Origin of the sequence: Plantimonas leprariae, assembly GCF_008802405.1 — a bacterium.
In the GTDB taxonomy this organism is placed as follows: Bacteria; Pseudomonadota; Alphaproteobacteria; order Rhizobiales; family Rhizobiaceae; genus Plantimonas; species Plantimonas leprariae.
The window spans coordinates 1-57,137 of sequence record NZ_VZDO01000002.1; the positions used below are offsets into that span (position 1 = coordinate 1).

Consider the following 57,137-nt stretch of genomic DNA (forward strand, 5'->3'; position numbering starts at 1 on the left):
GACGATGTCCTTCGTCTGCCTCGTCGTCAGCAAGGCGGGGTTTAAGCTCGCGAGCTGGATCACGCCGGAGCTTTATGATGATCGCCGGGAGTTGCGGCGTTGAAGGCGGCAGTATCGACGCGACGAACTGCGGACCGCGCATGGCGGCAACATGTGGCCGCCGAGATCGAGAGGCTGATCGCGATCCTGGACGCCTTGGATGGAGACGCAGATTTCGAGCCTTCTCTCGGTTGGACACGAACGATGGCTTGGGGCTCTATGGACGAACGGGAACATGACGCGATCACGCCTGCGTGATGCAACATATGCGGACATGCTGCGGACACGCCCACGAGGCGACATTATCCCCGATCCGCAAGTAGTTGCAAATGCTGGCATTTTTGGTGAGCGCGCTGGGACTCGAACCCAGGACCTACAGATTAAAAGTCCGTTGCTCTACCAACTGAGCTACGCGCTCGCCCATCCGCCGGAAGCCCGGCCGGGACGCGGCGGACCATAGAAAGGCGCCATGCGGCGGTCAACCGCGTCATAGAGGACTTCCGCCGCTTTCGTGGCCGGGTCGTACGGGATATGGAGAGCCACGCTCTCAACGCATCCGGGTCCAGCACCGCTTGTTCGCCGAACTCACCTACCCCTGGGCGGTCTTCGCCGGCGCGCTCTCCTTCCTGTCGCCCTGCGTCCTGCCGCTGGTGCCGCCGTATCTCTGCTACATGGCGGGCGTTTCAGCCGAGGAACTGCGGGGCGGTACGGCGGCGAGCCGGGGCGGCTACACGCAGTTGCGGGTGTTGGTCGCGGCGGTCGTCTTCGTTCTCGGCTTCTCGACCGTGTTCGTCGCGAGCGGCGCGGGCGCGAGCAGCATCGGATATCTCCTGCGGTCGAACGGCTGGTGGCTGTCGGTCGCGGCGGGAGCCGCGATCATCGTCATGGGTCTGCATTTTCTCGGCGTCTTCCGCATCGCCTTCCTGTTGGGCGAATTGCGGTTGCGGGCGCCGGACAAGCCGAACAGTCTCGTCGGCGCCTATCTCATGGGCCTCGCCTTCGCCTTCGGCTGGACGCCGTGCATCGGTCCGGTGCTGGGAACCATCTTCGGTCTCGCCGGCGCGCGCGACACCGTCGGGGAGGGGGCCGCGCTGCTCGGGGCCTATTCGCTCGGGCTGGGGCTGCCCTTCATCCTCGCGGCGGCGTTTTCCAGCAGCTTCCTCCGGTGGATGGGCTCCTTCCGCCGCCATCTCGGCAAGATCGAGAAGGTGATGGGCGGTTTCCTGGTCGCGACCGGCGTCCTGTTCCTCACCGGCGGCATGCAGTCCGCGTCGTTCTGGCTGCTGGAGACCTTTCCAGCCCTGCAGAAGATCGGCTAACCGTTCCCCGTTACGGTGAGGCGGGTGCGCCGGTGCCAATGGCGGAGCTGGAATGTCGAGAACCTGTCTTTCGGTGATTCTCGCCGCGGGCGAAGGCACGCGGATGCGCTCGACGCGCGCGAAGGTGCTGCACGAGATCGCCGGACTGCCGATGGTCGCGCATGCCGCCCGCGTCGCCGAAGCGGCGGGGTCCACCGCTGTCGCCGTCGTGACGGGCCGCGATGCGGACGCGGTCGAGGGCGTTGTCCGCCAGGCGATGCCGGCTGCCGAGACCTTCGTTCAGGCCGAGCGGCTCGGCACGGCGCACGCGGTGCTCGCCGCGCGCGAGGCGATCACGCGCGGGTTCGACGACGTGCTGGTCCAGTTCGGCGATACGCCGCTGGTGCTGCCGGAAACCCTGATGCGGGCGCGCGCGGTTCTCGCCGAGGGCGCGGAAGTCTGCGTGGTCGGCTTTCGCACCGCCGAGCCGACCGGCTACGGCCGGTTGATCGAGAAGGACGGCGCGGTCGTCGCGATCCGGGAGGAGAAGGACGCATCCGCCGCGGAGCGTGCGATCACCTTCTGCAACGGCGGCATCATGGCCATCCGCGGCGCTTCGGCGCTGGCGTTGCTCGATGCGGTCGGCAACCGCAACGCCAAGGGCGAATACTACCTGACCGACGTCGTCGAGATCGCCTGCGCCCGGGGTGCGACGGTGCGGGCCATCGAGGCGGGCGCGGACGAGGTGCTCGGCGTCAACACGCGCGTCGAACTCGCGGCCGTGGAAGGCATCTGGCAGGAGCGCCGGCGGCGCGCGGCGATGCTGGGCGGCGCGACGCTGATGGCGCCGGAAACGGTGTTCTTCGCGCACGACACGCAGCTTGGTCTCGACGTGATCGTAGAGCCGAACGTCGTCTTCGGCCCCGGCGTCGCGGTGGCGGACGGCGCGACGATCCATGCCTTCAGCCATCTGGAAGGCGCGCGTCTCGCGAGCGGCGCTACGATCGGGCCTTACGCGCGGCTGCGGCCGGGAACCGAGATCGCCGAACGGGCGAAGGTCGGCAATTTCGTCGAAACCAAGAACGCCCGGATCGAACGCGGCGCGAAGGTGAATCACCTGACCTATATCGGCGACGCCCGCGTCGGGGCGGATGCCAACATCGGGGCCGGCACGATCACCTGCAACTACGACGGCGCCAACAAGTGGTTCACCGATATCGGCGCGAACGTCTTCGTCGGCTCGAACTCCTCACTCGTCGCACCGCTCGCCATCGGCGACGGTGCGTATATCGGCTCGGGAAGCGTGGTGACGCAGGACGTGCCGGCCGAGGCGCTGGCGATCGGGCGCTCGCGGCAGGTCAACAAGGACGGCTACGGATCGAGGCTGCGCGAGCGCGCGGCGGCGATCAAGGCCTCGAAGAACGCGAAGAACTGAGCGGCGGGGGAAGAGCGGAATGTGCGGCATCATCGGCATCGTCAGCACGCGCGGCGTCGCGGATCGCCTCGTCGATGCGTTGAAGCGCCTCGAATACCGCGGCTACGATTCGGCCGGGATCGCGACGATCGCCGAGGGGCGGCTCGACCGCCGACGCGCCGAGGGCAAGCTGGTGAACCTCGAGGCGCGGCTGAAACGCGAGCCGTTGCCGGGCGCGGTCGGCATCGGACACACGCGCTGGGCGACGCATGGCGTGCCGAACGAGGCCAACGCGCATCCGCATTTCGCCGGCGGCGTCGCCGTCGTGCATAACGGCATCATCGAGAACTTCGCGGAGTTGAAGGCGGAGCTTGTCGCCGCCGGCGCGGAGTTCGCCAGCCAGACCGATACGGAGGTCGTCGCCCAGCTTCTCGCGAGGCTGCGCCGCGAAGGGCGCGGGACCCGCGAGGCCATGGCCGAGATGCTCGGCCGCATCCGCGGCGCCTTCGCGCTCGCCGTGATCTTCGAGGATGAGCCGGAGACGATCATAGCGGCGCGGAACGGGCCGCCGCTGGCTGTCGGCGAAGGGCAGGGGGAGATGTTCCTCGGCTCCGACGCCATCGCGCTGTCGCCCTTTACCGACGCGATCCGCTACCTCGAGGACGGCGACTGGGCGGTGGTGACGCGCGACGGCGCGGAAATCCGCGGTGCGAACGGGGAGCGCGTCGAGCGGCCGCTGGTGCGTTCGGTCGGCAAGCCCTTCTACGTCGACAAGGGCAACCACCGCCACTTCATGCAGAAGGAGATCTACGAGCAACCGGAGGTCGTGGGGCATACGCTGGGTGCCTATATCGACATGACCACCGGCCGCACGCGCCTGCCGGCCGGAACGGCGGTCGATTTCGCCGGGGTCCGGCGCATGGCGATCTCGGCCTGCGGCACCGGCTTCTACGCGGCGCTGACGGGCCGCTACTATTTCGAGCGCCACGCGCGCATCGCCTGCGACCTCGATGTCGCGAGCGAGTTCCGCTATCGCGAAAGCCCACTGGACGACGTGGACTTGGCGCTGTTCGTTTCGCAGTCCGGTGAGACCGCCGACACGCTGGCGTCGCTGCGCTACGCGAAGGCGGCGGGAATCGGCACGGCGGCGGTGGTCAACGTGCAGGAATCGACGATCGCCCGCGAAGCGGCTACGGCGTTTCCGACGCTCGCCGGCCCGGAGATCGGCGTCGCCTCGACCAAGGCCTTCACCTGCCAGTTGACCGCGCTGGCGGCGCTTTCCATTCATGCCGGCGTCGCTCGCGGCGCGCTGAGCGGCGAGCAGGAGGCCGAGTTGACCCGCGCGCTCAGCGAAGCGCCGCGGTTGATCGCCGAGGCGTTCCGGCTGGAGGCGCAGATCGAGACGCTGGCGCACCAGATGGCGACCTACCGCCACGCGCTGTTCCTCGGCCGCGGCTCCTCCTATCCGCTGGCGCTGGAGGGGGCGCTGAAGCTGAAGGAGATCAGCTACATCCATGCCGAGGGCTACGCGGCGGGCGAACTGAAACACGGGCCGATCGCGCTGATCGACGAGACGATGCCGGTGGTGGTGATCGCTCCATACGACGGCGTCTTCGAGAAGACGGTCTCGAATATGCAGGAAGTCGCGGCGCGCGGTGGCCGGATCATCCTCCTGACCGACGAGAAGGGGGCCGCCGCCGCGCCCGTCGCGGCGATGGAGACATTGGTGCTGCCCACGATGCCGGACATCCTGACGCCGATCGTCTACGCCGTGCCGCTGCAGATGCTGGCCTACCACACGGCGGTGCACATGGGGACCGACGTCGACCAGCCGCGCAACCTCGCGAAATCCGTCACGGTGGAATAGGAGGGCAGCGCGTCGACGCGACGCACGAAAGGTTTTCTCGCACTGCGGCATGGAGGCTGCTAGCCTTCCCGTCGTGCAGCGAGGACGCCCGCCGATGATGGTGAAGCTCAGGACCTACTTCTTCACCGGCTTCGTCATCTGTGCGCCGCTGGCGATCACGGTCTGGATCACCTGGGCCTTCATGAACTGGGTCGATAGCTGGGTGAAGCCGTATATCCCGGCGCGATACGACCCGGACAACTATCTCTTCGTCAGCGTGCCCGGCTTCGGGCTGATCGTCGCGCTCGTCATCATCACGCTGGTCGGATTCCTGACCGCGAATCTGGTGGGCCGCACAGTGATCGGCTGGGGCGAGCGCGTGCTCGACCGGGTGCCGCTGGTGCGCTCGCTCTACACGGCGCTGAAGCAGATCTTCGAGACGGTGTTCGCCGACCACTCGTCGTCGTTCAAGACCGCGGCGCTGATCGAGTATCCGCGCAAAGGTCTCTGGTCGATCGCGCTGATCGCAACGACGGCCAAGGGCGAGATCGCCGAGGTCTTCGGCGACCAGGAAATGCTCGCGGTGTTCCTGCCGCCGACGCCGAACCCGACCTCCGGCTTCCTGCTCTACGTGCCGCGCGACGAGGTGAAGATCCTCGACATGAAGGTCGAGGATGCGATGAAGCTCATCGTTTCGGCCGGCATCGTCGGGCCCGAAGGCGACAGTCGCGCGATGACGCAGACCGAGGCGGCAGCGCTGATCGACGCGCAGGCGGCGGAGCGGAAGGAGGCGGCGGAGTAGGAGCTTTCTTCTTCTCCGGACTCGGGGGGAGAGTAGCCGGCCACGGTATGTCTCTACCCCGCCCTGAGCAGCCTGATCGCGTCGTCGCGCCCGAAGAGGTAGAGGAGCGTGCGAAGCGCTTCGCCGCGCGGGCCTTCGAGTTCGGGGTCGGTTGCGATCACCAGTCGCGCATCGTCGCGGGCGATCTGCATCAGGTCGCCGTGGACTTCGAGGTTCGCCAGCCGGAAGGTCGGCAGGCCGGACTGCTTGGTGCCGAGAAGATCGCCCTCGCCACGCAGGCGGAGGTCCTCCTCGGCGATGCGGAAGCCGTCCTCGGTCTCGCGCATCACGGCGATCCGCGCCTTCGCCACCTCGCCGAGCGGCGCGCGGTAGAGCAGCACGCAGGACGAGGGCTTGTCGCCGCGCCCAACCCGGCCGCGAAGCTGGTGCAGTTGCGCGAGACCGAACCGCTCGGCATGCTCGATGACGATGATCGTCGCATCCGTCACGTCGACGCCGACCTCGATCACCGTCGTCGCGACGATGAGACGCGAGTCGCCGGCCTTGAAGGCCGCCATCGCGGCGTCCTTGTCTTCGCCGCTCATCTGGCCGTGGACGAGGCCGACCGTCCGCTCGCCGAAAATGCTAGCGAGTTGCCGCCGCCGTTCCTCGGCCGCCATCAGGTCGCTCTTCTCGGACTCCTCCACCAGCGGGCAGACCCAGTAGACCTTGCCGCCGCTCTCCATCGCCTTGCCGATGCGGGTGACGATCTCGCCGAGCCGCTCCATCGGCACGGCGACGGTGGCGATGGGTTTGCGGCCCGCCGGCTTGCCGTGGAGGCGCGACACGTCCATGTCGCCGAAGGCGGCGAGGACGAGCGTGCGCGGGATCGGCGTCGCGGTCATCACGAGGAGGTCGGGCGAGCGGCCCTTGCGCGCGAGGCTGAGGCGCTGGTGAACGCCGAACCGGTGCTGCTCGTCCACCACGACGAGGCCGAGGTCGCCGTACTCGACATCCTCCTGGAACAGGGCGTGCGTGCCGACGACGATGTCCGTTTCGCCGGAGGCGATCTGCTGGAGCTTGGCGGCACGGGCTCGGCCTGAATCGCGGCCGGTCAGCATCACCATGCGCAGGCCGACCTTCTCGCAAAGCGCGCTGAGCCCGATGAAGTGCTGCCGCGCGAGGATTTCGGTCGGGGCGAGCAGGGCGGACTGTGCGCCGGCCTCCGCTGCCGTCGCCATCGCCATCAGCGCGACCACCGTCTTACCGGCGCCGACATCGCCCTGGAGGAGCCGCAGCATGCGGTCGTCCTCGGCCATGTCGGCGGCAATCTCGGCGACGGCGAGCAGTTGCGCTTCGGTCAGCCGGAAGGGCAGGACGTCGACGATGCGGTCGGAGATGTGTCGGTCGCCGCGCAGCGGCCGGCCCTTCGCCTTCTTCATCCGCCGGCGCGACAGGGCGAGTGCAAGCTGGCCGGCGAGCAGTTCGTCGTAGGCGAGACGGCGGCGCGCGACGGAGCGCGGATCGACGTCCACCGCGTCCTCCGGCGAATGGGCGCGCTGCAGCGCTTCGGCGAAGGAAGGAAACGAGTGGCGCGAGACGACGCTCGGCTCGATCCATTCCGGCATCGCCGGCGCACGCGCCAGGCTGCCGGCGACGGCCTTGCGCAGCACCTTCGGCGACAGGCCCGCCGTCATCGGGTAGATCGGCTCCACCAGGGAAGCGGTCGCCGCTTCCTCCTCGGTCATCACGAGATCCGGATGCGGCATTTGCGGCCGGCCGTTGAACCATTCGACCCGGCCCGAGACGACCATCGTCTCGCCGAGCGGCAGCAGCTTCTCCATCCACTGCGGCTGCGCCCGGAAATAGACGAGAGCGATCTCGCCGGTTTCGTCCGACGCGAAGACGCGATAGGGCGTCGAGGCACCGCGTGGTGTCGGTGCATGCCGATCGACCGTGACCGTCAGCGTCACGTAGGTGCCGTCCGGCGAGGAGTTGATCTCGCCGCGCCGCCGCCGGTCGACGACGCCGCTGGGCAGGTGGAACAGGAGATCGCGGATGCGGAGCGCCGCATCGGAACCGGCCGGCAGCAGCAGCGTCTTGAACAGCGCCGCGACCTTCGGCCCGACGCCGTCGAGGGCCGTCACGCCGGTGAAGATGGGATCGAGAACGGTCGGCCGCGTGTTCGGCCGCTGGACTTCCATCGGATGGTTTTCCGCGCTAGCGGTGAGAACAATCATGGAACAGCCTTTGACCTTCCGCGCTATCCGGCGCAAGCGGTGAACGGCTGTTTCCACGGCATCGCGCCTATATACGGCGCAGCATCCGCTTAAGGGTTTCTTATGACCGGAACGCTCCGTTCCTCGCTCGATCTCGACGTCCGCCGCCGCAAGGCGCTGTTCCGCTCCTGGCATCGCGGCACGCGCGAGATGGACCTCGTGCTCGGTCGCTTCGCGGACGCGGAGATCGACCGCTTGGACGACGGCGAGATGAGCGACTACGAGGCGCTGATGGAAGCGCCCGACCGCGACATCTTCAAATGGCTGACCGGCGAGGCGGAGACGCCGCCGAACTACGATACGCCGGTGCTGCGGCGAATCATGCATTTCTACAAGGATGGCGGGGCGGTGCAGCCGTGACGAAAGCGGACGATCTGAAGAAGGCGCTTTCCGGCGGCGAAAGCCTGTCGATCGGCAATGTGATCGACGGCTACGAGCCGTTCCTCGTCGCCGAGATCGCGCGCCAGCGCGCGGCGAAGGCGCCGCTCGTCTACGTCATGCGCAACGGCAATCGCATGGGCGAGTTCGAGGACGCGCTGCGCTTCGTCGCGCCGGAACTGCCGATCGTCTCGCTGCCGGCCTGGGACTGCCTTCCTTACGACCGCGTCGGTCCGTCCAGCGATGCGGCGGCGCTGCGGCTCGGCGCAATGTCGGCGATCCAGTCGCTGCGCGAGAACCCGCACCGCGCGGTGATCCTGACCACCGCCAACGCGCTGATCCAGAAAATGCCGCCGGCCGGCATGCTGGCGGCCGAGACGATCTCGGCGAAGGCCGGCGGCCGCATGTCGATGGACGCGATCGTGAAGGTGCTCGGACGCGGCGGCTTCGAGCGCGTCGCGACGGTGCGCGAGAACGGCGAGTTCGCGGTGCGCGGCGGCATCCTCGATCTCTTCGCGCCGGGCGACGAGGAGCCGATCCGGCTCGACTTCTTCGGCGATACGCTGGAATCGGTCCGAGCCTTCGATCCGGCGACGCAAAGGACGACCAGCCAGCGCAAGGCCTTCGACTTGGCGCCGGTTTCGGAAGTGACGCTGAACGAGACGACGATCAGCCGCTTCCGCACCAACTACGTCAAGCGCTTCGGTGCGCCGCTGCGCAACGACGGGCTCTACGCCGCGGTCAGCGAGGGGCGGCGCTTCGCCGGCCTCGAACACTGGCTGCCGTTCTTCTACGAGAAGCTCGACACGCTCTTCGACTATGCGAGCGGCTGGACGATGGTGCTCGACCACCTGTCGCCGGAAGCCGTCGCCGAGCGGCGCAAGACGATCGAGGACCATTACGACGCCCGCAAGCGCGGTGCGGGCGAGGGGACGGCGGACGCCGTGCCCTACAACCCCGTCGACCCGGCCGAACTTTACCTGACCGACGAGGAACTGGCCGGCGCTCTCGCCATCGCCGATCCGATCCGGCTCTCAGCGTACGGTCTGACCGATGCCGGCGGGCACCGGACGGTGAACCTCGACCTGCAGCGCGGCCGCAACTTCGCGGCCGAGCGGGCAGCTGGCGACGTCAACGTCTTCGAGCGGGCGGTGGACCACATCGCGCGGCTGCGCGAGGGCGGAAAACAGGTCATCCTCGCGGCCTGGAGCGAGGGTTCGCGGGATCGGCTGACGCAGGTCGTCGAGGAGCACGGCCTCGGCAACATCAAGCCGGTCGGCAGCCTGAAGCAGGCGCTGGAAGCCGGCCGCAACATGGTCGCGACGGCCGTGATCGGCATCGAGTCCGGCTTCGAGACCGACCGCTTCGTGGTGATCGGCGAGCAGGACATCCTCGGCGACCGGTTGGTGCGGCGGGGGCGCAAGCGCAAGAAGGGCTCGGACTTCATCTCCGAGGTCACCGGGCTGAACGAGGGCGACATCGTCGTCCATGTCGACCACGGCATCGGCCGCTTCGTGGGCCTGCGCACGATCGAGGCGGCGGGCGCGCCGCACGACTGCGTCGAACTGCACTACGCCAACGACAACCGGCTGTTCCTGCCGGTCGAGAACATCGAACTCCTGTCGCGGTACGGCGGCGAGGGGTCGGAGGCGATCCTCGACAAGCTCGGCGGCGGTGCGTGGCAGGCGCGCAAAGCCAAGCTGAAGAAGCGGCTGCTCGATATGGCGGGCGGGCTGATCCGCATCGCCGCCGAGCGGCAGATGCGCGGCGCGCCGAAGCTCCTGCCGCCCGAAGGCCTGTGGGGCGAGTTCGCCGCGCGCTTCCCCTACGAGGAAACCGAGGAGCAGCAGAACGCCATCGACGCCGTGGTGGACGATCTGTCGCTCGGGCGGCCGATGGACCGGCTGATCTGCGGCGACGTCGGCTTCGGCAAGACGGAGGTCGCGATCCGCGGCGCGTTCGTCGCGGCGATGAACGGCTTGCAGGTCGCCGTCGTTGTGCCGACGACGCTGCTCGCGCGCCAGCATTTCAAGACCTTCTCCGAGCGCTTCCACGGCCTGCCGTTGAAAGTAGCGCAAGCCTCGCGCCTCGTGCCAAGCAAGGAACTCGCCGCGACGAAGAAGGGCGTGCAGGAGGGCACGGTCGACATCGTGGTCGGCACGCACGCGCTGCTCGGCAAGGGCGTCGACTTCAAGCGGCTCGGTCTCCTGATCATCGACGAGGAGCAGCACTTCGGCGTCAAGCACAAGGAGCGGCTGAAGGAGCTGAAGTCGGACGTCCACGTGCTGACGCTTTCCGCGACGCCGATCCCCCGCACCCTGCAATTGGCGCTGACGGGCGTGCGCGAGCTGTCGCTGATCACCACCGCGCCGGTGGACCGCCTCGCCGTTCGCACCTTCGTCGCGCCGTTCGACGGGCTGGTGGTGCGCGAAACGCTGCTGCGCGAACGCTATCGCGGCGGGCAGAGCTTCTATGTCGCGCCGCGTCTCGCCGACCTCGCCGGCATCAAGGACTTCCTGGACGATCAGGTGCCGGAACTGAAGGTCGCCGTCGCGCATGGCCAGATGGCGGCGGGCGAGCTGGAAGACATCATGAACGCCTTCTACGAGGGCCAGTACGACGTGCTGCTCTCGACCACGATCGTGGAGTCCGGCCTAGACATCCCGACCGCCAACACGATGATCGTGCACCGGGCGGATATGTTCGGTCTGGCCCAGCTCTATCAGCTTCGCGGCCGCGTCGGGCGGTCGAAGCAGCGCGCCTACGCCCTGCTGACCATCCCCGCCAACAAGACGCCGACGCCGGGGGCGGATCGTCGCCTGAAGGTGCTGCAGTCGCTCGATACGCTTGGCGCCGGCTTCCAGTTGGCGAGCCACGATCTCGACCAGCGCGGCGCCGGCAACCTCCTTGGCGAGGAGCAGTCCGGCCACGTGAAGGAGGTCGGCTTCGAGCTTTATCAGCAGATGCTGGAGGAGGCCGTCGCCGAGATGAAGGGCGAGCCGGAGGCGACCGACGGCCATTGGTCGCCGCAGATCACGCTCGGCACGGCGGTGATGATACCGGAAGGTTACGTGCCGGACCTGCAGCTTCGCATGGGCCTCTACCGGCGCCTGGCGGACCTCAACGACGCGCGCGAGATCGACGCTTTCGGCGCGGAACTGATCGACCGCTTCGGTCCGATGCCGGACGAGGTGCAACACCTCCTGAAGGTCGTGTTCATCAAGTCGCTTTGCCGCAAAGCCAACATCGAGAAGCTCGATGCCGGGCCGAAGGGCGTCGTGATCCACTTCCGCGAGAAGAACTTCGCGAACCCGGCGGCGCTGGTGCGCTACATCGCGGAACAGGGTAGCCAGGCGAAGATCCGACCGGATCAGTCGATCGTACTCATCCGCGATTACCCGACGCCGGAGAAGCGACTGAACGGCGCGGCGACGATCGCGACGCAGCTTTCGCGCTTCGCCGACGAAGTGCTGAAGAAGGCCGCATGAGAAGGCCGAACTCCGTCGCTGCGCTGACGGAGTTCGGTCGCGTCCGGCTGTCGAAGTCGTTCTTCATGCGCGACTTCCTGTTCTCGGACATCGCGGCGATCCACGGGTTCCCGAACGTCCCCGACGATCCCGATCTCGCGGTCGCCGCCGGCCGGAGGCTCTGCGAGGAACTGCTGGAACCGATCCAGGACCGGTTCGGCCGGATCGCGATCCGCTCCGCGTTCCGATCCGCGAAAGTGAACGGCTTCGGCAACGCGCAGCAGAAGGCTGGCAAGGCCGGCTACAACTGTGCGAACAACGCGGCGAACCTCGCCGGGCATATCTGGGACAAGCGCGACGAAGCCGGCAACATGGGTGCGACCGCCTGCATCGTGGTCCCGAGCGTCTGGGACCGCTTCCAGGCCGAGGGCGACTGGCGGAAGCTGGCATGGTGGATCCACGACCACCTGCCGTATTCCGACATGGAGTTCTTCCCGCGCTACTGGGCGTTCAACATCCAGTGGCGCGAGCAGCCGGTGCGGCGGATCTACAGCTTCGCGAAGCCGAGAGGCATCTTGACCCGACCCGGCATGCCGAACTTCGCCGGCTCGCACGAAGCGGAATGGCGCGCGCTGTTCGATTAGCCGGTGCGGATGCCTTATCGACGCAAGCAGAAGTAGCCGACGACGACGAGAACGCCGAGGAACTCCAGAGCGACGATCAGGTTCGAACTCATCCGGTCCTCCCTGCTCTTGCCGACTGCAGATCGAAGGGCCTAATTACCGGGCTCGCGCCAGAAGGCGGGGAAGTAGATGCCGGTCAGTGGGATCGTGTCGGGGTGGTGGATGAAGCTCCAGCGCGCCAGCCATTGCTCCCCGACATAGAACAGCGGCACGACATAGGCCTCCGAGATCAGGACGCGGTCGTAGGCGCGTACCGCCGCGACGAAATCCTCGCGGTTCCGCGCCGCCGTCATCGCGTCGATCATCGCGTCCACGGCCGGGTTCGCGACGCCGGCATAGTTGAACGAGCCGTTCGCCTTGGCCGAAACCGTGCCCCAGCGGCCGCGCTGCTCCGCGCCCGGCGAGAGCGTCGAGTTGAACGAGGAGATCAGCACGTCGTAGTCGAAGCGCTGCTTGCGAAGCTGGTACTGCGCGTCGTCGACGAGGCGGACGGAAACGCCGATGCCGATCCGCCCGAGCGTGCGCTGGTAGCCGAGCGCGATCCGCTGCTGGTCGGAGTTCTGGACGAGAATCTCGAAGGCGAACGGTCGCCCCTCCGGATCGACCAGCCGGCCGTCGCGAAAGTCGAAGCCGGCCGACTTCAACAGGTCGGTCGCCTGCTTCAGGAGCTTCCGGTCGGCGCCGGACCCGTCGCTGACCGGCGCTTTCCACGCGCCGTCGAGCACCTCCGGCAGCACGGCGTCGGGGAAGCGCGAAAGCAGCCCGCGCTCCTTCTCTCCCGCCGGCCGGCCGACGCTGGATAGTTCGGAATTGGCGAAGTAGCCGGCGATGCGGCTGTAGGAGCCGAAATAGAGGTTCCGGTTCGCCCATTCGAAATCGTAGAGCAGGCCGAGCGCCTGCCGCACGCGGCGGTCGAAGAACATCGAACGGCGGGTGTTGAAGAAGAAGCCGTAGGTGCCGGCCGGCTTGCCGCTTTGGAACGTTTCGCGGACGACGCGGCCGTCCTTTACCGCCGGGAAATCGTAGGCCGTCCGCCAGTGCTGCGGGTTGCCGTCGGCGAAGACGTAGAAGAGGCCTTTCTGGAAGGCCTCGAACTGCGCGCCCGCGTCGCGGTAGTAGCTGATGGCGATCTCGTCGTAGTTGTCGAGGCCGCGCTTCACCGGCAGGTCCTTCGCCCAGTATTCCGGGTTGCGGCGGTAGACGATGCGCTGGCCGGGATCGACGCGGTCGATCACATAGGGGCCGGAGCCAATCACGGGCTTCAGCGTCGTCTGCGCGAAGGTGGCGCGGTCGAAGCCGTGTTCCGGCAGCACGGGCAGCCCGGCGAGCAGCAGCGGCAACTCGCGGTCCGCCCGCTCGTTGAAGGTGAAGCGAACGCCCCGCTCGCCGACCTTCTCGATCTTCGCGACCTTGGACAGCCAGTCGGTATATTGCGGCCGGACGGTGCCGACCTCCTTCATCATATCCGTGGTGAAGAGCACGTCCTCCACCGTCACGGGCGTGCCGTCCGAGAAGCGCGCCTTCGGATTCAGCGTGAACTCGACATAGGTGCGCTCGGGATCGGTATCGACCGATTCGGCGAGGAGGCCGTAGAGCGTGAACGGCTCGTCCGGCGAGCGCCACATCAGCGGCTCGAAGACGAGGTTGCCGAAGTCCGGATCGAACCAGATGCCGCGCGCCGTGGTCGTCGCGCCGCGCACGATGATCGGGTTCAGGTTGTCGAAGGTGCCGTAGACGCCGTAGCGCATCGTGCCGCCTTTCGGCGCTGCGGGATCGACGAAGGGCAGGTGGTCGAAGCCGCCGGGGAGCTTCGGTTCCCCCTGCATCGCGATGGCATGCGCCGGCGCGGCGACGGCGCCCGGGAGGCTCGACAGGCACAGCGCCGAGGATGCCAGGAGGATCGCGATCGGCTTGCGGCAGGCTCGCAGGAACATCGGCAATCGTCTCGGCAAAAGGCGGTTCGGGCGGTTTCTACCTGCTCGTGCCAAGCTTGCCTATGGCTGGAAACGCCAACGCCGGCAGGAGCTTGGGCCTTCAAACGGCCTCATTTGCGAAAGAGCACCGCAGCGGTTAAAGAGCCGCCGTCTCATTAGCACCGCAAGCTGCCGCATGAAGGACCGCACGCCTGTGAAGAACAGCTCACTCCCCGTTTCCGTCGCCGCGATCAGGGCAGGCTTGCTGGGAGGCGCGATCCTGGCGGCCCTGGCGGGACAGGCCGCGGCGCAGAGCGCTCCGAAGCCCGCCGCTCCGGCCAAGCCGGCGGCCGCCGCCGCCCAGCCGCAGGCGGTGCCCGGCACCCAGTGGTTCAAGGTCTGCTCCAAGCAGGGCGACAACGAGATCTGCAACACGCAGTACACGCTGATCGCCGACACGCGGCAGCTCATCACGGCGGTGAATCTCATCGACGTGAAGGGCAAGGTTTCGCAGAAGGTGGTGCAGGCCGTCGTGCCGACGGGCCGCGTCATCGGCGCCGGCGTGCAGATGCAGATCGATTCCTCCAAGGCGCAGACGATGAACTATTCGGTCTGCTTCCCGGACCGGTGCATCGCCGAGGCGCAGCTCACGGACCAGATGATCGCGGCTCTGAAGAAGGGCAACAACCTGACGGTGACCTCGGTCAACTTCCAGCGCCAGCCGAACCCGATCAAGATCACGCTCTCCGGTCTCGGCAAGGCCTACGACGGGCAGGCGACGCAGCAGTCCGACTTGGCGAAGCGCCAGCAGGAGCTGAACGACGCGCTGCAGAAGCAGGCCGACGCGCGCCGCAAGAAGTTCGAGGATGCGCAGACTCAGGCGAAGGCCGGCGCGGCGGCTCCGGCCACTCAGCAGTAAGGCTCCCTGTCGACGGGAAAGCCAGGGCGGTCCGGTCTCCGGGCCGCCCTTTTCGTTCGTCAGTTCCGGTGCTGGCCTTTCAAGCGGTAGACGCCTTCTACCGGCCCGTCGAAGAACTCGCCGACATTCGGGTGCCGGATCGGGTGGCCGCTGTCGTCGGCGACGAGGTTCTGTTCCGAGACATAGGCGACGTACTCGGTTTCGGCGTTTTCCGCGAGCAGATGGTAGAAGGGCTGGTCCTTGCGCGGCCTGACTTCCTCGGGGATGGACTGGTACCATTCCTCCGTGTTGTCGAACTCGGGATCGACGTCGAAGATCACGCCCCGGAACGGAAAGATCCGGTGCCGGACGACCTGACCGATGAAGAAGCGCGCGGTTTGCATCGTATCAGACAAGATGGCTGTCCCAAGCGGCCTGCGCAAGCTTCGGCGCCAGAGCGCCGGCCTGCCCGACGCCCATTCTAGCGGAACCGTTTCAGAGCCGGGTTAAGGGCCTCACGGCCGCGACGAGAAACCTGCCCGCACGGCTTCCGGCAGGCCGAACAGCCCGGCTCCGGGCGCGGCACCCTCGCGCATCGCGAAGCGCCGCAGCAGCGGCAGCGCCGACATCGCTGCCAGCCCCGCGGAGCGGAGCGCCTGGACGGGCAGGAAGTCGGAAAGCAGCGAACGGTTCAAGGCGTCGACGCCGGCCGTGCGGCTCAGCACGTCGGTCCGACGCCTCGTCTCGAATCGCAGCAACGCGCTCTGCCGACCGGGATCGTCGCGCGCCGTCGTCGCCGCCTCGACGATCGCGGCCGCATCCCGCAGGCCAAGGTTCAGGCCCTGCGCCCCGATCGGCGGAAAGACGTGGGCGGCCTCGCCGATCAGCGCGACGCGCGGCGCCGTCTGCCGCTGCGCGACGGAACCGCGCAGCGGGAAAGCCTGCACGGGCCCATCGACCTCGACCTTGCCGAGAATCGAATGCATCCGCTCCTCGATCATCGTGGCCAGACGTTCCGGCGCGAGGTCGACAACGAGTTCGGCGATCTCGGGCCGCTCCACCCAGACGAGCGAGGAGCGGCGACCCGGCAGCGGCACCTGCGTGAACGGCCCGGTCGGCGTGTGGAATTCGGTGGAAAGGTCGGCATGGTCGACCTCGTGCTCGAAGTTCAGGACGATCGCGGTCTGGGGATAGGACCAATCGCGCGACCTTATGCCCGCGCCTCCCCGCACCACCGACCGCCTTCCATCCGCGCCGACGACGAGCGAGGCGCGCAAGCTGTCGCCGTTCGCCAGCGTCACATCCACCGCGTCGGGCTCGATGGCGATGCCGGTCGCGCCGGTGTCGATCACGGCGAGGCGTTCGCCGAGTTCGCCTGCCCGGTCCGCCAGGATGGAAGCGAGATCGAGGTTCAGGACGTTGTAGCCGAAGGCCGGGATGCCGATCTCGGCGGCGTCGAACTCCACCGTCGGGGCGCGCAGCAGCCGGCCGGTATCGTCGACGATCCGCATCCGCGTCAGCGCCGCGCCGGCTCGCATGATCCGTTCGAGGACGCCGATCCGGTCGAGGAAGGCGACCGACGAACCGATCAGCGCGGTGGAGCGACGGTCCTCCCGAAGCGGCTTCGGGGCGAGCAGCGTCGTCTCGAAACCTTGCGCAGCGAAGCCGATCGCCGCGCAGTATCCGGCCAGGCCGCCGCCGACCACCGCTATTTCCCGTTTGTGCTGGCTCACGTAAGAACTCCGTGCGCGACGCGCCGGGGTTGAACTGCCGGCGATTCCCCGCGTTTGCTGCTGGCACCGTGAGATACGGATGACGGGACCGATGACAATGGTGATGGACGGCTCGGGCCCACCGGCCGAAGGGGAAGAAGCGGAGGGCGGCGGTCGCGTATCCCGGTTCGACGAATGGCGCGCCTTCTCGATCCATCTCCTGACCGCGAGCGGTGCGTTCTGGGCGTTCCTGTCGATCATCGCGGCGGCCGAGCACAACTGGTGGAAGATGTTCGCCTGGCTCGGCGTCGCGTTGTTCGTCGACGCCATCGACGGCCCGATCGCGCGCAAGGCCGAGGTGCGCCGCGTGCTGCCGAACTGGTCGGGCGACGTGCTCGATCAGATCATCGACTACACGACCTACGTGATCATTCCCGCCTTCGCGCTCTACCAGTCGGGCATCATCGGCGGGACGCTGTCGTTCATCGCCGCGGCGCTGATCGTCATCACCAGCGCCATCTACTACGCCGACACGCGGATGAAGACCGACGACTACTTCTTCCGGGGCTTTCCGGTGGCCTGGAACATGGTGGTGTTCACCTTCTTCGCGCTGCAGCCGAGCAGCGTCACCGCGTTCCTTTTCGTCGCGTTCTGCGCGGTGGCGACGTTCCTGCCGATCAAATTCGTCCACCCGACGCGGGTGAAGCGGCTGCGCGGCCTGACGCTCGGCGTCACCGCCGTCTGGGCGGTGCTGTCCACCATCGCGATCTTCTACGATTTCGACCCTCCCGCATGGGCCACGACGGGCATCGTCCTGACGGGGCTCTATCTCCTCGCCATCGGCGCTGTGCTGCAGTTCGCCGACCGCATCGGCGCGAAGGGAAGGAAGATCGGATGAGCAAGGCGGTAGTCGCGCGGGCGATCGGCGGCCCCGAGGTTTTGAGCTATGAGGACCACGATCCCGGACGGCCGGGGCCGGGCGAAATCCTCGTGCGCCAGTCGGCGGCGGGCCTGAACTTCATCGACGTCTATTTCAGGACCGGCCTCTACAAGTCCGAGACCGTGCCGTTCGTTCTGGGCAAGGAAGGCGCGGGAACGGTCGCCGAAGTGGGCGAAGGCGTCTCGCGCTTCAAACCCGGCGACCGGGTGGCTTATTCCGCCGGCAAGGGCACCTACGCGGAATTGGTGCTGGTGCCGGCCGAACAGGCCGCCGCCCTGCCGGACGCGATCGATTTCGAGACCGCCGCCGCGGCGATGCTGAAGGGCATGACGGCCGAATACCTGCTCCGTCGCACCTTTCCGGTCGGGCCGGAAACGACGCTGCTCTTTCATGCCGCGGCGGGCGGTGTCGGCCTCATCGCCGGACAGTGGGCCAAGCATCTCGGCGCGACCGTGATCGGCACCGCCGGGTCGACGGAGAAGTGCGAACTCGCGCTCGCCAACGGCTACGACCACGTCATCAACTACCGCGACGACGACTTCGTAGAGCGGGTGAAGGAGATCACCGGCGGCCGCAAATGCGACGTCGTCTACGACTCCGTCGGCAAGGACACGTTCCTGAAGAGCCTCGATTGCCTGAAGCCACGCGGCATGTGCGTCGCCTTCGGGCAGTCGTCGGGCAAGGTGCCGGATTTCGACCTCGGCATCCTGAATCAGAAGGGCTCGCTGTTCGTCACGCGCCCGAGCCTGTTCGGCTACACGCTTGACCGACGGGAGTTCGAGGAAAGTTCGGGCGCGTTGTTCGACGTCATCGCCTCGGGCGCAGTGAAGATCCGGATCGATCAGCGCTACCCGCTGGAGCAGGCCGCCGAGGCGCACCGCCACCTCGAAAGCCGCGCCACGACCGGCGCGACCATCTTCACCATCGCCTGAGGCTAACGGTGCGCCGCCCGCCCACGCGGGCGGTGCGGCTTCAGGTGCGGATCACCGGGGTCGCGCCACCGCCTTCCTCTGGATCTGGCTCGATCGAAGGCGCATCGGAATCCGGTTCCTTGATGTCGTCCGGCTCCGCAATCCCGTCGTCGTCCGGATCGATCGTCGGCGGCAGCCCGCCCGGCGGCACCGCCGGCTTTCCCGGATCGATAATGTTCGGTTCGATGTTCGACATCCGCATCATGCCTCGTCCATTTTTCGACTTTCCGCCGGTCGGCGGCGCGTCGGAGGGATATCTTGACGGCGACAGCCGGCTTCAAGTCCGAACCGGCGGGGATGCCGCACCGTTCCACCGGTGCCGCGTTGACGCATCGCGCGACGAAGCGATAAGACCGCCGACAGGATGTCCGCCGGGGCGCTCCGCCGGCCAGCAGCCCGGCTGCCTCGGGACATCCCCTCGCGGATGGGTGGCCGAGCGGTTGAAGGCACCGGTCTTGAAAACCGGCGGGCGGGTAACCGCCTCGTGGGTTCGAATCCCACCCCATCCGCCAGTCCAATGGTGTTTCCGCAACGTTGCCAAGCATATAGTCGGATATCGTCGGTTCGTCCGCTCGTCATCCCAAACGCGAGGCTCTACGATGTCCGCCGGCTTATTCACTGCCTCGTCGGGTGCCGAAGCGCCCGCGACTTAGAAAGTCGAAACGGTGCCCGCCGCGTCCTGAACGCCCTGCGGCAACGCGGAAACGCTTATCGCGCCTAGCCTGGCTGGCGACGTTGCCGCCGACGTCGCGCTGCGGGGCGCGGGCTGTGGCACATGTACGGCGCCACTATCGGGAGCGGTAGACAACCTGCCGCAAGGCCGCTTCGCCAGCCGCGTGCTGGCGCTTCAAGTCTGCGACCGTCTACCAAGTGTTGCCGCCGAAAATGTAGCTCATCACGCGGCTTCCGTCTCGGGTTGCGGCGCGGACCTCGGGCGTTGCGCCGGCTTCGGCGACTGGACGTCGATCGTCCCGAAGTCGTTGGAGAAGAACACGCCGGAACGACTGCGGTAGTCGGCGATCAGCTTCTCGGCGGCAGCGGCAATCCCGAACTCGTTCGGCGTCACGCCCGTCCTGTTTGCAGCATCGAATAGGGCGTCGCGAAGGTCGCGATTCACCTGTGTCCCTGAGCGAAACAGACTAGCTGCCGATACGTTCGAGGCTCATCAGAGTTAGGCGAATAATCCCATACCTAATGCAAAAGGTGTAGTCTTAGAATTTGATCATGTTTGCTCACTGGACGCTGTGTAAAATTCACTGAGCAATCTACCTTGACGTTCAATTAATTCAAGCAGCCAATGTATTGCTTTCGACGATTAACCGTTCGTTAAGGAATTAGGCGCTCAATTAGCTCAAATGACGCAGGATTTTACGATGTAACGGATCGGGAGCGAACACGCATGACGCACCTGAAAATCGAAGCTTTATTCGTACTCCTAGAACTGCGACTGGCTGCGGCGGAGCAGGCCAAGAACTCTCCGGTCGACACCCGTCTGACCCCCGATCTTGCCGACCGGGCGGCTGAAGTACTCGACCGCTTCCTGGCGAAATTTCCCGATGCCGAAGCAAAAGCTGTCAAAGAACAGCTCCGATTAGTCGGCGGGCGTTACGTTTAGACTCTGCATATATCGGCGAAACTCAGCGGCCGACCATTCCTCAACCCGGAGTTTGGCAGGCTTTGCGAAATCGTCATGACGGACGATTTTCAACTGCCAGCATATTCACTTCGCGCGGTGAACCGGGGGCAGGACTGTCGGCTGATGCCATAGTGCTTGATCCGGTGTCGGATCGTCACTTCGGAGCGTTTGGTTTGAACCGCGGCCAACGGCACCGTTTTCCACCCGCCGGGCACAACGAGAGCGAGGAGGCATATATATGCCTCCCCGACGAGGACGCGTTCCGCGCCGGGCTCGGCGCACCAACCCTTTCGTTTGGCTAAAGCTAGCTTGTTCGGCTTGGGGCTACAGGCCGGGTGCTGGGCAACCAGCCGATCGAGACCTACCTCGAACATGAACTGTAGAACTCTTCGGCTTAGCGCCGGACGTGTAGGTGTGAATTGTAACAATTCGTGAATTTACGCCTCGTGCAACGCAAATTGCGGCCGAATCGCGGCGTCACGGTGTCCGCATTTTCGGAGCCATTCGACTGCACTATGAGGCTTCTAGCCGCCATTTGCACTCTGAGTCGTTGCCTTTGCGCGATTTCACAGCGCTTTGTACGGGAGCGCCTCCCATTCAGATGTCGCCCGGCCAAGTCTCGCCACACTTTCGCCATGGTGTGATTGGCATGCCACAGTCAATATTCCGCATCCGCAAAAAGCGAAATAAGCAGAAAGTGTGACGTGGTTGCGGGGGTTTTTAAAGGGTTGGTAACGTCCTTCGGCGAGGGATGGGGCGTTTGCTGGGCCTCGGCACGGCAAGCGGTATGGCGTAGCGAGGGCAGGCAGGATGCAGACGACAGGAGCGGCGCTTCGGCGGAAGTCGGTTGTGACATTCGGCCTTCTCGCCGTCGTGTCGCTTGCGGGTTGCCAGGCGGAGCCGGCGGGGCACGCGAAGGCGGACCGCATCAAGAGCGATCCGAACGAGCGCTTCACGGAAGCCAAGTACGGCGTGAAGGCCAGCCCACGCGTCACGGATCTGCGCAGGGTTCCGAAGGGCGGCGGCCGCGACCAGGTCGGCCGGCCCTACAAGGTTGCCGGCAAGTGGTACTATCCGAAGGAGCAGCCGGGCTATTCGAAGGTCGGCAATGCGTCCTGGTACGGTGCGAGCTTCCACGGCCGGCTCACCGCGAACGGCGAAGTCTACGACATGTTCGGCCTTTCGGCCGCTCACCCGACGTTTCCGCTACCGTCCTACGCCCGCGTGACCAACATGGACACCGGCGCGAATGTCGTGGTCCGGGTCAATGACCGCGGCCCCTACGTCTCCGACCGGATGATGGATCTTTCGTCCGAAGCGGCGGAGCTTCTCGGCTACAAGACGAACGGCACCGCGAAGGTGAAGCTCGACTATATCGGCCGCGCGCCGCTGGAAGGCGACGACACGGCGATGCTGATGGCGAGCTTCCATCCCGGCAACGTCGCGCCGTCCGTCAACGACGGCCTGCCGTCGGGAGTGATGCTGGCGATGAACGAAACGGCGCCGCGCGGCGACCGCGTCTTCGGCCGCGCGCAGCCGTCGTCCGCGCTGCCGGGTGTCCGGCCCGTACCGGGCGCTGCTTCCGGCCAGACGACGATCGATTCGATCATCCAGGGGAGCCAGGGCGTTCCCACGCCGGCAACCAAGCCTCATCGGTTCGATCCGTCGAACCTCATCGTCGCATCCTATGCGCCGGCGGTCGCCAAGCCGACGAACGGCGCGGCCGGCGCGATCGGCTCGATGCTCGGCGCGCGCGAGACGACGCAGCGGATCGAGATCGGCGTGCTGGGCGATCCGGCGACTCTCGCCGCCGTGCGCGCCGTCGCCGACAAATACGGGCGGCTCGTCGCCGATCCGGACGGGAAGGCGACCTCCTACGTGCTCGAGACGGCGGCCTCGGTGGATGTCGATGTGGTGCTGCGCGAGGCGTGGCAGGCGGGGGCAGGGGACGCGTTCGTCCTGCGCGACTGAGTTCCCAAGTTTTCCTGTCGCAGTCGGGCGGATATGAGGTACTTTGCGCGCGACGCCGCCGACCTGCCGAAGCCCGCCCCATGACCACGATCAGATGCCTCGGCCGGAACCTGCTGCTGACGGGCGCGATGCTGCTTGCGGGCGCGCTGGCCGGCATGGCCGCCGAGCCTTGGTCGCCGCGCGACACCAAGGCGGCGCAGGCGTTGGTGATGGACGGCGAGACCGGCGCCATCCTGTTCGAGAAGAATGCCGACAAGCCGTTTCCGCCGGCATCGCTGGCGAAGCTGATGGCGATGGAGGTCGTCTTCGAGGCCGTCGACAAGCACAAGGTTCGGCTCGACCAGACCTTTCCCGTCAGCGACCACGCCTGGCGGACCGGCGGCGCGCCGTCCGGCGCCTCCACCATGTTCGCCAAGCTGAAATCGCAGGTGCCGCTGGACGCGCTCATTCGCGGCGTCATCGTGCAGGCGGCGAACGATGCGGCCATCGTAATTGCCGAAGGCATGTCCGGTTCGGAGGAGGCTTTCGCCGGATTGATGAACGACCGCGCGCGGCAGCTCGGGCTCGCGGGCTCGACCTTCGTCAACCCGACGGGGCTTCCCGCGCCGGGCCAGAAGGTGACGGCGAGGGATCTCGCCACGCTCGCCCGCCATATCGAGGAGGCGCATCCCGACCTCTACCGCATCTATTCCGAGCCGCAGTTCGAGTGGAACAAGATCACGCAGCGCAACCGCAATCCGCTGCTGCAGCAGGAGCTCGGCGCGACGGGGATGGGCACCGGCTTCACCGAGGCCGGCGGCTATTCGATGGTCGGCGTCACGCAGCAGGACGGACGCAAGACGTTCATGATCCTCGGCGGGTTGCCGACCATCAAGGACCGGCAGGACGACGCCCGGCGGATGATCGAGTGGTCGAACAGCGCCTTTCGCCGCGACGTGCTGTTCGACGCCGGGGCGCGGGTCGGCAAGGCGTCTATCTATGGCGGCCTGCAGCCCGAGATCGACATCGTGACGCACGAGCCGCTCGTCGCCTTCGTGCCGACCGACAAACCGGAACGCGTGAAGGCGCGCGTCGCCTACGACTGGCCGCTGCGCGCGCCGATCGAGGATGGACAGAAGGTCGGGCGGATCGAGGTGACGATCGACGACAGCGTCAGCGTGGTGCACGACGTCTTCGCCGCGACGAAAGTGGAGCAAGGCAGTTTCGCGGGGAGGGCGCTCGACGCCGCGCAGGAACTCGCCCTCGGCTGGATCCGCGCGCTTTGACCCGCGCCCTTGCCCCGTCGTGAGCGGCTTCTTCATCACCTTCGAGGGCGGGGAAGGCGCAGGCAAGTCGACGCAGATCGCGCGGCTTGCGGAACGTCTGCGTGCCAGAAGGATGGACGTGGTGACGACGCGCGAGCCCGGCGGCTCGGAAGGCGCGGAAGCGCTGCGCCATGTCCTGCTTTCCGGCGCGGCCCGTTCGAGCGGCGATCCCGACCTCGAGCCGATCCTCTTCGCGGCGGCTCGGGCGGATCACGTCGCGTCGCTGATCCGCCCCGCGCTGGATGCCGGCCGCACCGTGATCTGCGACCGCTTCCACGATTCCACCCGCGTCTATCAGGGCCTCGCCGGCGTCGATGCCGACCTGATCGCGCTGCTCGAGAAGCTCGCGGTCGGAATCACCGTGCCGAACCTGACGATCGTCCTCGACGTTCCGGCGGAAACCGGCGTCGCGCGAGCCCGCGAAAGACGCGGCAGCGCCGGTCCCGACCGGTTCGAGGCGGACGATCTCGCCGTCCACCAGCGCCGGCGACAGGCGTTCCTGGATCTCGCGCAGCGCGAGCCGCAGCGCTGCGTCGTGGTGGACGGCTCGCGCGGCGTGGACGATGTCACCAAGGAGATCGCCTTTCTCGTCCACGACCGGCTGGACGGGCAGCGGCTCGAACGCAGCTCGATGCTGGGCGACGACTCGATCATATGATGCCGACACTCGTCGGCCTGGAGCAGCACGACACGCTGCCGGGCATTCCTTCGCCGGCCGAAACGCCGCGGGTGCTGGGGCACGGCGAAGCCGTCGCGCAGTTTCGCCAAGCCTGGCAATCGGATCGGCTGCACCATGCGTGGCTGATGCAGGGGCCGCGCGGCAGCGGCAAGGCGACGCTCGCCTTCGCCTTCGCGCGCGAGCTTCTGGCGGCGCAGGGGGGTGATGCGGCGGCGGCCGACTTGGCGCGGCAGGTGGCGTCCGGATCGCATCCGAACCTTGTGCATATTGTCCGCCCGCCGGCGGATCGCGGCGGCTTCCGCACCCAGATCACCGTCGACGAGGTGCGCAAGCTCAATCGCTTCTTCCAGACGACCTCCGGCTCGCGCCAGTGGCGCGTCGCCATCGTCGATCCCGTCGACGATATGAACCGCAACGCCGCGAACGCGCTCCTGAAGATGCTGGAGGAGCCGCCCGCCCGCTGCCTGTTCCTGATCGTCAATCACCTGCCGGGGCGACTGCTGCCGACCATCCGTTCGCGCTGCCGCGTCATCCGGCTGGAACCGCTTTGTCTCGACGTCGCGGTGGACGTGCTGGAATCGCTCGAAATCGGGGTGACGCGTGACGAGCTGCGCGCGGCCGCCCAGCGTTCGAACGGTAGTGTGCGCGATGCTATCCAGCTTCTGTCGAGCGGCGGGCTGGAAACCGAGAAGCGGCTCGACTCGCTGCTCGGCACGCGCGAACCGGAATGGCACGGCATCCAGGCGCTCGCCGACGAGCTTACGCAGAAGGACCGGGAAACCGCTTTCGAGCTCGCGGTCTCCAGCCTGTTCTCGCGTCTGGCGGCGGAAAGCGAGCGGGCGTCCGCTGCCGGCGACCTGCCGAGGGCAGAGAGTCTCGCCGCGCTTTGGCAGAATGAAGCCGAGCGGTTCCGGGAGGGGCTGCTCTACAACCTCGACCGGCGGCAACTGCTGCTGACGCATTTCGCCAAGCGTTTCGCCGCGGATCGCTCGCCCGAGGCGCATTGAGGGCAGGGGATCGATCGCCTATACGACGCTCGACACGAGTGATCGATCGACGAGTCCATGGCCGAGCGCTTCTACATCACGACGGCGATTTCCTATCCGAACGGCAGGCCGCATATCGGCCACGCCTACGAGCTGATCGCGACCGACGCGATCGCCCGCTTCAAGCGGCTGGACGGTTACGACGTGATGTTCCTGACCGGTACGGACGAGCACGGGCAGAAGATGCTGCAGACGGCGCGGAACGAGGACATTCCGGTGGAGGCGCTGGCCGACCGGAACTCGGCCGAGTTCAAGCGCATGGCCGAGGTGCTGGACGCCTCGAACGACGACTTCATCCGCACCACCGAGGAGCGGCATCACCGCGCCTCGCAGGAGATCTGGCGCCGCATGGCGGATGCCGGCGACATCTATAAGGATACCTATGGCGGGTGGTACTCGGTGCGCGAGGAGGCGTTCTACGGCGAGGACGAGACGACGCTTCGCGAGGACGGCACCCGGTTCGGCCCGCACGGCACGCCGGTGACGTGGGTGGAGGAGGAGAGCTACTTCTTCAAGCTGTCCGCCTTCACCGAACGGCTGCTCGCGCACTATGAGGCGAACCCGGACTTCATCGGTCCCGCCGAGCGGCGGAACGAGGTCGTGTCTTTCGTGAAGCAGGGGCTGCGCGACCTCTCGGTGTCGCGCACGACCTTCGACTGGGGCATTCCGGTGCCGGACGCGCCGGGTCATGTGATGTACGTCTGGGTCGACGCGCTGACGAACTACCTGACCGCGACCGGCTTTCTGGAGGACGGCGAGCGGAGGGATTTCTGGCCGGCCGACCTCCACGTTATCGGCAAGGACATCGTGCGTTTCCACGCGGTCTATTGGCCGGCCTTCCTGATGTCCGCCGGCCTGCCAGTGCCGAAGCGGGTGTTCGCGCACGGCTTCCTCTTCAACAAGGGGGAGAAGATGTCGAAGTCGGTCGGGAACGTCATCGACCCGTTCGCGCTCGTTTCGACCTACGGCCTCGACCAGTTCCGCTACTTCCTGCTGCGCGAGGTTCCGTTCGGCCAGGACGGCAACTACTCGCACGAGGCGATCGTGAACCGTACGAACTCCGAGCTGGCGAACGACCTCGGCAACCTCGCGCAGCGCTCGCTTTCCATGATCGCGAAGCACTGCGACGCGGCGGTGCCGCAGCCGGGCGCGCTGGGGCCGGCCGACGAGACGCTGCTGCGCGCGGCGACGGAGCTGCTCGCCACCGCCCGCATGGCCATCGACCGGCAGGAGCTTCATGCGATGCTGGCGCCGATCGTCACAGTCGTCGCGGACGCGAACCGCTACTTCGCGTCGCAAGAGCCGTGGGCGCTGCGCAAGAGCGATCCGGCGCGCATGGCGACCGTGCTTTACGTCACGGCGGAAACGGTGCGCCGCGTCGCGATCCTCTTGCAGCCGGTGATGCCGGCCAGCGCCGCGAAGCTGCTCGACCTTCTCGGCGTCGAGGCGGACGAGCGCAGCTTCGATGAATTGACGCCGGACGTCGCCCTCGTGCCCGGCCGCCCGCTGCCGACGCCGACCGGCGTCTTCCCGCGCTACGTCGAGCCGGACGCCGCCTGAATGTACGTGGTCGACAGCCACTGCCATCTCGACTTCCCGGACTTCGACGAGGACCGGGACGCGATGATCGAGCGGGCCAGGGCCGAAGGCGTGCGCACCATGCTGACGATCTCGACGCGCCCGTCGAAGTTCGGGCGGCTTCGCGAGCTGGCCGAAAGGTATCCCGACGTCTACGCGACCATCGGCACGCATCCGCTCAGCGCTGCCGAAGAGCCGGAGATGGGGGCGGACGAATACCTCCGCATCGCCGCCGAGCCGAAGGTCGTCGGCATCGGCGAAGCCGGCCTCGACTATTTCCACGACCGCGCGCCGCGCGACGTGCAGGAGCGCGTGTTCCGCCGCCAGATCGGCGCGGCGCGGACAACCGGACTGCCGCTGGTGATCCACGCACGCGAATGCGACGCGGACATGATCCACATCCTGACCGAGGAGAGCGGGCAGGGGCCCTTCCGCTTCGTCCTGCACTGCTTCGCTTCGGGCGAAGAACTCGCGCTGCGCGGCCTCGAACTCGGCGGCACCGTCTCGTTCTCCGGCATCCTGGCGTTCAAGCGCTCGGACGAACTCCGCGCGATCGCGCGACAGGTGCCGCTCGACCGGCTGCTCGTCGAGACCGACGCGCCGTACCTCGCGCCGCCGCCGGATCGCGGCAAACGGAACGAGCCGTCCTACGTCGTGCGCACGCTGGAAGCCCTGGCGGCAGCGAAGGACCTGCCAGTCAGAGAAATGGCGCGGATCACGACGGACAACTTCTTCCGGCTGTTCTCCAAGGTGCCGGATCCCCGAGGCGCGGCTTGAGCGACATCCTGCGGGTGACGATCCTCGGCTGCGGCTCGTCGCCCGGGACGCCGCGGATCACCGGCGACTGGGGCGCTTGCGATCCGAACAATCCGCGCAACCGCCGTCTGCGCGCCGCCGCTCTGGTCCAGCGCATCTCCGCCGGCGGTACGACCAACGTCCTAATCGACTGCGGACCGGACCTTCGCCAGCAGATCATCTCGGTCGGCGTTTCGCACCTCGACGCCGTACTGCTGACGCACGCGCATGCCGACCACATCCACGGCATCGACGACCTTCGCAGTTTCGCGCTCGACTGCCGGCGCGTGGTGCCGGTCCATGCGGACGACGCCACCTACAGCCGCGTGCTGGAGGGCTTCCGCTACTGTTTCGAGCGGGCCGAGGGCAGCAGCTATCCGCCGATCGCCGTGCGCCGCGAATTGTACGCCGGCAAACCATCCACGATCGACGGGCTGGGTGGGCCGGTGCCGTTCCTGCCGATCCGGCAGATCCATGGCAGCATCCACTCGCTCGGCTTCCGCTTCAGCGACTTCGCTTATTGCAGCGACGTCAGCGATTTCCCGGAGGCCGCGGTCGAAGCGCTGCGTGGAGCGCAGCACATCGTCATCGACTGCCTGCAATACAAGCCGCATCCGAGCCATCTCTCGGTCGAGCAGGCGCTCGGCTGGCTGGAACGGCTCGGTGCATCCTTCGGCACCTTCACGCACATGCACACGCCGCTCGACTACGAGCGTCTGTGCGCGGAACTGCCGCCGCATATCCGGCCGGCTTACGACGGACTAGTGCTGGAGTTCCCGATCGACTGAGCTTCGCGGACTCGTAAACTGAACCTATGCGGGACGGATCGTGAGGCTGGGATGCTCCTAAACATCCAGCGCGATACCGTTGCAGTCGCACGGCAAGAGAATGCCGGACACCTTGCGACTATCGGAAGCGAAGGCGTCGCGATCTTCTATCAACGCGATATCCACGCATGCTCGGCACCGTGGCATGATGCGTTGCGAGGGCGAACCGAGAATGCCTAGCGGTGCGGATGCCGGAAGCTGCGAGCGCAAGGCCAGCGCTACCACCTCCCAGCCATCCGCCGATCAGCTATGTTCCATAATCTATATTATGCAACTTTAATGTTGAGTATGCGGATGGAGCTGGACCGCCGTACGCTTTGCCCGGCGAGCACCCTTCCCTTGTGAACCAACCAGCTCCTCGCCGTGTACCGCGCTTGCGGTTCGCCTCGCGTCCAGGAAAGACAGTGATTGATAGCGGCCCGTCTAGGCGCTGCGAGCACGACAAGGGATTGCGGATGGAAGCTTCGCGCGACATCGGACGGCTGGTGGAGATCATGCGCGCGCTGCGTTCGCCGGATGACGGCTGTCCTTGGGACATCGAGCAGACGTTCGACACGATCGCGCCGTACACGATCGAGGAAGCCTACGAGGTTGCCGACGCGATCCAGCGACGCGACGCCGAGGACCTGCGCGAGGAGCTCGGCGATCTGCTGCTGCAGGTCGTCTACCACGCGCAACTGGCGGCCGAGGCGCAGCTTTTCACGTTCGAGGACGTGGTCAAGGCGATCACCACGAAGATGATCCGCCGGCATCCGCACGTCTTCGGCGACGTGTCGGCGCGCACCGCTCGCTCGGCCAAGGGTCAATGGGAGCGCATCAAGGCGGAGGAGCGCGCTGAGAAAGCGGCGCGCCGAGCGGCTGCGCAGGCTGTGGCGGCGGACGGCGACGCGGCGATACCGGAGGACTGGCGTCCGCGCCCGACATCCGATGCGACGGGACTGCTGGACAGCGTGCCGAACAAGTTTCCGGCGCTGACCGAGGCGCTGAAGGTGCAGCAGAAGGCGGCGACGGTCGGCTTCGACTGGGATGCGGCGGAGCCGATCCTGGCGAAGATCGCCGAGGAGATCGAGGAGTTCCGTACCGAAGCCGCCGCCGCCGACAAGCCGGCGATGGAGGCCGAACTCGGCGACCTCCTGTTCAGCGTCGTGAACCTGGCCCGCTTCAACGAGATCGATCCGGAAGCGGCGACGAAGGCTTGTGTCGCGAAATTCCGCCGCCGCTTCGGCTTCATCGAGCGGCGGCTTCGCGATGAGAACACCGATCTGCCCGAGGCCACGCTGGAACGGATGGAAGCGCTCTGGGTCGAGGCGAAGACGCTCGAGCGCCATCAGCCCGAGCGTGCGACCCTGATCTCCGGATAGCGTCCGGCCAACCGCCGAAGCTCGGCACGGGCCTGGCTCGTCATTCCCAGCGTCAGCGACACGCTGCCGTCGTCGCGGTCGTCGCGATTGTGGACGGCGGCGTTGTCATAGACCCACTGCAGGAGTTGCAGCCGGCTCGCCGGGATGTCGAGATCGACGTCGCCGACCGCGCCGGCGAGGCGCTTCTCGATGTCGGCGAGGAGGGCGTCGACCCCCTCGCCCGTGACTGCCGATACGAGATGGACGCCGAGCCCGTCGCGCCGCGTTTCGGCGGCGGTCGCGACCTGCGCACGCCCGGCCTCGTCAAGGAGGTCGATCTTGTTCCAGACCTCGACCACGTGCTCGGCATCCGCGGTGTCGATGTCGAGATCGGCGAGGATGGCGTTGACGTCCGCCCCCTGCGCCGAGGCATCGTGGTTCGACATGTCGCGAACGTGCAGCACGAGTTCCGCCTCGATGACCTCTTCCAGCGTCGCGCGGAACGCGGCGACGAGATGCGTCGGCAGGTCCGAGATGAAGCCGACCGTATCCGAGATGATCGCCTCGGTGCCGTGCGGCAGCGTGATGCGGCGGAGCGTCGGGTCGAGCGTCGCGAAGAGCAGGTTCTTCGCCAGCACGTCCGCACCGGTGACGGCGTTGAACAGCGTCGACTTGCCGGCATTCGTGTAGCCGACGAGCGCCACGACCGGGTGCGGTGCCTTCTTTCGCTTCGAGCGGTGCAGCGTCCGTGTCCGCTTGACGGCTTCCAGTTCCTTCTCCAGCCGCGCGATCTTCTCCTGCAACTGCCGGCGATCGGACTCGATCTGCGTCTCGCCCGGACCGCCCATAAAGCCGGCGCCGCCGCGCTGGCGCTCGAGGTGCGTCCAACTGCGCACCAGCCGGCCTTTCTGGTAGTTCAGATGCGCGAGTTCGACCTGCAGCCGGCCTTCCTTCGTCCGAGCACGACGGCCGAAGATTTCGAGGATCAATCCGGTCCGGTCGAGAACCTTCGCGCCGAGTTCCTTCTCGAGGTTCCGCTGCTGCACCGGCGTCAGCGGATGGTCGACGATGACCAGGCCGATCTCTTCGGCCGCGACGAGGCCCTTCAACTCCTCGACCTTGCCCGCGCCGATCAGCGTCGCCGGCCGCGCCTTCGCGACGGGCACTACCGCCGAAGCGACGACATCCAGGTCGATCGCCGCGGCAAGGCCGACGGCTTCCTCCAGCCGGCTCGCATCTTCGCGCGGCGTCGCGTCCTGTCCGGCCGCTTCGGACGGCTTCGGTGCCTGCCGCAGCACCGGCACGAATACCCCTGCCCGCGTGACGACGGCCTTGTGTTCGATCGGTCCGCGCGGGCGCCGTTCCTCGTACTCGGCCAAATCGTCGATCCCTACTCTTCCGCCTCGTGCATATGCACCGGCTGCGACGGCATGATGGTCGAGATGGCGTGCTTGTAGACGAGTTGCGAGTGCCCGTCGCGCCGCAGGAGGACGCAGAAGTTGTCGAACGACGTGACGACCCCGGTGAGCTTCACGCCGTTCACCAGGAAGATCGTCAGGGAGATCTTCTGCTTGCGGACGGTGTTCAGGAAGAGGTCTTGCAGGCTCTGCGGGCGTTCCGCCATCTCACGTCCGTTCTTGATTGTTGGCGGGCGGTCGGACATGGCCGGGCCCGCAAGGTGTTGGGAGGCGCGCCGCAATTAGCATCCGCCCCGAAATTCGTCCAACGATCCTTAGATTCCCAGCGATTTCAGCTTCCGGTGCAAGGCGGAGCGCTCCATGCCGACGAACTCGGCGGTGCGCGAGATGTTGCCGCCGAAGCGGTTGATCTGCGCGACGAGATATTCCTTCTCGAACACCTCGCGCGCGTCCCGTAGCGGCAGCGCGAGGATGCGGCCATCCGCCTGGCTGGGGGTCCGCGGCAGCATCTCGCCGACCTCGTGCGGCAGCATGTCGACCGAGATGGCGGCGTTCTCGTCCTCGCGCGAGAGGATCATCAGCCGTTCGACGTTGTTGCGAAGCTGGCGAATGTTGCCGGGCCAATCGCTCGCCTGCAGCACCGCCATCGCCTCCTCGCTGATCGCCTTCGGCCGGATGCCGGTCTGCTCGCCGATCTGCTTCATGAATGCCTCAATCAGCAGCGGGATGTCGGCGCGGCGGTCCGCGAGCGGCGGCACGCTGATCGGAACCACCGCCAGCCGGTGGAAAAGGTCTTCCCGGAACGTCCCCTCTGCGATCATCGACTCGAGATTGTGCGAGGTGGACGAGACGATTCGCACATCGACCTTCACCTTTTTCGCGCCGCCGACGCGCTCGAAGGTCTGTTCGGTGAGGACGCGCAGGATCTTGTTCTGCGTCTCGCGCGGCATGTCGCCGACCTCGTCGAGGAACAGGACGCCGCCATGCGCCTCCTCGAAGGCGCCGACCTTGCGCTCGATGCCGGGCGGGGTCTCGGTGCCGAAGAGCTCGACCTCCATCCGCTCCGGCGTGATCGCCGCCGCGTTCAGCGCGACGAACGGCCCCTTGGCGCGCGAAGAGCCGGCATGGATCGCCCGCGCCACCATCTCCTTGCCGGAGCCGGACGGGCCGAAGATCATCACGCGGCTGTTGGTCGGCGCGACGCGCTCGATCGTGGTGCGCAACTGGTTCATCGGGTGCGACCGGCCGATCAGCTCGGCGAAATCCGACGAGCGCTTGCGCAGGTCCGAAATCTCGCGCTTCAGCTTCGAGGTCTCCAGCGCCCTTTCCGCGACGAGCACCAGCCGATCCGCCTTGAACGGCTTCTCGATGTAGTCGTAGGCGCCGCGGCGGATCGCCGAGACGGCGGTCTCGATGTTGCCGTGGCCCGAGATCATCACCACCGGCACTTCCGGGTGCTGCGTCTTGATCGCCTCCAGAAGGTCTAGGCCGTCGAGCCGGCTGCCTTGCAGCCAGATGTCGAGAAAGACCAACCGCGGCACCCGGTCCGCGATGGACTGGAGCGCGGCGTCGGAGTTGCCGGCGATGCGCGTCTCGTGCCCCTCGTCCTCCAGGATGCCTGCGACGAGTTCGCGGATATCGGCCTCGTCGTCGACGATCAGGATGTCCGATGCCATCAGTCCGCTATCCTTTCCGACTTGTCCTGCCCCTGCCCGCTTTCGCCTTCCACCGGCGTTTCTGCCGCCGGCAGCCGGATGCGGACCATCGCGCCCTGCGGCGCGTCGGGCGCGTCGTCGAGCTCGATGGTGCCGCCGTGCTCTTCGACGATCTTGCGGACGATCGCGAGGCCCAGCCCCGTCCCCTTTTCCCGCGTCGTCATGTAGGGCTCGAGCAGGCGATCTCGATCCTCGCGGGGGAAACCCTTGCCGTTGTCGACGATGTCGACGCGGTGGAACGCGCCGTCGCGCTTCGCCTCGATCCTGATCCACGGCTCGTCTATCTCGACCTGCTCGAAGGCCTCGACGGCGTTCTTTACGAGATTGCCGAAAGCCTGGCTGAGAAGGCGGATGTCGAAGGAGCCGAGCAGCGGTTCGCTACCGTAGTCGGCGCTGAACTCGATGCCGTGGTCGCCCATCTCCCGCATGAAGACCGCTTCCTTCAGCGCCTCTCGCAGGTCCTTCGATTCCATCTTCGGCTTCGGCATCCGGGCGAAGGTCGAGAACTCGTCGACCATGCGTCCGATATCGGCGACCTGCCGCCCGATCGTATCGATGCAGCGGTCGAACACCTCGCGGTCGCCCTCGACATATTTGCCGTAGCGCCGCCGGATGCGTTCGGCCGAGAGCTGGATCGGCGTCAGAGGGTTCTTGATCTCGTGCGCGATGCGCCGCGCGACGTCCGCCCAGGCCGAGGAGCGCTGCGCTTCCACGAGGTCGGTGATGTCGTCGATGGTGATGACGCTGGAATGGCGCGTCGCGGCGCTTTCCTCCGAGGTCACGCGCACCACCAGCACGCGGTCGCGATCGCGGATGCGCAGCTTCATCTCCTCCTGGTACTCGCCCTTGCGCGAGTTGCCGGCGGCGCGATGGATCTTCGCCAGCGTCGGGAAGAGGTCGCGCAGGTTCTGCCCGACGACGTCCACCGCCCCGACCGAAAGGATGCGCTCGGCAGAAGGGTTCAGCATCGCGATCGTGCCGTCACTGCCGACGCCCATGACGCCCGCCGTCACCCCGGACAGGACGGCTTCGGTGAAACGGCGCCGCTCGTCCAGCACCTCGTTGGTCGCCACGAGCTCCTCGCGCTGCGTGCGGAGCTGCTGCGTCATGTTGTTGAAGGTGTTCGACAGCGAGCCGACGTCACCGTCCGACACGCGCACCGGCACCGACACCGCGAGATTGCCCTCGCTGACCTCATCGGCCGCCGAGATCAGCAGACGGATCGGCCGGACGAGCCGGTCGGCGACGCCGATGCCGGTCCAGATCGCCGAAAGCAGCACGATCAGCGTGATGCCGAGATAGAGCAGCGCGAAGGCGATCTGCGTGCCGATGCGGTTGCCCTGCAGGTTGCGATATTCGCGCGTCCGCTCCTCCATGAGGCGCAGCGCCGCGACCACCTGCGGATCGAGCGGCCGGATCGTGTAAAGAAAGACGTCGCCGAGCGCCTGCGACTTTACGATAGCGCCGACGAGATTCGTCTCGCCCGGTGGAATGAATACGAGATTGCCCGCTTTCGCGCGCCGGAACGACTCGTCCGGCGGCGGCGGCAATGGTTTGTCGGTCGGGATGTCGGCGCGCATGATCCGGCGTCCGTCCGGGTCGAGCAGTTCCGCGCCGAGCAGCGAACGCCCCCTCGCCTGCTCGGTGAACATGTCCTCGAAACCGGTGCGATCGAGGTCGAACAGGCGGCGCTGCGAATCGAGATCGTAGCGCATCGAGAGCGTGGTGCCCTGCAGGTTCTTGGCGTTCTCGTTCACATAGGCGTGGGCGACGCTGACCGACGATTCGACGATCGTGCGGGTGCGGATCTCGAACCAGCGGTCGAGGCCGAGGTCGAGCGTGATGCCGGCGACGATGGCGACCAGCAGCGCCGGCAGCGCCGCGACGATCGCGAACAGGACGACGATGCGCACGTGCAGCCGCGAGGCCGCCTTGCCCTGCCGCCGGGCGCGGAGCATCCGCGCCACCTCACGGCCGATCAGCACGCAGAGAAGCAGGACGAAGGTGCCGTTGACGAGCGAGGCGACGGTGACGACCCGATCGTTCGGCTCGATCGGCGTCAGGCCCATCAGCACGACGAACGAGATCGCGCCCGTGATGAGCGCGCCGGCGACTGCGATCAAACCCGGCACCAGCATGAAGCGTCGGCGCTCAAGAAAGAACGACGGCGCCTCGGCTGGTACGAGCGGTTGTACGGACATACGGCCGTCTTCCGGTCAAATTCGAATCTTCGTTGCTAGTTTGCAACGTTTTGTGTTCAAATTGCAACGAAGAACGGGAAATTTAGCGGATCGAGCGGACGACCGAGATATCGAGATCGCGGATTTTCTTCCGCAAGGTGTTGCGGTTCACGCCGAGCAGGTCGGCTGCCTTTACCTGATTGCCGCGGGTCGCCGCAAGCGCTGCCGCGATGAGCGGGTATTCCACGTCCCGCAGGATGCGGCCATGCAGGCCGGCCGGCGGCAGGTCTTCGCCGAACGAGGCGAAGTAGTCGGCGAGGTACCGTTCCACCGAAGCGCTGAGGTCGATCGGCTTGTTGCCGTCGACCGGCCGGTCGAGCGTCCGAGCGTGGTCGGCGGCGATCTCGTGCTCGATGATCTCGGCCGAGATTTCGTCCTGCGGGTAGAGCGCGGCGAGCCGGCGGACGAGGTTCTCCAACTCCCGGACGTTCCCCGGCCAATGATAGCGTCGCATCACCTCCAGCGCGCCCTGGTTCAGCGTCTTGCGCGGCAGCCCTTCCTTCTGCACCTCCTGGAAGAAATGGCGGGCGAGGTCCGGCACGTCCTCGACGCGCTCGCGCAGCGGCGGCAAGCGCAGCGGCACGACGTTGAGGCGATAGAAGAGATCCTCGCGAAACAGACCGCGACCGATCAGTTGCCGCAGGTCCTTGTTGGTCGCGGCGACGATCCGAACATCGGTCGAAATCGCGGTGCGCCCGCCGACCACCGTGTATTCGCCCTGCTGCAGCACGCGCAGGAGCCGCGTCTGCGCTTCCATCGGCATGTCGCCGATCTCGTCCAGGAACAGCGTGCCGCCCTCGGCCTGCTCGAACCGGCCGCTGGAGCGTGCCTGCGCCCCGGTGAACGCGCCCTTCTCATGCCCAAACAGTTCCGACTCGATCAGGTCGCGCGGGATCGCCGCCATGTTGATCGCGACGAACGGCCCCTTCCGCCGCCGGCCGTAGTCGTGCAGCGCCCGCGCGACGAGCTCCTTGCCGGTGCCCGACTCGCCGGAGATCGTGACGGTGAGGTCGGTCTGCATCATCCGCGCCAACGCGCGATAGATGTCCTGCATGGCCGGCGAGCGGCCGACGAGCGGCATGTTCTCGCCCATGTCGTCGGTCGGCTGGGCTGGAGCCTTCGGTTCCGCCAACGCGCGGCGGACGATCGAGACCAGTTCCGTCAGATCGAACGGTTTCGGCACGTAGTCGTAGGCGCCACGCTCCGACGCCTTGATCGCCGTCATGAACGTGTTCTGCGCGCTCATCACCACGACCGGCAGCTCGGGGCGCAGATTCTTGATGCGCGGCAGCACGTCGAAGGCGTTGCCGTCCGGCATGAGGACGTCGGTGATCGCGAGATCGCCTTCGCCGGCCGAAATCCAGCGCCAGAGCGTCGCGATGTTGGAAGTCACCCGCACCTCGAAGCCGGCGCGGATCAGCGCCTGCGAGATGACGGTGCGGATCGCGGCATCGTCGTCCGCAACGAGAATTTGCGCGGCAGCGGCCATCGCGTCCCCTTCCCTTACGAACCCTTGCGCGCTTCCGTCAGCCGGCCGTCAGCCTCGTCCTGCCAGGCCGGCATCAGCACGCGGAACGCGGTGTGGCCCGGCTGCGAATCGCACTCGATGACGCCCCCGTGGTCACCGATGATCTTCGCGACGAGCGCGAGGCCGAGCCCCGAACCGCTCGGCTTCGTCGTGACGAACGGGTCGAAGATCGCCTCGCGAATGTCTTCCGGAACGCCCGGACCATTGTCCTCGACCACGAACTCCAGCGGCAGCGTGACGCGCGAGCGCGTTCCGGGTACAGACAGCCGGACGCCGGGACGAAACGCGGTCAGCAGCCGGATTTCCCGGCTCTCCTGCCCGTTCAGCGCCTCCGCCGCGTTCTTCACCAGGTTGAGGAACACCTGCACGAGCTGGTCGCGGTTGGCGAAGACGTAGGGAAGCGACGGGTCGTAGATCTCGAGGATCCGCACGTCCCGCGCGAAGCCGCTTCGCGCCAGCGTCTTCACGTGCTCCAGCACCGAATGGATGTTGACCGCCGAGCGCTCGATCGGCCGCTGGTCGGAGAACACCTCCATCCGGTCGACGAGCTTGACAATCCGGTCGCTCTCCTCGCCGATGAGCCGCGTCAGGGCGCGATCCTCGTCGCTTGCCGAGGTCTCCAGAAGCTGGGCGGCGCCCTTGATGCCGGACAGCGGATTGCGGATCTCGTGCGCGAGCATCGCGGCAAGGCCCGTCACCGACCGCGCGGCGGAGCGATGCGTCAACTGTCGATCCATCTTATCGGCGATCGATCGGAGCTGGATCATCACCACGACGTGGTCCGAGTCCTCCGGCAGCCGCGAGACATAGAGATCGACCAGCCGGTCGTTGCCGAGGCGCGGCGAGGACACGTCGACGCGGTACTCGCTGATCCGCGAGCGGTCGGTCCGCACCTGCTCGATCAGCGCGAAGAGCGGGCTGTCGCCAGGGATAAAGTCCGCCAGCCGGCGCTTGGCGAGGTAGGCAGCCCCCGCCGAGAAGAACTGTTCCGCGTCCGAGTTCGCGAAGACCATCCGCCCGTCGCCCGCGATCACCACCACCGGATGCGGGATGGCGTTGAGCGTCTGGACGGGCAGGTCGGCCGGCTTCACGGTCACGCCGCCTCCACCGACGCGACGCGCCGCCCGCGCTCGATCGCGCCGATCGTCGTGCCGCCGAAAAGGTGGCGCAGTGTCCGTTGCACTTGGCGGCGGTCCAGGCTGCTCATCAGCATCGGCCGGTCGGCGGCAGGCGTCGCGCCGGTCGCCTCGGCGAACCGGTCGAGATACCAGCCGAGATGCTTCCGCGCGGCGCGGATGCCGACGACTTCGCCGTAATGGTCGAGAATGCCGTCGTAGTGCTCCGTCACCAGATCGGCGAAGGATAGGCGATCGAGCCCGGCCAAGTCGATGCTCCCGGCGACGAGGCCCGGCAGCCAGGGCCGCCCCTGTGCGCCGCGCCCGATCATCAGCGCATCGGCGCCGCTGAGAAATAGCATCCGGCGTCGCTGCTCGGGCTCCGTCAGGTCGCCGTTCGCCACCACCGGCACGCCGACCGCCGCCTTCACCGCTGCGATGGCGCGCCAATCCGCCTGCCCTGAATAGAACTGCACGCGCGTCCGTCCGTGGACCGTGATCATGCGGACGCCGGCGGCTTCCGCGCGCTTCGCGATCTCCGGCGCGTTGATCGAGTTCGTGTCCCAGCCGAGCCGCATCTTCAACGTCACCGGCACATGCGCCGCGCCCGCGACCGTCGCCTCGACGATGCGCAGCGCCAGTTCCGGCTCCCGCATCAAGGCGGAGCCGGAAAGGCCACCGACCACCTTCTTCGCGGGGCAGCCCATGTTGATATCGATCACGTCCGCGCCGGCATCGGCGAGCTGCGCCGCGGCGGCGCGCGTCCATGCAGGATCCCGGCCGGCAAGCTGAACGACGTGGGTCCCCTCGCCGTCCCGCAGCGCCCGCAACGCGCTTTCGGGGTGCCCCTGCACGAGTTCAGCGCTGGCGACCATCTCGGAAACCACCATGCCCGCGCCGAACCGACGGGCGAGCCGCCGGAACGGCACGTCGCTGATGCCGGAAAGCGGAGCGAGGAAGACGCGATTCGGCAGCGTCACCGCGCCTACGGACAGGGACCCTTCCGACGTTGAGGCGGCCCTGCCGCTCAAAACGTCATCATTTCCGCAATCTGTCGAATCTCGCATCATCGGTTCGAAATCTACCGGCGACTGCACAAAAGACAAGCACGTTCGCTTGCGTGGCAGCTATGCATGTGGTCCATGCCGACGCGATGACAGTCGAGCGCTCCAACATCCTTGCCAAACAGGCTGGTCGGGTCGGCGTGGTCATCGTCGCGGCCGGCCAGGGATCGCGTGCGGGCGGTGACGCAGCCGTACCGAAACAGTTCCGATCGATCGGCGGACGCACGGTGCTGGAGCGAGCCATCGCCTGCTTCGAGGTGCTGGAGGAAGTCGCGGCCGTCGTGGTGGTGGTCGGCGAGGCGGATATTCCACGCGCCCGAGAGATGCGGATGTCGTCCGCCGATCTACGCTTCGTCGCAGGCGGCCCGACGCGGCAGCGTTCCGTCCGCGCCGGTCTCGAAGCGCTCGGCGACGATCCGCCGGCGATCGTGCTCATCCATGACGCAGCCCGCCCCTTCGCCGATGCCGATATGATTCGCCGCGTCATCGCCGGCGTCGAGCCGGACGTCGGCGCGCTGCCTGCCGTCGCCGTCAGCGATACGCTGAAGCGTGTGGGCGCGGATCGGCTGGTGGAAGCGACGGTCGACCGCTCCCGCATCCACGCCGCCCAGACCCCGCAGGGTTTCGCCTATGCCGCGATCTGCGCGGCCCATGCCGACGCAGCCGACGCCGGCCTGCATGATTGCACAGACGACACCGCCGTCCTCGAATGGCACGGCGGCCGCACGAAGCTGGTCGAGGGCTCGACCGACAACATCAAGCTCACCTTCCCCGCCGACTTCGAGCGGGCGGAGGCGATGCTGGCGAGAGGCGACCGCATGATCGATGTGCGAACCGGCAACGGCTACGACGTGCACCGGCTGGTCGAGGGCACGCATGTCACCCTGTGCGGCGTCCGGATCGCGCACGACCAGGCGCTGTCCGGCCATTCGGATGCCGATGTCGGCCTACACGCGCTGACCGACGCCCTGCTCGCGACCTGCGGCGAAGGCGATATCGGCGTGCATTTCCCACCGAGCGACGAGCGCTGGCGCGGGGCGGCCTCGCACATCTTCGTGCGACACGCGGTCGATCTGGTTCGTCGGCACGGCGGCACGATCTGCAATGTCGACGTGACGCTGATCGCCGAGGCCCCGAAGATCCTGCCGCACCGGGATGCGATGTGCGCGGCGCTGTCGGAGATGACGGGCCTCGACCGCCGCCGCGTGTCGGTGAAGGCCACCACCAACGAGACCATCGGTTTCGTCGGACGGCGCGAGGGTATCGCCGCCATCGCCACCGCCAGCGTCAGTTACGCCGAGCACCCCGAGTGATTGACGAACGCGAACTCAATCGGCGCGCCGCACGGATCGTCGCGACTTACGCGGCAAGCGGGATGACGATCGCCACCGCCGAATCCTGCACCGGTGGAATGATCGCGGCGCAGTTGACGAACGTCGCTGGATCCTCCGCCGTGCTGGACCGCGGCTTCGTGACTTACTCCAACGCGGCGAAGACCGAGCTTCTGGGCGTTCCGGCCGATCTCATCGACCGGATCGGAGCAGTTTCCAAAGGCGTCGCGCAGGCCATGGCGGAGGGCGCCCTCGCCTCGGCACGAACCACGGTCGCGGTCGCGGTCACCGGCATCGCCGGGCCCGGCGGCGGCAGCGAGACGAAACCTGTCGGTCTCGTGCATTTCGCACTGGCGCGAGCGGACGGTACGCGGCACGAGGTCTGCCGCTTCGGCCCGCTCTCGCGGGAGGAGATCCGCCGTCTCAGCGTCGCGACCGCCTTCGACCTCCTCGAGGAGGCGGCTCAGGCCGGGGATGCCGGCACGCCGTAGATCTGGTCGGCGCGGGTCTCGAACGCCTGAGCAAACCGGCGGAAGGCGTAGTCGAACATCGATCCCATCAGGAGGCCGAGCGTGCGACTCTTGAACTCGTAGTCGATGAAGAACCGGACGTTCGTCCCGCCGTCGTCCTTCGGCTCGAAGGTCCAGCGGTTGTCGAGGTAGCGGAACGGTCCCTCGATATACTTCACGTCGATCTGGCGCTCGCTCGGCCGCAGCAGCACCTGCGAGGCGAAGGTCTCGCGCACCAGCTTGTAGGCCACCGTCATGTCGGCGACGAGAAGCTGCTTGTCGCCGCGTTCCTCTCGCGTGCGGATGCGCAGGCGCTCGCAGAGCGGCAGGAACTCAGGGTAACTCTCGACATCCGCCACGAGGTCGAACATCCGCTCCGGGCTATGCTTGACGGGGCGAACCGTCTCAAACTTCGGCATCTGATTCCGTTCGCTTCCTTGAACGGAAGGCAGCTAGCGTCGCAGGGACCGCCTTGCAACGCCCATCGTCACGCGGCGGAACGGCGCGCCATGCGCGCGGCCTGCAGCTTGGCGAAGTCCTCGCCCGCGTGGTGCGAGGAGCGGGTCAGCGGACTGGCGGACACCAGCAGGAAGCCCTTCGAATAGGCGACGGTCTCGTAGGACTTGAACTCCTCCGGCGTGACGTAGCTCATCACGGCGTGATGCTTCTTCGTCGGCTGCAGGTATTGGCCGATGGTCATGAAGTCGACGTCTGCCGTCCGCAGATCGTCCATGAGCTGCAGCACTTCGTTCCGCTTCTCGCCGAGGCCGACCATGATGCCGGACTTGGTGAACATGGTCGGATCGAGTTCCTTCACCCGCTGCAGGAGCCGGATCGAGTGGAAGTACCGCGCGCCTGGCCGCACCGTCAGATAGTTCGATGCCACCGTTTCGAGATTGTGGTTGAAGACATCCGGCTTCGCCGCGACAACCACTTCCAGCGCGCCCGGCTTCTTCAGGAAGTCCGGCGTCAGCACCTCGATCGTCGTGCCGGGTGCCGCCGCGCGGATCGCCCTGATCGTCTCGGCGAAATGCTCGGCCCCGCCGTCGGCGAGGTCGTCGCGGTCGACCGAGGTGATCACCACATGGCTGAGGCCCATCGAGGCCACCGCGCGCGCCACGCTCACCGGTTCGCTCGTCGCGAGCGGCTGCGGGCGGCCCGTCGCGACGTTGCAGAAGGCGCAGGCCCTGGTGCACACGCCGCCCATGATCATGAACGTCGCGTGCTTTTTCTCCCAGCAGCCGCCGATGTTCGGGCAGCCGGCCTCCTCGCAGACCGTGACGAGCTTGTTGGAGCGCACGATCTCGCGCGTTTCCTCGTAGCCCCGCGAGACCGGCGCGCGGACCCGGATCCAGTCCGGCTTCGGCAGGCTCGGATTGTCCGGGCGGTGCGCCTTCTCCGGATGGCGCGGCCGGGGAGCCGCCGGCTGCTCGCTGCGGGTGTCGAGGACTGTAACCATTCCGGAGATTTAAGCGGGTGAGGCAAACAGCGCAACGGAAACGAAAACGCCGCCCCGAAGGGCGGCGCTGGTTCGTCCGACTTGTGCGTACGTTCAGACGCTGCGTCGGCCGCGGAACATCCGCGCGATGGCGATCAGCAGGCAGGCGCCGATGAAGCCGGTGATCAGGTAGGCGATCCAGCCGGCGCCGATCAGGCCCGGCGCCACCGCCGCGAGGATGGCGTTCAGCACCACCGCGCCGACGATGCCGAGGATGATGTTCATGAGGACGCCCATGTCGGACTTCATGAACTGCTCGGCCAACCATCCGGCGATACCGCCGATGATGATCGCCCCGATCCAGCCAACGCCATTCGTATTCATTCTGCCACTCCAAGCAGGAACTTCGTTGGCAGAGGAAATTGGTCGCGCGGCGAGCGCGACAAGATGACCGGCGCGAAAATGCTCACTGCGGAGCCGCCGGAACGGCAGTTACATGTGGATAACGCGCCCGTAGGCATCGAGCACGCTCTCATGCATCGTTTCCGACAGCGTCGGGTGCGGGAAGACCGCGTGCATCAGGTCTTCCTCCGTCGTCTCCAGTCCCATCGCGATCACGAATCCCTGGATCAGTTCGGTCACCTCCGCGCCGACGAGATGCGCGCCCAGGAGTTCGCCAGTCTTCGCGTCGAAGATCGTCTTCACCAACCCTTCCGGCTCGCCGAGCGCGATCGCCTTGCCGTTGCCGATGAAGCGGAAGCGCCCGACCTTGATCTCGCGGCCCGATTCCTTCGCCTTCGCTTCCGTCAGTCCGACCGAGGCCACCTGCGGCTGGCAGTAGGTGCAGCCCGGGATACGGTCCTTGCGCATCGGATGCACGTCGAGCCCCTTGATCGCCTCGACGCAGATGACGCCCTCGTGCTCCGCCTTGTGCGCCAGCATCGGCGGCCCGGCGACGTCGCCGATCGCGTAGATGCCGGGCACCTTGGTGCGGCCGAGACCGTCCGTCTTGACGATGCCGCGCTCGACCTCGACGCCGACGCCTTCGAGGTTGAGGTTCTCGGAATTCCCCTGCACGCCGACCGCCGAGATCAGCCGCTCGGCCTTCAGCGTCTCGGTCTTGCCCTTCGTTTCGACCTCGACGGAAACACCGTCGCCGCCCTTCGTGACCTTTGCCACCTTGGCGTCGGTCATGAAGCGGATGCCGAGCTTTTCGAGCTGCTTGCGCGCGACGGCCGCCACCTCCGCATCCTCGACCGGGAGGATCTGCGGCAGGAGCTCGACCACCGTCACCTCGGCGCCCATCGTGCGGTAGAAGGAGGCGAACTCGATGCCGATGGCGCCGGAGCCCATCACCACCAGCGACTTCGGCATGGCCGCCGGCTTCATCGCCTCGAAATAGGTCCAGATGCGGTCGCCGTCGGGCTCGATGCCCGGCAGCACGCGCGGCCGCGCGCCGGTGGCGATGATGACGTGCTTCGCCGAGTAGCGCCCTTCCCCGAGCGGCGTCTTCGGCACCGGGTTCTGAGGCTCGACCGGCGGCTTCTTCATCTTCGCGACCGAAACCTCGACCGGCCCGTCGCCGCCTGCCTTCTCGATGCGGGCCTCGCCCCAGATCACGTCGACCTTGTTCTTTTTCAGCAACATGCCGACGCCGCCGTTGAGCTGCGCCGAGACGCCGCGCGAGCGCTTCACCACGTCGGCGATATCGAATTCCGGCTGCGGGATCTTCAGACCGTAGTTCTTCGAGTGCTCGGCGTAGTGGTAGATTTCCGCCGTGCGCAACAGTGCCTTGGTCGGGATGCAACCCCAGTTGAGGCAGATGCCGCCGAGATGCTCGCGCTCGACCAGGGCAGTCTTGAAGCCGAGCTGCGCGGCGCGGATCGCCGTGACGTAGCCGCCCGGACCGCTGCCGATGATGAGGACGTCGTAGGTATCGGCCATGTCAGCCAAAAGCCTTTCCGCGCTGCGCCGCGCCCTGAATTAGCCGCGCTCGAAGATCTGCCGCACCGGCTCGACCAGCGCCTCTCCGAGGCGCCTGGTGTTCTCGGCATCGAGATGGAAGCCGTCGATCGACGTCACCTCGCACACCTCGCCGGCATTGAAGACGTCGCAGCCGTATTCCTCGGCGACGACGGCGTAGGCGTCGGCCAGGCGCTGCGACTCCTCGATGGCGTGACCGAGCAGCAGCGTCGTGTCCTCGTCCTCGACCGCGACGAAGGTCGGCGGCGCGACGATGAGGATCTTCGGGACGTCGTAGACGCGCAGATACGGGAAGGTCTGCACGATCTCGACCAGCCGCTCCATGCCGAGCCGGGCCTCGAAGGCGCGGCCGCCGCCGGTGTGGCGCTTCATGTCGTTGGTGCCGAGCATGATGACGATCAGATCGATCGGCTGGTGCGTGCCGAGGGCGACCGGCAGGGTGCGGGCGCCGTTCCGGTCGGAATACGCACCATGATCGTCGAACATCGTCGTCCGACCGTTCAGGCCTTCTGGGATGACACTATAATCGTCCCCCAGCCCCTTCTGCAGCACGGTCGGCCAGCGCACGTCGTAGGGATGCCGCCCGGCCGAGGCCGCGTCGTAGCCCCAGGTCAGCGAGTCGCCGTAGCAGAGAACGGTCTTCATGTGATGCTCCTCAGACGAGCATGCCCATCGGGTTCTCGATGAAGCCCTTGAAGGCCTGCAGCAGCTCCGCGCCGAGCGCGCCGTCGACCGCCCGGTGATCGGTGGAGAGCGTCACGGACATCACGGTCGCGACCACCACCGCGCCGTTCTTCACCACCGCGCGCTGCTCCCCTGCCCCGACCGCGAGGATCGTCGCGTGCGGCGGGTTGATGACCGCCGCGAAATCGCGGATGCCGAACATGCCGAGATTCGAGATGGCGGTCGTGCCGCCTTGGTACTCCTCGGGCTTCAGCTTGCGCGAGCGTGCCCGCTTGGCGAGGTCCTTCATCTCGTTCGAGATGGTCGAAAGCGTCTTCTGGTCGGCTTTCCGCACGATCGGCGTGATGAGGCCGCCGTCGATCGACACGGCGACGCCGACATCGACGGACTTGTGCTTCAGCATCGCGCCCTCGGTCCACGAGACGTTGGCCTCCGGCACCGCGTTCAGCGCCTTGGCCATCGCCTTGATGACCATGTCGTTGACCGACAGCTTGTAGGCCGGTTTGTCGCCGGCATCCGTCTTCACGAGCGGCGAGGCGGCATTGAGCTGCGAGCGCAGCGCCAGCAGCGCGTCGAGTTCGCAGTCGACCGTCAGGTAGAAGTGCGGAATCGTCGTCTTCGCTTCCACGAGGCGGCGCGCGATGGTCTTGCGCATGCCGTCGTGCGGCACCTTCTCGTAGGAGCCTTCCGCGAAGAGCTTGAGGATCTGGGCGTCGCTTTGGGCCTTCGGCTGGACGGGTGCCGATGCGGCTTCGGCCGCCGGCGCGGGTTTCGGGGTGTCCGGCGTGGCGGCGGCCGTTGCCGGCTTCGCGCCGCCCTTCGCCGCGCCTTCGAGGTCGGCCTTCACGATCCTGCCGTGCGGCCCGGAACCGGTGACGCCCGACAGGTCGATGCCCTGTTCCTTCGCCAGCCGCCGCGCCAGCGGCGAGGCGAAGACGCGGCTCTGCACTTCTCCGGCCGAACCACCCTGCCCGGCCGCGCGCGGCGCCTCGCCGTTCGGCCGCCCGATCGCCGCCGTCTCGTCCGCCTTGGCGTAGCCCTGCCGCTCGGGGTCCTTCGCGTCGTCAAGCGTGCCGACCACGGCATCGTCGGCGCGGGCGTTCTCGTTGGCCGGCGTGCCGCCCGCCGTCGGCTTCGGCTCAGCCGATGCGCTGCCGGCGTCCTCGCCTTCGCCGGCCAGGATCGCGATCACGGCGTTCACTTTCACGCCTTCCGTGCCGGCCGGCACGACGATCTTCGCGACCTTGCCCTCGTCGACGGCCTCGACCTCCATCGTCGCCTTGTCGGTCTCGATCTCGGCGATCACGTCGCCGGCCGAAACCTGATCGCCCTCCTTCACCAGCCACTTGGCGAGGTTGCCCTCTTCCATGGTGGGCGAGAGCGCCGGCATCGTCACGTTGATGGGCATCTGGCGATCTCCATGAAAGAGCGTCGATCGGCTCTTCGCGAATGCAAGCGATAGGAAGGCGGCAGGCTCCTGCCACCCGCGTCAGCTTCGGTAGCAGACCGCCTTCACGGCATCGATCACTTCCTTGACCGAAGGCAGCGCGAGCTTCTCGAGGTTGGCTGCGTAGGGCATCGGCACGTCCTTGCCGGTGATCTTCAGCACCGGCGCGTCGAGATGGTCGAAGGCCTGCACCATCAGTTCGGACGCGATATGCGAGCCGACCGAGCCCTGCGGCCAGCCCTCCTCCACCGTCACGCAGCGGTTCGTCTTCTTCACCGAGCGGATCACCGTGTCGAGATCGATCGGGCGGATCGTCCGAAGATCGACGATCTCGGCCTCGATCCCCTCCTTCGCGAGTTCCTCGGCCGCCTTCACGGCGTAGGTCATGCCGATGCCGAACGAGACGAGCGTCACGTCCTTGCCCTTGCGGTGGATGCGCGCCTTGCCGATCGGGACGAGCCAGTCGTCGACCTTCGGCACCTCGAACGACTGGCCGTAGAGGATCTCGTTCTCCAGGAACACGACCGGATTCGGATCGCGGATCGCGGACTTCAAGAGGCCCTTCGCGTCGGCCGCCGTGAACGGCATCACCACCTTGAGGCCGGGGATGTGGCCGTACCAGGCGGCATAGTCCTGGCTGTGCTGCGCCGCGACGCGGGCCGCCGCGCCGTTCGGGCCGCGGAACACGATCGGGCAGCCCATCTGGCCGCCGGCCATGTAAAGGGTCTTCGCCGCCGAGTTGATGATCTGGTCGATTGCCTGCATGGCGAAGTTGAAGGTCATGAACTCGACGATCGGCTTCAAGCCGCCAAAGGCCGCGCCGACGCCGAGGCCGGCGAAGCCGTGCTCGGTGATCGGCGTATCGACCACGCGGCGCGCGCCGAACTCCTCCAGCAGCCCCTGGCTGATCTTGTAGGCGCCCTGATACTCGGCGACTTCCTCGCCCATCAGGAACACGCGGTCGTCGCGCCGCATCTCCTCGGCCATCGCGTCGCGTAAGGCCTCACGGACGGTCGTGGTGACCATCTCCGCGCCTTCCGGCACTTCCGGCAGGTCGCCGTCCACGTCCTCCGGCTCGGGATGCTTCATGCCTTCGGCGGGAACCGTCTTCGGCCCGGCCGTGCCCTCCGACGTCGCCTTCTCACCGGCGAAATCCTCGGTCTTCGCCGGCGCAGCCGGCTTCTCCTCGGCCGGTTTCGCCGCACCGACCCCGCCGGACGACGCCGCACCGTTCAGCGCCGCCTTGTCCTCGCCCTCGGCGAGCAGGATCGCGATCGGCGCGTTGACCTTCACGCCCTCGGTGCCGGCCTGGACGAGAATCTTGCCGAGCGTGCCCTCGTCGACGGCTTCGACCTCCATCGTCGCCTTATCGGTCTCGATCTCGGCGATCACGTCGCCGGCCGAGACCGTGTCACCCTCGTTCTTCACCCATTTCGACAGCGTGCCCTCCTCCATGGTCGGAGACAGGGCGGGCATCAGGATCTCGGTCGGCATCTCGCGCTCTCCCGCCTTACTCGGCCGCCTGCGGCACGTCGTCGGCGTAAATGTCCGTCCAGAGCTCGGAAACGTCCGGCTCGCGATCGTTCTGCGCGAAGTCGGCCGCATCCGCCACCGTGTCGCGCACGTCCTTGTCGATCGCCTTCAGGTCGCCTTCAGACACGCCGAAATCGTTGATCAAACGGCTGCGCACCTTCTCGATCGGGTCGTTCTCGGCGCGCATCCGCTGCACCTCGTCGCGAGAGCGGTACTTGGCGGGATCGGACATCGAGTGGCCGCGATAGCGGTAGGTCATCATCTCCAGGATCATCGGACCCTTGCCGTCCCGGCAATGCGCCAGCGCCAGATCGCCGGCCGCCTTCACGGCCCGCACGTCCATGCCGTCGACCTGGATGCCCGGCACCTTGAAGGAGATGCCGCGGTGGGCGAAGTTCGTCTCGGCCGAAGCGCGGTTCACCGCCGTGCCCATGGCGTAACGGTTGTTCTCGATCACGTAGACGGCCGGCAGCTTCCACAGCGAGGCCATGTTGAAGGCCTCGTAGACCTGCCCCTGGTTCGCCGCGCCGTCGCCGAAATAGGTGATGGAAACGGACTTGTCGTCGCGATAGCGGTTGGCGAAGGCGAGGCCGGTGCCGATCGGCACCTGCGCGCCGACGATGCCATGGCCGCCGTAGAAGGCCTTCTCCTTCGAGAACATGTGCATCGAGCCGCCCTTGCCTTTGGAGTAGCCTCCGCGGCGGCCGGTGAGCTCGGCCATCACGCCGCGCGACTCCATGCCGGTGGCGAGCATGTGGCCGTGGTCGCGATAGCCGGTAACGACCTGATCGCCCTCCCGCATCGCCATCTGCATGCCGACGACCACGGCCTCCTGGCCGATGTAGAGGTGGCAGAAGCCGCCGATGAAGCCCATGCCGTAGAGCTGGCCGGCCTTCTCCTCGAAGCGGCGGATCAGCAGCATGTCGCGGTAGGCGCGAAGGTCGTCGTCCTTCGAGAAGGACTGCGGCGCCGGAGCCTCGAACTGCTCCAGCGTGCGGACGATCTCGGATGCCGTCGGAGCCGTCTCGGCCTGGGGGGCTTTCTTCTGTCTGGTCGCGGCCATCGCGCCTCTCCGTGTCGCCCTCGCATCCAGAACAGGATGCATTTAGCGCGCGAATATAGCCATGGCGGATGCGGCCGCAAGCGCGACCGGAAGTTTCAACCTACGTTCGGTTCAATTGTTGCGATGCAGTAGAATGAACTATATCCCGGTTCACTACCGTAGGATGACGACCTCGTCGGCCGTCGAGTAGTTCAGCGCCTGTCGCGCGCGCTCGTCGATCATGTCGCGGTCGAGCGTCCCGTCGTGAAGAAGCTGCACGCGCTGCTCCAACCGCTCCCGCTGCTTGCGCAGCTTTTCGTATGCACCCTGCGAGTTCGCAAGCGTCTGGACGAGCTGCTGCTTGGCTTCGAGGCCGTAGCGTCCGCTCTGCGCATGGATCGCGAAATAGGCGAGGAAGCTGCAGGTCACCGCCGGCACGATGAGCTTGGCGAGCTTCGACTTGCGATACTGCCTGGTGAGCATGAGTTTTGCCATTTGGCAAACATCGCACCGCGGCTTTAACGGGCGGTTAAGCCTGCCTGCGCTTGGCGCGCATACGCTTTGGTCACGCGCTGCGAGGATCGTCGTCCCAAGTCGGACCTGGGACGACGAGCGAAGGCGGTGAAAGCCGCCGATCAGCGCCGCAGGATCGAGCGGCCGGCGTAGACGGCCTGGTCGCCGAGTTCCTGCTCGATGCGCAGGAGCTGGTTGTACTTCGCCAGCCGGTCCGAGCGCGACAGCGAGCCGGTCTTGATCTGCCCGCAGTTCGTCGCGACCGCGAGGTCGGCGATGGTCGAGTCTTCCGTCTCACCCGAGCGGTGCGACATGACGGCGGTGTAGCCGGCGCGGTTCGCGACGCTGACGGCGTCGAGCGTCTCCGACAGCGAGCCGATCTGGTTGACCTTCACGAGGATCGAGTTCGCGACGCCCTTCTCGATGCCCTCGCGCAGGCGCTTCGAATTGGTGACGAACAGATCGTCGCCGACGAGCTGCAGCTTGCCGGCCGCCTTGTCGGTCAGCACCTTCCAGCCGTTCCAGTCGTCCTCCGCCATGCCGTCCTCGATGGAGACGATCGGGTAGCTGTTCGAGAGCTCGATCAGGTAGTTCGCCATGTCCTCGGATGAGAGCTTGCGGCCCTCGCCTTCGAGGTCGTAGGCGCCGCCCTTGAAGAACTCGGTCGAGGCGCAGTCGAGCGCGAGGTACACGTCCTCGCCCGGCTTGTAGCCGGCGGACTCGATCGACTTCAGCACGAAATCGAGGGCGTCGCGCGCCGAGCCGAGGTTGGGGGCGAAGCCGCCCTCGTCGCCGACATTGGTGTTGTGGCCAGCGTTCTTCAGGTCCTTGCGCAGCGCATGGAAGATCTCGGCACCGGCGCGCAGCGCTTCGGAGAAGGTCGGCAGGCCGACCGGCATCACCATGAATTCCTGGAAGTCGATCGGGTTGTCGGCATGCGCGCCGCCGTTGATGATGTTCATCATCGGAACGGGAAGAACGTGCGCCGACGCGCCGCCGACATAGCGGTAGAGCGGCAGGCCGCAGGAGTCGGCGGACGCCTTCGCCACCGCCAGCGAGACGCCGAGGATGGCGTTCGCGCCGAGACGCGACTTGTTCTCCGTGCCGTCGAGGTCGCGGAGCATCCGGTCGATGGCGAGCTGGTTCTCGGACTCGACGCCGATCAGCGCCTCCATGATCTCGCCGTTGACGGCCTCGACCGCCTTCGACACGCCCTTGCCGCCGTAGCGCTTGTCGCTGTCGCGCAGCTCCACCGCCTCGTAGGCGCCGGTCGACGCGCCGGAGGGCACGGCGGCGCGGCCCATCGAGCCGTCTTCGAGCACGACGTCGACCTCGACCGTCGGGTTGCCCCGGCTGTCCAGTATCTCCCGTCCGACGATGTCGATGATCGCGGCCATGTCCGTTTCTCCTGTGAGCGCCGAAGTCGCGCCGCTCATAGACGAAGCCGGTGAAGGTTTGAACAGTGCGGCGCGGATTTCCGCCTGGAGGCCGGGACGAAACCCTAGCGGACGGCGGTCTCGAAGGCGAGGAAGGCCGCGCTCGGCTCCGGCATATGCACGACGAGCCGCCCGAGGATGTCCACGGCCTGCAGCCCGGCCGCGGCAGCCAGCGGCCGCACCCGCTCCATGTCGGCCGTCTCCAAAACGAGGCCGACGAAGCGGAGGCCCGCCGCATCGCCTCTCGCCTCGCCGTAACGCGCGGCGAGGCCGTCCGGCCCCAGCACTTCGACCACCGCGTTGCCGATCGTCAGCGAGAAGCCGTACGAGTTCGCCACCACCGCCGAACTGCCGAGCACGGTTTCGAGGAACGGCCGGGTCGCCTCCGGCTCCATCGCCGAATAGACGAGACGCTGAAGCCCGGAGACGCCGTTCGCGTGCGCCGTCAGCGCGCCGCGATCGGGCGCGGCATCGAACAGCCGCTGGCACGAGAACACGAAGGTTTCCGGCGCGTGCCGCTCGCCGGCGAAGGCCAGCCGAAAGCGGAGGTCGCGCGCCTCGCCGTCCGGCGTCTCGAACCGGCGGCCGAACTCCAGGATGTCGCCCGCCTCGAAGCTGGCGGCGCGGAATGCCTGGTTGTCGGCCTCGGCGTCGTCGCTCCGCAGTGCCACGCCGGAAAAGCCGGGGAGCGCGTGGCGCAGCCGATAGGCGACGTCGCGGCGCAGGAACGCGTTGCCCTGCACCGCCTCCGATTCGGCGAGGTCGCGGTCGAGCACCGCCAGCGGCTCGATATAGATGCCGTCGGCGAGGAACACGCAGGCATTGCCGGTGCCGAACGGATGCGCTGCATCGGGCGCCACGGTAAAACCGAGACCTTCGAACAGCGCCCGCGCGGACGCGAGGCCCGCCACCGGCATGACCACATGGTCTACGAAGCGGCCTGCCGACCCGCTCACACCAGCCTCGACTGCTCGACGGAGGCGGCGATGAACGAGCGGAACAGCGGATGCGGCTCGAACGGCCGCGACTTCAGCTCCGGATGATACTGGACGCCGATGAACCAAGGATGGTCGGGCAGCTCGATCGTCTCGGGCAGGAGCCCGTCCGGCGACATGCCGGCGAAATGGAGGCCCGCCTCCTCCAGCCGCTCCTTGTAGGCGCGGTTCACCTCGTAGCGGTGGCGGTGCCGCTCGGTGATCTCGGTGTCGCCGTAGATGTCGGCGATCTTCGAGCCGGCCTTGAGGCTGGCGCGATAGGCGCCGAGCCGCATCGTGCCGCCGAGATCGCCTTCTGCTTTGCGCTGTTCCAGCTCGTTGCCGCGCATCCACTCGGTCATCATGCCGACCAGCGGCTCCTCCGCCGGGCCGAACTCGGTGGACGAGGCGTTTTCGATGCCCGCCAGCGAGCGCGCCGCCTCGATCACCGCCATCTGCATGCCGAAGCAGATACCGAAATACGGCACCTGATGCTCGCGCGCGAACTTCGCCGCGAGGATCTTGCCCTCCGAGCCGCGCTCGCCGAAGCCGCCCGGCACGAGGATGCCATTGACACGCTCCAGATACGGCGCCGGGTCCTCCTGCTCGAAGACCTCCGATTCGATCCAGTCGACGTTGACGCTGACCTTGTTGGCGAGGCCGCCGTGCTGCAGCGCCTCGATCAGCGATTTGTAGGCGTCCTTCAGTCCGGTGTACTTGCCGACCACCGCGATCGTGACCTCGCCTTCGGGGTTGCGCACGCCGTCGACGATCTGCCGCCAGCGGCCGAGCTGCGGCTTCGGCGCAGGATCGATGCCGAAGGCGGCGAGCACCTCCGTGTCGAGCCCTTCCGCGTGATAGGCGATCGGCACGTCGTAGATCGTCTGCACGTCGAGCGCCTGGATGACCGCCGTCTCGCGCACGTTGCAGAAGAGGCTCATCTTCCGCCGTTCCTCCTTCGGGATCGGCCGGTCGGCGCGAACCAAGAGGATGTCCGGCTGGATACCGATCGAGCGCAGTTCCTTCACCGAGTGCTGCGTCGGCTTGGTCTTCAGCTCGCCCGCCGTCGCGATGTAGGGCATCAGCGTCAGGTGGACGTAGATCGCGCCGTTCCTCGGCAGGTCGTTGCCGAGCTGGCGGATCGCCTCCATGAACGGCATCGCCTCGATGTCGCCCGCCGTGCCGCCGACCTCGCACAGCACGAAGTCGTAGTCCTCGTTGCCGTCGAGGATGAACGCCTTGATCGCGTCGGTGACGTGCGGGATCACCTGCACTGTCGCGCCGAGGAAGTCGCCCCGCCGCTCCTTGGCGATGAGGTCCATGTAGATGCGGCCGGTGGTGATGTTGTCCATCCGGTTCGCCGAGCGGCCGGTGAAGCGCTCGTAGTGGCCGAGGTCGAGGTCGGTCTCCGCGCCGTCGTCGGTGACGAAGACCTCGCCGTGCTGCGTCGGGCTCATCGTCCCCGGATCGACGTTCAGGTACGGATCGAGCTTGCGCAGCCGCACGCGGTAGCCGCGGGCCTGCAGCAATGCGCCGAGCGCCGCCGACGCGATGCCCTTGCCGAGAGAGGAGACCACGCCGCCGGTAATGAAGATGTATCGCGCCATGGAGCCTCCCGATATCGGGACGATCGCGATTCCGCCAGTCCCCAAATAGCCGCGCACATGAAAAGGGCGCCCCGACGGGACGCCCTTCGCGATGCTGCCTGCGGCGAAACGCCTACTGCGCCGGGGTCGTCTGCCCGGCCGGAGCCGGTGCGGTCGTCGCAGCGGGAGCCGGCGTCGTCGCGGCCGGCGGGGTCGCCGGCTGCGTGGCGGCAGGCGCGGGTGAAGCGCCGCCCCCGGACGGCTGGGCCGGAGCCGGCGCGTCCATCGTCGGGCCAGTGGTGGCGTTGGGCGACGGCGTGATCGCCGGATCGGCTGTGGCTGGCGTGCCGGCCGGCGTCTGCGTTCCGCCTGCGGCCGGGGCAGCGGGCGACGACGGCATGCCGCCGAGCTGATCGAGGAGGTTGCCCTCCGCCCCGTTGCCGCCGCCGTTCGCGGGCGCGCCGTTGTTACCGGCCGGGGCCGACTGGTTCGCCGGAATGCGGTTCAGGATGTCGGTCGGGCGCGCGCCGTAGCGGGCGGTCAGGCCGAGCGCCAGCGAGGTGATGAAGAAGCCGGCCGCGAGAATCGCCGTGGTGCGGGTCAGGGCGTTCGCCGCGCCGCGGGCCGTCATCAGCCCGCCCCCGCCGCCGCCGATGCCCAGCGCCCCGCCTTCGGAACGCTGCAGCAGAACCACCACGATGAGCGCGAGCACGATCATCAGGTGAATGATGATGAGGATTGTGTCCATCAGGAATTTCAAAAGGAGGATCGAAGTGGCTGCCTCTTATAGGAGGCGTCCGGCAAATCCAAATCCTTTCGCCGCGCCGGCGGATGCTGCGGCGGCACGAGAAATTCAACGGCGCGCTGCTTGCGTCTCTCTCCCGCATTTTCCTATAGCCGGGTCGAGACGAGGCTCAAGGTTTCCCCGCACGATGCTGAAGACGCTGCGCAACAAGACGTCCGGCCTGATCGCCAAGGGCATTCTCGGCCTCGTCGTGGTCGGCTTCGTGGTGACGGGCTTCGCCGGGTTCTTCCAGGGCGGCCAGTCGACCACGGTGGTGTCCGCCGGGCGGACGAAGCTCGGCTTCGAGGACTACCTGCTGGCTTGGCGCCAGTTCGAGGTCGTGATCGCCAGGCAGCTCCAGCGCCGTCCCACGAAGGAGGAAGCCGTACAGCAGGGCATCGAGCAGCGCGTCCTGTCGCAGCTGATAACCGATGCCGCGCTGGACGAGCAGGCACGCCGCCTCGACCTCGGCATGTCGGAAGAACGGCTCGCCCAGCTGATCTCCGAGGATCCGTCCTTCCATAACGGGACGGGCAACTTCTCGCGCGACGCGTTCCGCCAGTTCCTGAACGGCATCGGCATGTCGGAGAACGGCTTCATCCGCAACCGGCAGCGGAACGCCGCGAGCAGTCAGCTCGTCGATGCAGTCGCGCGCGGCGCCACGGCCCCGCTGGCCGTCCGCACCGCCTTCGGCCTCTATTCCGACGAGCGCCGGACGGTGGACTACCTGACCATCCCGACCGCCTCCGTCGAGCCGATCGCCGAGCCCGCGCCGGACGCACTGGCGAAGTACTTCGACACGAACAAGCAGCGCTACCGCGCGCCGGAATACCGCGCCGTCGACTACGTGCTGCTGACGCCGGAAGCCCTGTCCGATCCGGCTGCCGTGACCGACGAGGATGTCCAGCGCGAATACGATCGCGCCAAGAGCCGCTACACGACGCCGGAGCGCCGGCAGGTGCAGCAGCTCCTCTTTTCGGATGCAGCCGCCGCGACCGCCGCGCGGGCGCAGCTCGCCGGCGGCACACCGGTCGAGCAGCTTGCCGCCGCGGCGAACGGCCAGAAGCCGTCCGTCTCCGATCTGGGCTTGCGCGCGAAATCCGAGATCCGCGACAAGTCCATCGCCGACGCCGCCTTCGCGCTCCAGCCCGGTCAGGTCTCGGAAGTCGTGAACGGCGCGTTCGGGCCGGCGCTCCTGCGCATCCTGAAGACCGAGCCAGAAGTCGTGAAGCCGCTCGACGAGGTGCGCGACGACGTCCGCCAGCGGCTGGCGCTGCAGATCGCGAACGACGAGGTCCAGCAGGCTCGCAACACCTTCGACGATGCCCGCGCCGGCGGCGCGACGCTGAAGGAGGCGGCGCAGCGCGCCGGCGTCGCCTTGAAGAGCGTGCCGGCCGTATCGCGCGTCGGCGAGGCGCCGGACGAGAAGCCAGTCGCCGACCTGCCGCAGGCCGAGGGTTTTCTCGACGGCGTCTTCGCCGCCGACATCGGCGCCGAGAATCCGGTGATCGACCTCCAGCCGTCCGGCGCGCTGATCTACGAGGTGACGAAGATCGATCCGGCGCGCGACCGCACGCTCGACGACGTGCGCGCCAAGGTCGTCGCCGACTGGAAGTCCGATGAAGCGCAGCGCCTCGTCGGCGAACGGGCGACGGAACTCAAGAAGCGGCTGGACGGCGGCGAGTCGCTCGACGCCATCGCGAGCGCAGAGAAGCTGACGAAGGAGACCGCGCCCGCTGTCACCCGGCAGACCGCCTCCGGCCAGCTCGGCGGCGAAGGCGCCGAGAAGGCCTTCGCCGGCAAGGAAGGGCTGACGGCCATCGCGACCGGCCCGGACGGTGCTTCGCGACTGCTCATGAGGGTCGCCTCCGTCGCCCCGCCGATCGACCCGCTGAAGTCGATCAAGGACAGCGACGCCGACCAGCTCGACCAGTACGTGCAGAACGATCTCCTGCAATCCTATGTCGACGGGCTGCGGCAGGACCTCCAGGTCGTCCCCCATCCGCAGGCGATCGCGCAGATCCAGGCATCGGTCCGATGAGCGTATCGCTGAAGCCGCATCTCGCGAAGGTCGCGGGCGGCTTCGCGCTGACGCGCGCCGAGGCGGAAGAAGCCTTCGGCATCATCATGGCCGGCGAGGCGACGCCGTCGCAGATCGGCGGCTTCCTGATGGCGCTGCGGGTTCGCGGCGAGACGGTCGACGAGCTCGCCGGCGCGGTGTCGGTGATGCGCGCCAACATGCTGCCCGTCGCCGCGCCGGCCGACGCGATCGACATCGTCGGCACCGGCGGCGACCATGCCGGCACCCTGAACGTCTCGACCTGCGCCGCCTTCGTCGCGGCCGGCTGCGGCCTTGTCGTCGCCAAGCATGGCAACCGCGCCCTCTCCTCCCGTTCCGGCTCGGGCGACGTGCTGACCGCGCTCGGCGTGAACGTCGATCTCGCGCCGGCCGGCATTTCCCGCGCCATCGCGGCGGCCGGGATCGGCTTCATGTTCGCGCCGCTGCATCATTCGGCGATGCGCTTCGTCGGCCCGACACGCGTCGAGCTCGGCACCCGCACGATCTTCAACCTGCTCGGGCCGCTGTCGAACCCCGCCTCGGTCGACCGGATGCTGGTCGGAGTCTACGCGCCGGAATGGCTGGTGCCGGTGGCCGAAGCGCTGGGATCGCTCGGCGCGCGCAGCGTCTGGGTCGTCCACGGCGAAGGCATCGACGAGATGACGACCTGCGGCACGACCGACGTCGCCGCTTGGAAGGACGGGCGCGTCGAGCGTTTCACCGTGACGCCGGAAGAGGTCGGGATCGAACGCGTCGGGATTGAGGCGATCCGCGGCGGCGACGGCACCGCGAACGCCGCGGCGCTCCGCGCCGTGCTGGAGGGCGCGCGGAACCCGTATCGCGACATCGTGCTTCTGAACGTGGCGGGTGCGCTGGTGATGGCGGAACGCGCCTCCGATCTTCGAGGCGGCATCGCGCTGGCGGCCGAGGCGATCGACGACGG

General features: G+C 67.2%; 49 protein-coding genes and 2 tRNA genes (1 of these 51 running past the window's edge). 24 read left to right on the plus strand and 27 right to left on the minus strand.

Annotated elements, in window-relative coordinates:
- Window positions 1-381 precede the first annotated feature (381 nt).
- Window positions 382-457 (minus strand) — tRNA-Lys (locus F6X38_RS02590).
- 154 nt (window positions 458-611) lie between these two features.
- Between F6X38_RS02590 and F6X38_RS02595 the strand changes: the two genes are divergently transcribed.
- The 4 genes from F6X38_RS02595 to F6X38_RS02610 all read left to right on the plus strand — a co-directional run bounded on the left by F6X38_RS02595 (window position 612) and on the right by F6X38_RS02610 (window position 5,399).
- Window positions 612-1,358 carry a cytochrome c biogenesis CcdA family protein gene (locus F6X38_RS02595; protein WP_150967996.1) on the plus strand — a complete coding sequence of 249 codons (747 nt, stop codon included), beginning with the start codon at window positions 612-614 and terminating at the stop codon, window positions 1,356-1,358.
- Between the two features lie 52 nt (window positions 1,359-1,410).
- The gene (gene glmU / locus F6X38_RS02600) at window positions 1,411-2,772 is read left to right on the plus strand and encodes a bifunctional UDP-N-acetylglucosamine diphosphorylase/glucosamine-1-phosphate N-acetyltransferase GlmU (RefSeq protein ID WP_150967997.1); all 1,362 of its coding nucleotides are present in this window, start codon (window positions 1,411-1,413) and stop codon (window positions 2,770-2,772) included.
- A gap of 19 nt (window positions 2,773-2,791) precedes the next feature.
- Window positions 2,792-4,618, plus strand: coding sequence for a glutamine--fructose-6-phosphate transaminase (isomerizing) (glmS, locus tag F6X38_RS02605; RefSeq protein ID WP_150967998.1), 1,827 nt, complete (start codon window positions 2,792-2,794; stop codon window positions 4,616-4,618).
- A gap of 97 nt (window positions 4,619-4,715) precedes the next feature.
- Entirely contained in the window at window positions 4,716-5,399 is a 684-nt protein-coding gene (locus F6X38_RS02610) for a DUF502 domain-containing protein (RefSeq protein WP_150968343.1), read from the plus strand.
- Between the two features lie 53 nt (window positions 5,400-5,452).
- On the opposite strand, the gene recG is transcribed toward F6X38_RS02610, so the two are convergent.
- Window positions 5,453-7,792 (minus strand): ATP-dependent DNA helicase RecG, encoded by a 2,340-nt coding sequence (recG, locus tag F6X38_RS02615; RefSeq protein ID WP_150967999.1) that lies wholly within the window; start codon window positions 7,790-7,792, stop codon window positions 5,453-5,455.
- On the opposite strand from recG, the gene F6X38_RS02620 reads away from it, so the two are divergent.
- The 3 genes from F6X38_RS02620 (at window position 7,721) to F6X38_RS02630 (ending at window position 12,146) form a co-directional block, all read left to right on the plus strand.
- Entirely contained in the window at window positions 7,721-8,017 is a 297-nt protein-coding gene (locus F6X38_RS02620) for an FAD assembly factor SdhE (protein ID WP_150968000.1), read from the plus strand. The two genes, recG and F6X38_RS02620, sit on opposite strands and share 72 nt — an antisense overlap.
- 137 nt (window positions 8,018-8,154) lie before the next feature.
- A complete protein-coding gene (mfd, locus tag F6X38_RS02625) occupies window positions 8,155-11,523 on the plus strand; it encodes a transcription-repair coupling factor (protein ID WP_246191191.1) in 3,369 nt (1,122 codons plus the stop codon).
- Complete coding sequence (locus F6X38_RS02630) at window positions 11,520-12,146, plus strand: hypothetical protein (RefSeq protein WP_150968002.1); 627 nt, start codon at window positions 11,520-11,522, stop codon at window positions 12,144-12,146. Before mfd ends, F6X38_RS02630 begins: the two co-directional genes overlap by 4 nt.
- 131 nt (window positions 12,147-12,277) lie before the next feature.
- On the opposite strand, the gene F6X38_RS02635 is transcribed toward F6X38_RS02630, so the two are convergent.
- Window positions 12,278-14,119: an extracellular solute-binding protein gene (locus tag F6X38_RS02635; RefSeq protein ID WP_246191161.1), complete on the minus strand. Its 1,842-nt coding sequence runs from the start codon at window positions 14,117-14,119 to the stop codon at window positions 12,278-12,280.
- A 256-nt stretch (window positions 14,120-14,375) separates the two neighbouring features.
- Between F6X38_RS02635 and F6X38_RS02640 the strand changes: the two genes are divergently transcribed.
- Window positions 14,376-15,017, plus strand: coding sequence for an invasion associated locus B family protein (locus F6X38_RS02640; protein WP_425482817.1), 642 nt, complete (start codon window positions 14,376-14,378; stop codon window positions 15,015-15,017).
- 59 nt (window positions 15,018-15,076) lie between these two features.
- Here the strand turns inward: F6X38_RS02640 and hspQ are convergent, their stop codons facing one another.
- Together hspQ and F6X38_RS02650 are read right to left on the minus strand one after the other, a co-directional pair.
- Entirely contained in the window at window positions 15,077-15,400 is a 324-nt protein-coding gene (hspQ, locus tag F6X38_RS02645) for a heat shock protein HspQ (RefSeq protein WP_202617925.1), read from the minus strand.
- 111 nt (window positions 15,401-15,511) lie between these two features.
- Window positions 15,512-16,729, minus strand: a complete 1,218-nt coding sequence (locus tag F6X38_RS02650) for a UbiH/UbiF family hydroxylase (protein WP_202617928.1) — start codon at window positions 16,727-16,729, stop codon at window positions 15,512-15,514.
- 97 nt (window positions 16,730-16,826) lie between these two features.
- Between F6X38_RS02650 and pcsA the strand changes: the two genes are divergently transcribed.
- Window positions 16,827-17,606: a phosphatidylcholine synthase gene (pcsA, locus tag F6X38_RS02655; RefSeq protein WP_246191192.1), complete on the plus strand. Its 780-nt coding sequence runs from the start codon at window positions 16,827-16,829 to the stop codon at window positions 17,604-17,606.
- A complete protein-coding gene (locus tag F6X38_RS02660; RefSeq protein ID WP_150968007.1) occupies window positions 17,603-18,580 on the plus strand; it encodes a quinone oxidoreductase family protein in 978 nt (325 codons plus the stop codon). The genes pcsA and F6X38_RS02660 overlap by 4 nt, the downstream gene beginning before the upstream one ends.
- 40 nt (window positions 18,581-18,620) lie before the next feature.
- Here the strand turns inward: F6X38_RS02660 and F6X38_RS02665 are convergent, their stop codons facing one another.
- Window positions 18,621-18,815, minus strand: a complete 195-nt coding sequence (locus F6X38_RS02665) for a hypothetical protein (RefSeq protein ID WP_150968008.1) — start codon at window positions 18,813-18,815, stop codon at window positions 18,621-18,623.
- Between the two features lie 226 nt (window positions 18,816-19,041).
- Here F6X38_RS02665 and F6X38_RS02670 point away from each other — a divergent pair.
- Window positions 19,042-19,131, plus strand: a tRNA-Ser gene (locus tag F6X38_RS02670).
- 383 nt (window positions 19,132-19,514) lie between these two features.
- On the opposite strand, the gene F6X38_RS23240 is transcribed toward F6X38_RS02670, so the two are convergent.
- Window positions 19,515-19,685, minus strand: a complete 171-nt coding sequence (locus F6X38_RS23240; RefSeq protein ID WP_161992594.1) for a hypothetical protein — start codon at window positions 19,683-19,685, stop codon at window positions 19,515-19,517.
- A gap of 333 nt (window positions 19,686-20,018) precedes the next feature.
- Between F6X38_RS23240 and F6X38_RS02675 the strand changes: the two genes are divergently transcribed.
- The 9 genes from F6X38_RS02675 to mazG all read left to right on the plus strand — a co-directional run bounded on the left by F6X38_RS02675 (window position 20,019) and on the right by mazG (window position 29,816).
- Window positions 20,019-20,234 carry a hypothetical protein gene (locus F6X38_RS02675; RefSeq protein ID WP_150968009.1) on the plus strand — a complete coding sequence of 72 codons (216 nt, stop codon included), beginning with the start codon at window positions 20,019-20,021 and terminating at the stop codon, window positions 20,232-20,234.
- 870 nt (window positions 20,235-21,104) lie between these two features.
- Window positions 21,105-22,226, plus strand: a complete 1,122-nt coding sequence (locus F6X38_RS02680) for a septal ring lytic transglycosylase RlpA family protein (RefSeq protein ID WP_246191163.1) — start codon at window positions 21,105-21,107, stop codon at window positions 22,224-22,226.
- An 80-nt stretch (window positions 22,227-22,306) separates the two neighbouring features.
- Complete coding sequence (locus F6X38_RS02685) at window positions 22,307-23,491, plus strand: D-alanyl-D-alanine carboxypeptidase family protein (protein ID WP_246191164.1); 1,185 nt, start codon at window positions 22,307-22,309, stop codon at window positions 23,489-23,491.
- A gap of 19 nt (window positions 23,492-23,510) precedes the next feature.
- Window positions 23,511-24,188, plus strand: a complete 678-nt coding sequence (gene tmk, locus F6X38_RS02690; RefSeq protein ID WP_150968011.1) for a dTMP kinase — start codon at window positions 23,511-23,513, stop codon at window positions 24,186-24,188.
- A complete protein-coding gene (locus F6X38_RS02695) occupies window positions 24,188-25,216 on the plus strand; it encodes a DNA polymerase III subunit delta' (RefSeq protein ID WP_246191165.1) in 1,029 nt (342 codons plus the stop codon). Before tmk ends, F6X38_RS02695 begins: the two co-directional genes overlap by 1 nt.
- A 57-nt stretch (window positions 25,217-25,273) precedes the next feature.
- Window positions 25,274-26,815 carry a methionine--tRNA ligase gene (gene metG / locus F6X38_RS02700; protein ID WP_150968013.1) on the plus strand — a complete coding sequence of 514 codons (1,542 nt, stop codon included), beginning with the start codon at window positions 25,274-25,276 and terminating at the stop codon, window positions 26,813-26,815.
- A complete protein-coding gene (locus tag F6X38_RS02705; RefSeq protein WP_150968014.1) occupies window positions 26,816-27,610 on the plus strand; it encodes a TatD family hydrolase in 795 nt (264 codons plus the stop codon).
- On the plus strand, window positions 27,607-28,416 hold the full coding sequence (locus tag F6X38_RS02710; protein WP_150968015.1) for an MBL fold metallo-hydrolase: 810 nt from the start codon (window positions 27,607-27,609) through the stop codon (window positions 28,414-28,416). The genes F6X38_RS02705 and F6X38_RS02710 overlap by 4 nt, the downstream gene beginning before the upstream one ends.
- A gap of 494 nt (window positions 28,417-28,910) precedes the next feature.
- Complete coding sequence (mazG, locus tag F6X38_RS02715; protein ID WP_150968016.1) at window positions 28,911-29,816, plus strand: nucleoside triphosphate pyrophosphohydrolase; 906 nt, start codon at window positions 28,911-28,913, stop codon at window positions 29,814-29,816.
- On the opposite strand, the gene hflX is transcribed toward mazG, so the two are convergent.
- The 7 genes from hflX to dusB form a co-directional block, all read right to left on the minus strand.
- Entirely contained in the window at window positions 29,783-31,174 is a 1,392-nt protein-coding gene (gene hflX / locus F6X38_RS02720; RefSeq protein ID WP_150968017.1) for a GTPase HflX, read from the minus strand. The genes mazG and hflX overlap by 34 nt on opposite strands.
- 11 nt (window positions 31,175-31,185) lie before the next feature.
- Window positions 31,186-31,419, minus strand: a complete 234-nt coding sequence (gene hfq / locus F6X38_RS02725) for an RNA chaperone Hfq (protein WP_150968018.1) — start codon at window positions 31,417-31,419, stop codon at window positions 31,186-31,188.
- A gap of 108 nt (window positions 31,420-31,527) precedes the next feature.
- Window positions 31,528-32,889, minus strand: coding sequence for a nitrogen assimilation response regulator NtrX (gene ntrX / locus F6X38_RS02730; RefSeq protein ID WP_150968019.1), 1,362 nt, complete (start codon window positions 32,887-32,889; stop codon window positions 31,528-31,530).
- On the minus strand, window positions 32,889-35,129 hold the full coding sequence (locus F6X38_RS02735) for a sensor histidine kinase NtrY-like (protein WP_150968020.1): 2,241 nt from the start codon (window positions 35,127-35,129) through the stop codon (window positions 32,889-32,891). Before F6X38_RS02735 ends, ntrX begins: the two co-directional genes overlap by 1 nt.
- 82 nt (window positions 35,130-35,211) lie before the next feature.
- Window positions 35,212-36,657 carry a nitrogen regulation protein NR(I) gene (ntrC, locus tag F6X38_RS02740; RefSeq protein ID WP_150968021.1) on the minus strand — a complete coding sequence of 482 codons (1,446 nt, stop codon included), beginning with the start codon at window positions 36,655-36,657 and terminating at the stop codon, window positions 35,212-35,214.
- Window positions 36,658-36,671: 14 nt separating this feature from the next.
- On the minus strand, window positions 36,672-37,793 hold the full coding sequence (locus F6X38_RS02745) for a two-component system sensor histidine kinase NtrB (RefSeq protein ID WP_150968022.1): 1,122 nt from the start codon (window positions 37,791-37,793) through the stop codon (window positions 36,672-36,674).
- Complete coding sequence (dusB, locus tag F6X38_RS02750; RefSeq protein WP_425482818.1) at window positions 37,790-38,806, minus strand: tRNA dihydrouridine synthase DusB; 1,017 nt, start codon at window positions 38,804-38,806, stop codon at window positions 37,790-37,792. The genes F6X38_RS02745 and dusB overlap by 4 nt, the downstream gene beginning before the upstream one ends.
- Window positions 38,807-38,964: 158 nt before the next feature.
- Here dusB and F6X38_RS02755 point away from each other — a divergent pair, with 158 nt between their 5' ends.
- Window positions 38,965-40,188 carry a bifunctional 2-C-methyl-D-erythritol 4-phosphate cytidylyltransferase/2-C-methyl-D-erythritol 2,4-cyclodiphosphate synthase gene (locus tag F6X38_RS02755; RefSeq protein WP_150968346.1) on the plus strand — a complete coding sequence of 408 codons (1,224 nt, stop codon included), beginning with the start codon at window positions 38,965-38,967 and terminating at the stop codon, window positions 40,186-40,188.
- Window positions 40,185-40,697, plus strand: a complete 513-nt coding sequence (locus F6X38_RS02760; protein ID WP_150968024.1) for a CinA family protein — start codon at window positions 40,185-40,187, stop codon at window positions 40,695-40,697. Before F6X38_RS02755 ends, F6X38_RS02760 begins: the two co-directional genes overlap by 4 nt.
- Here F6X38_RS02760 and F6X38_RS02765 read toward each other — a convergent pair.
- The 13 genes from F6X38_RS02765 to secG form a co-directional block, all read right to left on the minus strand.
- Window positions 40,670-41,134 (minus strand): type II toxin-antitoxin system RatA family toxin, encoded by a 465-nt coding sequence (locus F6X38_RS02765; protein WP_150968025.1) that lies wholly within the window; start codon window positions 41,132-41,134, stop codon window positions 40,670-40,672. The two genes, F6X38_RS02760 and F6X38_RS02765, sit on opposite strands and share 28 nt — an antisense overlap.
- A gap of 68 nt (window positions 41,135-41,202) precedes the next feature.
- The gene (gene lipA / locus F6X38_RS02770) at window positions 41,203-42,174 is read right to left on the minus strand and encodes a lipoyl synthase (RefSeq protein ID WP_150968026.1); all 972 of its coding nucleotides are present in this window, start codon (window positions 42,172-42,174) and stop codon (window positions 41,203-41,205) included.
- A 93-nt stretch (window positions 42,175-42,267) separates the two neighbouring features.
- Window positions 42,268-42,537 carry a GlsB/YeaQ/YmgE family stress response membrane protein gene (locus tag F6X38_RS02775; protein WP_150968027.1) on the minus strand — a complete coding sequence of 90 codons (270 nt, stop codon included), beginning with the start codon at window positions 42,535-42,537 and terminating at the stop codon, window positions 42,268-42,270.
- Window positions 42,538-42,645: 108 nt separating this feature from the next.
- On the minus strand, window positions 42,646-44,097 hold the full coding sequence (gene lpdA, locus F6X38_RS02780) for a dihydrolipoyl dehydrogenase (protein WP_150968028.1): 1,452 nt from the start codon (window positions 44,095-44,097) through the stop codon (window positions 42,646-42,648).
- Window positions 44,098-44,136: 39 nt separating this feature from the next.
- Window positions 44,137-44,781, minus strand: coding sequence for an SGNH/GDSL hydrolase family protein (locus tag F6X38_RS02785; RefSeq protein WP_150968029.1), 645 nt, complete (start codon window positions 44,779-44,781; stop codon window positions 44,137-44,139).
- Between the two features lie 10 nt (window positions 44,782-44,791).
- Complete coding sequence (locus tag F6X38_RS02790; RefSeq protein ID WP_150968030.1) at window positions 44,792-46,228, minus strand: pyruvate dehydrogenase complex dihydrolipoamide acetyltransferase; 1,437 nt, start codon at window positions 46,226-46,228, stop codon at window positions 44,792-44,794.
- Window positions 46,229-46,309: 81 nt separating this feature from the next.
- The gene (locus F6X38_RS02795) at window positions 46,310-47,761 is read right to left on the minus strand and encodes a pyruvate dehydrogenase complex E1 component subunit beta (RefSeq protein WP_150968031.1); all 1,452 of its coding nucleotides are present in this window, start codon (window positions 47,759-47,761) and stop codon (window positions 46,310-46,312) included.
- 16 nt (window positions 47,762-47,777) lie between these two features.
- A complete protein-coding gene (gene pdhA / locus F6X38_RS02800; RefSeq protein ID WP_150968032.1) occupies window positions 47,778-48,863 on the minus strand; it encodes a pyruvate dehydrogenase (acetyl-transferring) E1 component subunit alpha in 1,086 nt (361 codons plus the stop codon).
- A 153-nt stretch (window positions 48,864-49,016) separates the two neighbouring features.
- On the minus strand, window positions 49,017-49,337 hold the full coding sequence (locus tag F6X38_RS02805) for an FtsB family cell division protein (protein ID WP_246191166.1): 321 nt from the start codon (window positions 49,335-49,337) through the stop codon (window positions 49,017-49,019).
- Between the two features lie 140 nt (window positions 49,338-49,477).
- Window positions 49,478-50,752 (minus strand): phosphopyruvate hydratase, encoded by a 1,275-nt coding sequence (gene eno / locus F6X38_RS02810; protein WP_150968033.1) that lies wholly within the window; start codon window positions 50,750-50,752, stop codon window positions 49,478-49,480.
- Window positions 50,753-50,856: 104 nt separating this feature from the next.
- Window positions 50,857-51,747, minus strand: a complete 891-nt coding sequence (locus tag F6X38_RS02815) for a VOC family protein (RefSeq protein ID WP_150968034.1) — start codon at window positions 51,745-51,747, stop codon at window positions 50,857-50,859.
- Entirely contained in the window at window positions 51,744-53,372 is a 1,629-nt protein-coding gene (pyrG, locus tag F6X38_RS02820; protein ID WP_150968035.1) for a CTP synthase, read from the minus strand. The genes F6X38_RS02815 and pyrG overlap by 4 nt, the downstream gene beginning before the upstream one ends.
- Before the next feature lie 112 nt (window positions 53,373-53,484).
- On the minus strand, window positions 53,485-54,099 hold the full coding sequence (gene secG / locus F6X38_RS02825) for a preprotein translocase subunit SecG (protein ID WP_150968036.1): 615 nt from the start codon (window positions 54,097-54,099) through the stop codon (window positions 53,485-53,487).
- Window positions 54,100-54,283: 184 nt separating this feature from the next.
- Here secG and F6X38_RS02830 point away from each other — a divergent pair, with 184 nt between their 5' ends.
- Together F6X38_RS02830 and trpD are read left to right on the plus strand one after the other, a co-directional pair.
- Window positions 54,284-56,176, plus strand: coding sequence for a peptidyl-prolyl cis-trans isomerase (locus F6X38_RS02830; protein WP_161992595.1), 1,893 nt, complete (start codon window positions 54,284-54,286; stop codon window positions 56,174-56,176).
- Window positions 56,173-57,137: the 5' portion of an anthranilate phosphoribosyltransferase gene (gene trpD / locus F6X38_RS02835; RefSeq protein ID WP_150968038.1), read on the plus strand. 67 nt of this gene lie beyond the right edge of the window; the window shows 965 of its 1,032 coding nt (coding positions 1-965); the start codon lies at window positions 56,173-56,175; the stop codon falls past the right edge of the window. The genes F6X38_RS02830 and trpD overlap by 4 nt, the downstream gene beginning before the upstream one ends.

Excerpts from the sequence above, each read along its gene's own strand:
- glmU (WP_150967997.1), top strand. The coding sequence starts at position 1,411 with ATGTCGAGAACCTGTCTTTCGGTGATTCTCGCCGCGGGCGAAGGCACG.
- glmS (WP_150967998.1), top strand. The coding sequence starts at position 2,792 with ATGTGCGGCATCATCGGCATCGTCAGCACGCGCGGCGTCGCGGATCGC.
- F6X38_RS02610 (WP_150968343.1), top strand. The coding sequence starts at position 4,716 with ATGGTGAAGCTCAGGACCTACTTCTTCACCGGCTTCGTCATCTGTGCG.
- F6X38_RS02620 (WP_150968000.1), top strand. The coding sequence starts at position 7,721 with ATGACCGGAACGCTCCGTTCCTCGCTCGATCTCGACGTCCGCCGCCGC.
- recG (WP_150967999.1), bottom strand. The coding sequence starts at position 7,792 with ATGCCAGGAGCGGAACAGCGCCTTGCGGCGGCGGACGTCGAGATCGAG.
- mfd (WP_246191191.1), top strand. The coding sequence starts at position 8,155 with ATGCGCAACGGCAATCGCATGGGCGAGTTCGAGGACGCGCTGCGCTTC.
- F6X38_RS02630 (WP_150968002.1), top strand. The coding sequence starts at position 11,520 with ATGAGAAGGCCGAACTCCGTCGCTGCGCTGACGGAGTTCGGTCGCGTC.
- F6X38_RS02635 (WP_246191161.1), bottom strand. The coding sequence starts at position 14,119 with ATGTTCCTGCGAGCCTGCCGCAAGCCGATCGCGATCCTCCTGGCATCC.
- hspQ (WP_202617925.1), bottom strand. The coding sequence starts at position 15,400 with ATGCAAACCGCGCGCTTCTTCATCGGTCAGGTCGTCCGGCACCGGATC.
- pcsA (WP_246191192.1), top strand. The coding sequence starts at position 16,827 with ATGGTGATGGACGGCTCGGGCCCACCGGCCGAAGGGGAAGAAGCGGAG.
- F6X38_RS02660 (WP_150968007.1), top strand. The coding sequence starts at position 17,603 with ATGAGCAAGGCGGTAGTCGCGCGGGCGATCGGCGGCCCCGAGGTTTTG.
- F6X38_RS02665 (WP_150968008.1), bottom strand. The coding sequence starts at position 18,815 with ATGTCGAACATCGAACCGAACATTATCGATCCGGGAAAGCCGGCGGTG.
- F6X38_RS02675 (WP_150968009.1), top strand. The coding sequence starts at position 20,019 with ATGACGCACCTGAAAATCGAAGCTTTATTCGTACTCCTAGAACTGCGA.
- F6X38_RS02685 (WP_246191164.1), top strand. The coding sequence starts at position 22,307 with ATGACCACGATCAGATGCCTCGGCCGGAACCTGCTGCTGACGGGCGCG.
- F6X38_RS02695 (WP_246191165.1), top strand. The coding sequence starts at position 24,188 with ATGCCGACACTCGTCGGCCTGGAGCAGCACGACACGCTGCCGGGCATT.
- metG (WP_150968013.1), top strand. The coding sequence starts at position 25,274 with ATGGCCGAGCGCTTCTACATCACGACGGCGATTTCCTATCCGAACGGC.
- F6X38_RS02705 (WP_150968014.1), top strand. The coding sequence starts at position 26,816 with ATGTACGTGGTCGACAGCCACTGCCATCTCGACTTCCCGGACTTCGAC.
- mazG (WP_150968016.1), top strand. The coding sequence starts at position 28,911 with ATGGAAGCTTCGCGCGACATCGGACGGCTGGTGGAGATCATGCGCGCG.
- hfq (WP_150968018.1), bottom strand. The coding sequence starts at position 31,419 with ATGGCGGAACGCCCGCAGAGCCTGCAAGACCTCTTCCTGAACACCGTC.
- ntrX (WP_150968019.1), bottom strand. The coding sequence starts at position 32,889 with ATGGCATCGGACATCCTGATCGTCGACGACGAGGCCGATATCCGCGAA.
- F6X38_RS02735 (WP_150968020.1), bottom strand. The coding sequence starts at position 35,129 with ATGTCCGTACAACCGCTCGTACCAGCCGAGGCGCCGTCGTTCTTTCTT.
- ntrC (WP_150968021.1), bottom strand. The coding sequence starts at position 36,657 with ATGGCCGCTGCCGCGCAAATTCTCGTTGCGGACGACGATGCCGCGATC.
- F6X38_RS02755 (WP_150968346.1), top strand. The coding sequence starts at position 38,965 with ATGACAGTCGAGCGCTCCAACATCCTTGCCAAACAGGCTGGTCGGGTC.
- F6X38_RS02765 (WP_150968025.1), bottom strand. The coding sequence starts at position 41,134 with ATGCCGAAGTTTGAGACGGTTCGCCCCGTCAAGCATAGCCCGGAGCGG.
- lipA (WP_150968026.1), bottom strand. The coding sequence starts at position 42,174 with ATGGTTACAGTCCTCGACACCCGCAGCGAGCAGCCGGCGGCTCCCCGG.
- F6X38_RS02775 (WP_150968027.1), bottom strand. The coding sequence starts at position 42,537 with ATGAATACGAATGGCGTTGGCTGGATCGGGGCGATCATCATCGGCGGT.
- lpdA (WP_150968028.1), bottom strand. The coding sequence starts at position 44,097 with ATGGCCGATACCTACGACGTCCTCATCATCGGCAGCGGTCCGGGCGGC.
- F6X38_RS02785 (WP_150968029.1), bottom strand. The coding sequence starts at position 44,781 with ATGAAGACCGTTCTCTGCTACGGCGACTCGCTGACCTGGGGCTACGAC.
- F6X38_RS02790 (WP_150968030.1), bottom strand. The coding sequence starts at position 46,228 with ATGCCCATCAACGTGACGATGCCGGCGCTCTCGCCCACCATGGAAGAG.
- F6X38_RS02795 (WP_150968031.1), bottom strand. The coding sequence starts at position 47,761 with ATGCCGACCGAGATCCTGATGCCCGCCCTGTCTCCGACCATGGAGGAG.
- pdhA (WP_150968032.1), bottom strand. The coding sequence starts at position 48,863 with ATGGCCGCGACCAGACAGAAGAAAGCCCCCCAGGCCGAGACGGCTCCG.
- F6X38_RS02805 (WP_246191166.1), bottom strand. The coding sequence starts at position 49,337 with ATGGCAAAACTCATGCTCACCAGGCAGTATCGCAAGTCGAAGCTCGCC.
- eno (WP_150968033.1), bottom strand. The coding sequence starts at position 50,752 with ATGGCCGCGATCATCGACATCGTCGGACGGGAGATACTGGACAGCCGG.
- pyrG (WP_150968035.1), bottom strand. The coding sequence starts at position 53,372 with ATGGCGCGATACATCTTCATTACCGGCGGCGTGGTCTCCTCTCTCGGC.
- secG (WP_150968036.1), bottom strand. The coding sequence starts at position 54,099 with ATGGACACAATCCTCATCATCATTCACCTGATGATCGTGCTCGCGCTC.
- F6X38_RS02830 (WP_161992595.1), top strand. The coding sequence starts at position 54,284 with ATGCTGAAGACGCTGCGCAACAAGACGTCCGGCCTGATCGCCAAGGGC.